General features: G+C 65.6%; 55 protein-coding genes and 1 pseudogene (1 of these 56 running past the window's edge). 34 read left to right on the top strand and 22 right to left on the bottom strand.

The genetic code is table 11. The features are described 5' to 3' along the window. From AC07WS_RS19415 to AC07WS_RS19455, 9 genes and pseudogenes are all read right to left on the bottom strand, one after another. Positions 1-395: pseudogene (locus AC07WS_RS19415) on the bottom strand (hypothetical protein); the annotation flags it as partial. Beyond that, positions 392-1,072: a hypothetical protein gene (locus AC07WS_RS19420; protein WP_494730668.1), complete on the bottom strand. Its 681-nt coding sequence runs from the start codon at positions 1,070-1,072 to the stop codon at positions 392-394. The gene AC07WS_RS19420 and the pseudogene AC07WS_RS19415, both read right to left, overlap by 4 nt. After that, positions 1,069-2,640, bottom strand: coding sequence for a hypothetical protein (locus AC07WS_RS19425; protein ID WP_494730669.1), 1,572 nt, complete (start codon positions 2,638-2,640; stop codon positions 1,069-1,071). The genes AC07WS_RS19420 and AC07WS_RS19425 overlap by 4 nt, the downstream gene beginning before the upstream one ends. Before the next feature lie 7 nt (positions 2,641-2,647). Then, entirely contained in the window at positions 2,648-3,853 is a 1,206-nt protein-coding gene (locus AC07WS_RS19430; RefSeq protein ID WP_494730670.1) for a type II secretion system F family protein, read from the bottom strand. Further along, positions 3,853-5,562: a GspE/PulE family protein gene (locus AC07WS_RS19435; RefSeq protein ID WP_494730671.1), complete on the bottom strand. Its 1,710-nt coding sequence runs from the start codon at positions 5,560-5,562 to the stop codon at positions 3,853-3,855. The genes AC07WS_RS19430 and AC07WS_RS19435 overlap by 1 nt, the downstream gene beginning before the upstream one ends. A 7-nt stretch (positions 5,563-5,569) precedes the next feature. Further along, entirely contained in the window at positions 5,570-7,102 is a 1,533-nt protein-coding gene (locus AC07WS_RS19440; protein ID WP_494730672.1) for a tetratricopeptide repeat protein, read from the bottom strand. A gap of 8 nt (positions 7,103-7,110) precedes the next feature. Further along, positions 7,111-8,958, bottom strand: coding sequence for a pilus (MSHA type) biogenesis protein MshL (gene mshL / locus AC07WS_RS19445; RefSeq protein WP_494730673.1), 1,848 nt, complete (start codon positions 8,956-8,958; stop codon positions 7,111-7,113). A gap of 63 nt (positions 8,959-9,021) precedes the next feature. Then, positions 9,022-9,945 carry an ExeA family protein gene (locus AC07WS_RS19450; RefSeq protein ID WP_494730955.1) on the bottom strand — a complete coding sequence of 308 codons (924 nt, stop codon included), beginning with the start codon at positions 9,943-9,945 and terminating at the stop codon, positions 9,022-9,024. After that, positions 9,942-10,658 carry an ABC transporter ATP-binding protein gene (locus tag AC07WS_RS19455; protein ID WP_494730674.1) on the bottom strand — a complete coding sequence of 239 codons (717 nt, stop codon included), beginning with the start codon at positions 10,656-10,658 and terminating at the stop codon, positions 9,942-9,944. The genes AC07WS_RS19450 and AC07WS_RS19455 overlap by 4 nt, the downstream gene beginning before the upstream one ends. Before the next feature lie 164 nt (positions 10,659-10,822). On the opposite strand from AC07WS_RS19455, the gene AC07WS_RS19460 reads away from it, so the two are divergent. The 16 genes from AC07WS_RS19460 to AC07WS_RS19535 all read left to right on the top strand — a co-directional run bounded on the left by AC07WS_RS19460 (position 10,823) and on the right by AC07WS_RS19535 (position 27,026). Next, a complete protein-coding gene (locus tag AC07WS_RS19460) occupies positions 10,823-12,529 on the top strand; it encodes a GspE/PulE family protein (RefSeq protein ID WP_494730675.1) in 1,707 nt (568 codons plus the stop codon). Between the two features lies 1 nt (position 12,530). Further along, positions 12,531-13,766 (top strand): type II secretion system F family protein, encoded by a 1,236-nt coding sequence (locus tag AC07WS_RS19465; protein ID WP_494730676.1) that lies wholly within the window; start codon positions 12,531-12,533, stop codon positions 13,764-13,766. Further along, positions 13,766-14,302 (top strand): type II secretion system protein, encoded by a 537-nt coding sequence (locus tag AC07WS_RS19470; protein WP_494730677.1) that lies wholly within the window; start codon positions 13,766-13,768, stop codon positions 14,300-14,302. The genes AC07WS_RS19465 and AC07WS_RS19470 overlap by 1 nt, the downstream gene beginning before the upstream one ends. 70 nt (positions 14,303-14,372) lie before the next feature. Next, complete coding sequence (locus AC07WS_RS19475) at positions 14,373-14,834, top strand: type II secretion system protein (RefSeq protein WP_494730678.1); 462 nt, start codon at positions 14,373-14,375, stop codon at positions 14,832-14,834. A 33-nt stretch (positions 14,835-14,867) separates the two neighbouring features. Further along, positions 14,868-15,410 (top strand): prepilin-type N-terminal cleavage/methylation domain-containing protein, encoded by a 543-nt coding sequence (locus tag AC07WS_RS19480; protein WP_494730956.1) that lies wholly within the window; start codon positions 14,868-14,870, stop codon positions 15,408-15,410. Continuing rightward, entirely contained in the window at positions 15,400-15,945 is a 546-nt protein-coding gene (locus tag AC07WS_RS19485) for a hypothetical protein (RefSeq protein WP_494730679.1), read from the top strand. Before AC07WS_RS19480 ends, AC07WS_RS19485 begins: the two co-directional genes overlap by 11 nt. After that, positions 15,942-16,775 carry a PulJ/GspJ family protein gene (locus AC07WS_RS19490; RefSeq protein ID WP_494730680.1) on the top strand — a complete coding sequence of 278 codons (834 nt, stop codon included), beginning with the start codon at positions 15,942-15,944 and terminating at the stop codon, positions 16,773-16,775. Before AC07WS_RS19485 ends, AC07WS_RS19490 begins: the two co-directional genes overlap by 4 nt. Beyond that, positions 16,772-17,203: an agglutinin biogenesis protein MshP gene (locus AC07WS_RS19495; RefSeq protein WP_494730681.1), complete on the top strand. Its 432-nt coding sequence runs from the start codon at positions 16,772-16,774 to the stop codon at positions 17,201-17,203. The genes AC07WS_RS19490 and AC07WS_RS19495 overlap by 4 nt, the downstream gene beginning before the upstream one ends. Before the next feature lie 10 nt (positions 17,204-17,213). Further along, positions 17,214-20,366 carry a DUF6701 domain-containing protein gene (locus tag AC07WS_RS19500; protein WP_494730682.1) on the top strand — a complete coding sequence of 1,051 codons (3,153 nt, stop codon included), beginning with the start codon at positions 17,214-17,216 and terminating at the stop codon, positions 20,364-20,366. A gap of 149 nt (positions 20,367-20,515) precedes the next feature. Then, positions 20,516-21,454, top strand: coding sequence for an agglutinin biogenesis protein MshI (locus tag AC07WS_RS19505; protein ID WP_494730683.1), 939 nt, complete (start codon positions 20,516-20,518; stop codon positions 21,452-21,454). Next, positions 21,451-22,116, top strand: a complete 666-nt coding sequence (locus tag AC07WS_RS19510; protein ID WP_494730684.1) for an MSHA biogenesis protein MshI — start codon at positions 21,451-21,453, stop codon at positions 22,114-22,116. The genes AC07WS_RS19505 and AC07WS_RS19510 overlap by 4 nt, the downstream gene beginning before the upstream one ends. Further along, positions 22,113-22,892 (top strand): type II secretion system protein M, encoded by a 780-nt coding sequence (locus tag AC07WS_RS19515; protein WP_494730685.1) that lies wholly within the window; start codon positions 22,113-22,115, stop codon positions 22,890-22,892. The genes AC07WS_RS19510 and AC07WS_RS19515 overlap by 4 nt, the downstream gene beginning before the upstream one ends. Further along, entirely contained in the window at positions 22,877-23,251 is a 375-nt protein-coding gene (locus tag AC07WS_RS19520) for an MSHA biogenesis protein MshK (RefSeq protein WP_494730686.1), read from the top strand. The genes AC07WS_RS19515 and AC07WS_RS19520 overlap by 16 nt, the downstream gene beginning before the upstream one ends. Then, positions 23,248-25,047, top strand: a complete 1,800-nt coding sequence (gene mshL / locus AC07WS_RS19525; protein ID WP_494730687.1) for a pilus (MSHA type) biogenesis protein MshL — start codon at positions 23,248-23,250, stop codon at positions 25,045-25,047. Before AC07WS_RS19520 ends, mshL (AC07WS_RS19525) begins: the two co-directional genes overlap by 4 nt. Then, entirely contained in the window at positions 25,048-25,941 is an 894-nt protein-coding gene (locus AC07WS_RS19530; protein WP_494730688.1) for an ExeA family protein, read from the top strand. Continuing rightward, positions 25,938-27,026, top strand: a complete 1,089-nt coding sequence (locus tag AC07WS_RS19535) for a tetratricopeptide repeat protein (protein WP_494730689.1) — start codon at positions 25,938-25,940, stop codon at positions 27,024-27,026. The genes AC07WS_RS19530 and AC07WS_RS19535 overlap by 4 nt, the downstream gene beginning before the upstream one ends. Positions 27,027-27,038: 12 nt before the next feature. Here AC07WS_RS19535 and AC07WS_RS19540 read toward each other — a convergent pair whose 3' ends face one another. The 3 genes from AC07WS_RS19540 to AC07WS_RS19550 form a co-directional block, all read right to left on the bottom strand. Next, a complete protein-coding gene (locus AC07WS_RS19540) occupies positions 27,039-28,028 on the bottom strand; it encodes an HD-GYP domain-containing protein (protein ID WP_494730690.1) in 990 nt (329 codons plus the stop codon). Positions 28,029-28,044: 16 nt separating this feature from the next. Next, positions 28,045-29,235, bottom strand: a complete 1,191-nt coding sequence (locus tag AC07WS_RS19545; RefSeq protein WP_494730691.1) for a pyridoxal phosphate-dependent aminotransferase — start codon at positions 29,233-29,235, stop codon at positions 28,045-28,047. A gap of 69 nt (positions 29,236-29,304) precedes the next feature. Next, positions 29,305-29,754, bottom strand: a complete 450-nt coding sequence (locus AC07WS_RS19550) for a putative toxin-antitoxin system toxin component, PIN family (protein WP_494730692.1) — start codon at positions 29,752-29,754, stop codon at positions 29,305-29,307. A 35-nt stretch (positions 29,755-29,789) separates the two neighbouring features. Here AC07WS_RS19550 and yaaA point away from each other — a divergent pair, with 35 nt between their 5' ends. After that, positions 29,790-30,557, top strand: coding sequence for a peroxide stress protein YaaA (gene yaaA, locus AC07WS_RS19555; protein WP_494730693.1), 768 nt, complete (start codon positions 29,790-29,792; stop codon positions 30,555-30,557). Positions 30,558-30,701: 144 nt separating this feature from the next. Here the strand turns inward: yaaA and AC07WS_RS19560 are convergent, their stop codons facing one another. After that, on the bottom strand, positions 30,702-31,502 hold the full coding sequence (locus AC07WS_RS19560; protein WP_494730694.1) for an outer membrane protein assembly factor BamD: 801 nt from the start codon (positions 31,500-31,502) through the stop codon (positions 30,702-30,704). A gap of 89 nt (positions 31,503-31,591) precedes the next feature. On the opposite strand from AC07WS_RS19560, the gene AC07WS_RS19565 reads away from it, so the two are divergent. After that, positions 31,592-32,614 (top strand): RluA family pseudouridine synthase, encoded by a 1,023-nt coding sequence (locus AC07WS_RS19565; RefSeq protein ID WP_494730695.1) that lies wholly within the window; start codon positions 31,592-31,594, stop codon positions 32,612-32,614. Next, positions 32,614-33,402: a peptidoglycan editing factor PgeF gene (gene pgeF / locus AC07WS_RS19570; RefSeq protein ID WP_494730696.1), complete on the top strand. Its 789-nt coding sequence runs from the start codon at positions 32,614-32,616 to the stop codon at positions 33,400-33,402. Before AC07WS_RS19565 ends, pgeF begins: the two co-directional genes overlap by 1 nt. Positions 33,403-33,419: 17 nt before the next feature. On the opposite strand, the gene AC07WS_RS19575 is transcribed toward pgeF, so the two are convergent. Then, complete coding sequence (locus AC07WS_RS19575) at positions 33,420-33,632, bottom strand: hypothetical protein (RefSeq protein WP_494730697.1); 213 nt, start codon at positions 33,630-33,632, stop codon at positions 33,420-33,422. Between the two features lie 45 nt (positions 33,633-33,677). Between AC07WS_RS19575 and phaC the strand changes: the two genes are divergently transcribed. From phaC to AC07WS_RS19605, 6 genes are all read left to right on the top strand, one after another. Continuing rightward, a complete protein-coding gene (gene phaC / locus AC07WS_RS19580; RefSeq protein ID WP_494730698.1) occupies positions 33,678-35,414 on the top strand; it encodes a class I poly(R)-hydroxyalkanoic acid synthase in 1,737 nt (578 codons plus the stop codon). Between the two features lie 201 nt (positions 35,415-35,615). Then, positions 35,616-36,179 carry a polyhydroxyalkanoate synthesis repressor PhaR gene (gene phaR / locus AC07WS_RS19585; RefSeq protein ID WP_117010266.1) on the top strand — a complete coding sequence of 188 codons (564 nt, stop codon included), beginning with the start codon at positions 35,616-35,618 and terminating at the stop codon, positions 36,177-36,179. A 310-nt stretch (positions 36,180-36,489) separates the two neighbouring features. Further along, entirely contained in the window at positions 36,490-37,737 is a 1,248-nt protein-coding gene (locus AC07WS_RS19590; RefSeq protein ID WP_494730699.1) for an ABC transporter substrate-binding protein, read from the top strand. A gap of 3 nt (positions 37,738-37,740) precedes the next feature. Next, positions 37,741-38,625: a carbohydrate ABC transporter permease gene (locus AC07WS_RS19595; protein ID WP_494730700.1), complete on the top strand. Its 885-nt coding sequence runs from the start codon at positions 37,741-37,743 to the stop codon at positions 38,623-38,625. 32 nt (positions 38,626-38,657) lie between these two features. Further along, positions 38,658-39,596 (top strand): carbohydrate ABC transporter permease, encoded by a 939-nt coding sequence (locus AC07WS_RS19600; RefSeq protein ID WP_494730701.1) that lies wholly within the window; start codon positions 38,658-38,660, stop codon positions 39,594-39,596. 2 nt (positions 39,597-39,598) lie between these two features. Continuing rightward, entirely contained in the window at positions 39,599-40,684 is a 1,086-nt protein-coding gene (locus AC07WS_RS19605; protein ID WP_494730702.1) for an ABC transporter ATP-binding protein, read from the top strand. A gap of 19 nt (positions 40,685-40,703) precedes the next feature. Here AC07WS_RS19605 and AC07WS_RS19610 read toward each other — a convergent pair whose 3' ends face one another. Beyond that, positions 40,704-41,711: a LacI family DNA-binding transcriptional regulator gene (locus tag AC07WS_RS19610; protein WP_494730703.1), complete on the bottom strand. Its 1,008-nt coding sequence runs from the start codon at positions 41,709-41,711 to the stop codon at positions 40,704-40,706. Positions 41,712-41,851: 140 nt separating this feature from the next. On the opposite strand from AC07WS_RS19610, the gene rimO reads away from it, so the two are divergent. Beyond that, positions 41,852-43,243, top strand: a complete 1,392-nt coding sequence (gene rimO, locus AC07WS_RS19615) for a 30S ribosomal protein S12 methylthiotransferase RimO (RefSeq protein ID WP_494730704.1) — start codon at positions 41,852-41,854, stop codon at positions 43,241-43,243. A gap of 66 nt (positions 43,244-43,309) precedes the next feature. Here the strand turns inward: rimO and AC07WS_RS19620 are convergent, their stop codons facing one another. Next, positions 43,310-44,056 (bottom strand): hypothetical protein, encoded by a 747-nt coding sequence (locus tag AC07WS_RS19620; protein ID WP_494730705.1) that lies wholly within the window; start codon positions 44,054-44,056, stop codon positions 43,310-43,312. A 117-nt stretch (positions 44,057-44,173) separates the two neighbouring features. Here AC07WS_RS19620 and AC07WS_RS19625 point away from each other — a divergent pair, with 117 nt between their 5' ends. Together AC07WS_RS19625 and hisC are read left to right on the top strand one after the other, a co-directional pair. After that, on the top strand, positions 44,174-45,343 hold the full coding sequence (locus AC07WS_RS19625; protein ID WP_494730706.1) for a cystathionine beta-lyase: 1,170 nt from the start codon (positions 44,174-44,176) through the stop codon (positions 45,341-45,343). Further along, entirely contained in the window at positions 45,340-46,395 is a 1,056-nt protein-coding gene (hisC, locus tag AC07WS_RS19630) for a histidinol-phosphate transaminase (RefSeq protein WP_494730707.1), read from the top strand. The genes AC07WS_RS19625 and hisC overlap by 4 nt, the downstream gene beginning before the upstream one ends. A 3-nt stretch (positions 46,396-46,398) precedes the next feature. Here the strand turns inward: hisC and AC07WS_RS19635 are convergent, their stop codons facing one another. Genes AC07WS_RS19635 through AC07WS_RS19645 form a run of 3 tightly spaced genes read right to left on the bottom strand, consistent with a single transcriptional unit; the run spans position 46,399 to position 48,681 of the window. After that, positions 46,399-46,767 carry a DUF4870 family protein gene (locus AC07WS_RS19635; RefSeq protein ID WP_494730708.1) on the bottom strand — a complete coding sequence of 123 codons (369 nt, stop codon included), beginning with the start codon at positions 46,765-46,767 and terminating at the stop codon, positions 46,399-46,401. Between the two features lie 2 nt (positions 46,768-46,769). Further along, entirely contained in the window at positions 46,770-47,702 is a 933-nt protein-coding gene (locus tag AC07WS_RS19640) for an alpha/beta hydrolase family protein (protein ID WP_494730709.1), read from the bottom strand. 10 nt (positions 47,703-47,712) lie between these two features. Further along, the gene (locus AC07WS_RS19645) at positions 47,713-48,681 is read right to left on the bottom strand and encodes an AraC family transcriptional regulator (RefSeq protein WP_494730710.1); all 969 of its coding nucleotides are present in this window, start codon (positions 48,679-48,681) and stop codon (positions 47,713-47,715) included. 76 nt (positions 48,682-48,757) lie between these two features. On the opposite strand from AC07WS_RS19645, the gene AC07WS_RS19650 reads away from it, so the two are divergent. The 5 genes from AC07WS_RS19650 to AC07WS_RS19670 all read left to right on the top strand — a co-directional run bounded on the left by AC07WS_RS19650 (position 48,758) and on the right by AC07WS_RS19670 (position 51,860). Continuing rightward, positions 48,758-49,234: a low molecular weight protein-tyrosine-phosphatase gene (locus AC07WS_RS19650; protein WP_494730711.1), complete on the top strand. Its 477-nt coding sequence runs from the start codon at positions 48,758-48,760 to the stop codon at positions 49,232-49,234. An 82-nt stretch (positions 49,235-49,316) separates the two neighbouring features. Beyond that, complete coding sequence (locus AC07WS_RS19655) at positions 49,317-50,720, top strand: serine hydrolase (RefSeq protein WP_494730712.1); 1,404 nt, start codon at positions 49,317-49,319, stop codon at positions 50,718-50,720. Positions 50,721-50,738: 18 nt separating this feature from the next. Then, entirely contained in the window at positions 50,739-51,191 is a 453-nt protein-coding gene (locus AC07WS_RS19660) for a nuclear transport factor 2 family protein (protein WP_494730713.1), read from the top strand. 7 nt (positions 51,192-51,198) lie between these two features. Then, on the top strand, positions 51,199-51,627 hold the full coding sequence (locus AC07WS_RS19665; protein ID WP_494730714.1) for a GNAT family N-acetyltransferase: 429 nt from the start codon (positions 51,199-51,201) through the stop codon (positions 51,625-51,627). A 5-nt stretch (positions 51,628-51,632) separates the two neighbouring features. Next, the gene (locus AC07WS_RS19670) at positions 51,633-51,860 is read left to right on the top strand and encodes a DUF6434 domain-containing protein (RefSeq protein ID WP_494730715.1); all 228 of its coding nucleotides are present in this window, start codon (positions 51,633-51,635) and stop codon (positions 51,858-51,860) included. Between the two features lie 12 nt (positions 51,861-51,872). Here the strand turns inward: AC07WS_RS19670 and AC07WS_RS19675 are convergent, their stop codons facing one another. Next, positions 51,873-52,823 (bottom strand): aspartyl protease family protein, encoded by a 951-nt coding sequence (locus AC07WS_RS19675; protein ID WP_494730716.1) that lies wholly within the window; start codon positions 52,821-52,823, stop codon positions 51,873-51,875. Between the two features lie 215 nt (positions 52,824-53,038). On the opposite strand from AC07WS_RS19675, the gene AC07WS_RS19680 reads away from it, so the two are divergent. Next, positions 53,039-53,368, top strand: a complete 330-nt coding sequence (locus tag AC07WS_RS19680; protein ID WP_494730717.1) for a DUF3471 domain-containing protein — start codon at positions 53,039-53,041, stop codon at positions 53,366-53,368. A gap of 17 nt (positions 53,369-53,385) precedes the next feature. On the opposite strand, the gene serB is transcribed toward AC07WS_RS19680, so the two are convergent. Both serB and mfd read right to left on the bottom strand, forming a co-directional pair. Then, the gene (serB, locus tag AC07WS_RS19685; RefSeq protein ID WP_494730718.1) at positions 53,386-54,228 is read right to left on the bottom strand and encodes a phosphoserine phosphatase SerB; all 843 of its coding nucleotides are present in this window, start codon (positions 54,226-54,228) and stop codon (positions 53,386-53,388) included. Positions 54,229-54,299: 71 nt separating this feature from the next. Next, positions 54,300-56,207 carry the 3' portion of a transcription-repair coupling factor gene (gene mfd / locus AC07WS_RS19690; RefSeq protein WP_494730719.1) on the bottom strand. 1,545 nt of this gene lie beyond the right edge of the window, so only the last 1,908 of its 3,453 coding nucleotides appear in the window; its start codon lies beyond the right edge, outside the window — the gene reads right to left on this strand; the stop codon is at positions 54,300-54,302.

The raw sequence follows: 56,207 nt of genomic DNA on the forward strand, positions 1-56,207 counted from the left end.
GGTTGGGCCGGCTGCGCGGTCTGGGCGGCTGCTGCGGCGGCGAGCGCGGCCGGGGACGGTCTCGGCGGCACGGCGTTCGGATCGGGGATGCCGTAGATGCCGGGCATGCTGGGCGTGGGCGGCGCCATCTCCGGCGCGGCCACCGGCATCGCGGCCGGCATGGCGGCCGGCGCCGGCGGCGGGTAGGCCTGCGCGGCCGGCTGCGCGGCCGGGGCGCCGTTCAGGGCGGGCGCGGCGGCCGGGCCGGCCTCGCGCTGGCGGTCCATCGCGTTGCGTTCGTCCGGCGTGGCAAACAGTCGGCCCAGCGACACCTGCTGGGCCGTGGCCGGCCAGGCCAGCGCGGCCAGCAGGGCCAGCGGCGCGGCGCGGCGGAGGAAGGTGGGCAGGGTCATCACGAACCTTTCTTGCGCGCGGCGGCGTTGAGCGCGGCGGCCGGCGCCAGCGTCAGCCAGTTGAGCTTGCAGTCGGCGCCGACCGTGGGCGTGTTCGGCAGGTTCTGCACGGCGCCCACGCGCTTGAGCGTGCATTCCTGCACCGCATAATAGCCGCGCTGGCGCAGGTCGTCGAGGAAGTTGAACAGGTCGCCCTCGTGCAGCAGCTCCATGCGCAGGTTCATGCGGCTGCCGCGCAGCGCGTAGTCGCCCAGCGGCAGCGGCGCGTCCAGCTTGACGGCCTGCTGCGGCTCGATCTCGTAGCTCAGCGGCGGCAGCTTGCGGCGCTCCTGGATCTGGCGGATCTGCTCGACCCAGTCGAGGCGGTTCTCGTCGCCGATCAGGCCCCGGCTGCGCAGCAGCGCGAACTGCGGCTGGTAGGCGCGGATCTCGCGCTTTTCCGTCTCCACCTGGGCGAAGCGCTGGCGCGCCGCGTCGCGCGTCTGCTGCGCCTGGGCGCGCTCTTCCTCGGCGTGGTTGACGTACCAGCCGCTGGCGAACACGGTGGCCACGCCGATGCTCAGGGCGCCGGCGGCCATCACCACGGCCAGCCGGATCAGCGCGAACTCGCGCAGCCAGTACGGCAGCGGCCGGGCGGCGCGCGCCGGCTTCTTGCTGAAGGGGGCGGGGGAGGCGTTCATGGCTGCCACACGAGGTTGAGGATGAATCGGGCCTTGCTCTCGACGCCGCCGGTGGCGCCGGCCCCGGCCTTGCCGCTGAGCTTGACGTTGGAGCGGGTGTCGACCGGCTGCTGCACGATCTCCACCGTCATGCGCGGCTGGCGCGCCAGTTCCTGGGTGAAGGCGTTCATGCTGTTGACCACTTCGCGGTAATTATCCGGCGGCACCATGATTTCCGCCTCCAGCCGCAGCGCCTGCGGCACCCTGGCCGGCAAGCCCAGCATCAGCGACGAGATCGGCTCCATCACCGTGCCCGAGGTGCTGGCCATGAAGCCGGTGGCGACCGGCTCGGCCGGCGTGGCCGGCGGCGTGATCTTCCAGTCCAGCTGCACCAGGCGGATCTGCGGCACCTTGTCAAGCGCCGTGCTCAGCTGCGACATCAGCGGCAGCGGCTGCGGGCCCTGGCGCACCAGCAACTGGGCCACGGTGACGGCGGCCTTCATGTTGGCGGTCTTGTCGATGGCCGGCGTCATGGTCGACAGCGCGGCGCTGTAGCGCGCGTCGTACTGCTTGGCCTCGGCGTACATGGCGCTGGTGGCCGAGCTGGCCTCGACATAGCGCCACACGTTGACGCCCAGCCAGACCAGCGTGCCGGCCGCCAGCACCGCGCTGGCGCCGAACAGGGCCAGCCGCGCGCGCCACAGCTGGAAGTAGCGGCGCGCCTCGCCCAGCGAGTACTGGCTGGCCGGGCGCTCCTGCCCGAGCAGGGTGAGCAGCAGGGTGTCGGCCAGTTCGGGCGCCTGCGCCAGGCCGGCGCGGCGCGCCGCGTTGTCCATCGTGTAGAAATGGTAGGCCGTTTCCGTGCCGTCCTGGCATTGCGGCTCCAGCCGGTCCAGCGTGTCCTCGGGCGCCACGATCACCGTGTGCAGCACCTCGCCGCGCCCGATCAGGCGGGTGCTGGTGAGGAACTGCTGGGTCTTGGCGGTCTCGCGGGCGACGTCGACCGGGGCGCCGTCGCGGTCCACGGCCAAGGTCAGGCGCGAGAATTTCAGCTGGCCGTCCAGGAAATAGCTCTGGCGCAGGCCGGCCGATTGCTGCGTGACCAGCAGCAGGCGCTGGTCCGCCAGGCCCAGCTTGCGCACCAGCGCCGAGCTCATCAGCGTGGTCGAATACAGGCCGGCCAGCGGCGCGCGCAGCAGTTCCAGCGCCTCCACCCAGGGCTGCACCAGCGCCGGATTGGTCAGCGCGCTGAGCAGGGCGATGTCGTCCTGGCGCCCGGCCGGCTCGCGGCCCTGCACCCGCACGTAGCGGTAGGGCGTCTCGCGGTATTGCTGCAGCAGGCGGCGCGCCAGCAGGCGGCGGCCCGAGCGGCCGGTCACGTGCGGCAGCGTGATGCGCTGGAAGTCCTCCTCGATCAGGTCGACCATCAGGTAGACCGGGCCGTAGGGCTGGGCGTCCAGGTGGTCCATGAAGGCGTCGACGCCGGCGCGGTCGTTGGGGAAGCGCACCGGTTCGCCGAGCACGCCCTGGTGCCACGGGTAGGCCCACACGAATTCGCTGCTGAGGTAAAGTAAATGTCTGTGCAACACGGCGGCCTCAGGGTCGGATCTTGGAGATGGTGTCGTAAATCGGCCCCAGCACGGACAGCATGATCCAGCCCAGCAGCAGGCCCAGCACCACGGTCATGGCCGGCTCTATCATCGCCTGCACCTTCTCGATCATTTCCTTCACTTCGCGGTTGTAGAAGTAGCTGACGTTGCGCAGCGCGCCGTCCAGCGCGCCGGTGGCCTCGCCCACCTTGAGCATGCGGATCACCAGCGGCGGGAAGATGCCGGTGTTCTGGAACGCCGCCGTCACGCTCTGGCCTTCTGAAATAAGCTGGGCCGCGCGGCGCAGCCCGGCCGCCACCATGCGGTTGCCGACGATGCCCTCGGACAGCCGGATGCATTCGAGGATGGTGATGCCGGCGCCGTACATCAGCGCGAAGAAGGTGGCGAAGCGGGCCAGGATGATCTTGTGCTGCACCGGGCCTATCATCCAGATGCGCAGCTTGAAGGCGTCGAAGCGGTAGCGCGCCTGCTCGCTGCGCGCCAGCCAGGCGCGCCCGCCGAAATACAGCGCCACCGGCAGCGCCAGCAGCACGTACCAGTAGTTGATGAAGATGTCGGACACGAAGATCAGCGCCTTGGTGTGGAAGGGCAGCTCGTTGCCCATGTTCTTGATGAAGGCGGTCAGCTGCGGCACCAGGTAGATCATCAGGAAGGCCACCACGCCCAGGATCACCACGCCGACGAACAGCGGCTTCATGACGATCTTGCGCGACTGCGAGGCCAGCTCGTCCTGCCACTTCAGGCTGTCCGACAGGTTCAGGAACACCTCGGCGATCTTGCCGGTGCGCTCGCCGGCCGTGATCAGGCTGGTGAAGGTCTTGTCGAACACGTCCGGGTAGGCGTCCAGCGCGGCCGACAGCTGCAGGCCGCCCTCGATGTTCTCGATCAGGTCGGTGATGATCTCGCGGAAGCGCGGATGGTCCATGCTGTCGCGCAGGTCGTTCAGGCCGTCCAGGATGGGCACGCCGGCGCCGGTCAGCTGCTCCATCTGGAAGCAGAAGTTGATCAAGTCCTTGCGCGTGATGTCGCGCCGGCCGATGGAGGCCAGCTTCTGGCGCGACACCTGGCAGTCGATCAGGTCCAGCTCCATGCGGTGCAGGCGCAGCTCCAGGTCCGGCTCGTTGAGGGCGTCCATATTCCCCAGCGTCAGCTGGCCGCTGGCGTCCATGGCGCGGTAGAGGTATTGGGGCATCAGCTCAGCCTGTCCGTCAGGTCGACCACGCGCGACACTTCCTCCAGCGTGGTCACGCCCTCGCGCACGCGGCGCAGGCCGTCGTCCACCAGCGAGCGCACGCCGGCCGCGGCGGTGGCGTTTTTCAGTTCGCGCGAGGAGGCGCGCCGCGCCACCATCTCGTCGAGCTGGGGCGTCATCTTCAGCAGCTCCATGATCGCCAGCCGGCCCTTGTAGCCCTGGTGGCCGCAACGCTCGCAGCCGACCGCGCGGTACAGCGTGAACGGCGCGGCGTCCTCGTCCTGGGGCAGGCCGAGCAGGCGGCGTTCCAGCTCCTCGGCCGGATAGGCCTCGCGGCAGTGCGGGCACAGCCGGCGCACCAGGCGCTGGGCGATGATGCCGATGATGTTGCCGGCCATGATGTCGGCCACCACGCCGATGTCGAGCAGGCGCGAGATCGAGCCGATCGCCGAGTTGGTGTGCAGCGTCGAATACACCTGGTGGCCGGTCATGGCGGCCGCGAAGGCCATCTCGGCGGTCTCGCGGTCGCGGATCTCGCCGACCAGGATGATGTCCGGGTCCTGCCGCATCATCGAGCGGATGCCGTCGGCAAAGCCCATCTTGGCGGCCTCGTTGACGGCGGTCTGGCGTATCATGTTCATCGGGTACTCGACCGGGTCCTCCAGCGTCATGATGTTGACGCTCTCGGTGTTGATGTGGTTGAGGATGGAATACAAGGTGGTGGTCTTGCCGGAGCCGGTCGGGCCGGTCACCAGGATCACGCCGTCGGGACGGGCGATCATCAGCTTGAGCAGGTTGAGCTCGTTTTCCTCCAGGCCCAGGCCGTCCAGCGGCACGATGCCCTTCTGGCGGTCCAGCACGCGCAGCACGAAGTTCTCGCCGTGGGTGGTGGCCTGCGCCGAGGCGCGGAAGTCGATCTGGCGGCCGGAGAATTTGATCGAGATGCGGCCGTCCTGCGGCGCGCGGGTCTCGGCGATGTTCATGCCGCTCATCACCTTCAGGCGCACCGCCATCGCCGGCCAGTACGATTTGTGCAGGCTGCGGATCTGGCGCAGGATGCCGTCGATGCGGTAGCGGATGCGCAGGAACGATTGCTCCGGCTCGAAGTGCAGGTCGGAGGCGCTGTTCTGCACGGCGTCGGCCAGGATGGCGTCGATCAGGCGCACCACCGGCTGGCTGTACTCGTCCGAGGTGCTGCCCAGGCTGGCGTAGTTGACCTCGCCCGTTTCGATCTCGTGCAGGATGCCGTCGATGGACAGCTCGAAGCCGTAGTACTGGTCGATGGCGCGCTGGATGTCGGAATCGTTCACCAGCAGCGGGCTGATGGTGATGCCCTTGACCAGCATGGCGCTGATCTGGTCCAGCGCGACGATGTTGCTGGTGTCGGACATGGCCAGGATCAGGTTGTCCGTGGCGCGCTCGTAGACGATGGGGAACACGTTGTAGCGCTTGGCCACGTCCTTGGGGATGAGCTTGAGCGCGATCGCGTCCACCACCAGGCTGGTCAGGTCGGCGCTCTGCTGGTTGAGGTTTTCCGACAGCGCCATGCGCACCGTGGCCTCGGTCACGAAGCCCAGCGTGATCAACAGTTTTCCCAGCGGCTCGCTGCTGCGTTTTTGCTCGATCAGCGCGATGCGCAGCTGGTCTTCGCTGATCACGCCTTTCTGGATCAGCAGCTTGCCGAGCGGGAGTTTGACTTGTTCTGCCATGGATCTCTTACGGTTGACGCGCGGGCGCGCTCAGTTCATGCATGCGGGTGCGCAGCGCGTTGCGGTCGAACGCGGCGGCGTGGTCCTGCGCCAGCGCCAGCGCGCGCTGGTAGTACTTCAGGGCCAGCTTGCCCTGGTTCAGGCGGTCCAGGCCGATGGCCAGGTTGTAGGCGTAGTCGGCGTTGTCCGGCGTGGCGGTGTAGGCGCGGAAGTAGGCTTGCTGCGCCTCCGACCAGCGGCCCTGCTGCGATTGCAGGTTGCCGAGCGCGAACAGCACCGGGCCGGCGTCCGGATTGGTGCCGAGGATGGCGCGCAGCCGCGCCTCGCTCTGGGCGGTGTCGCCCTGGCGCACGCCGACCAGGCCGGCCACGGCGGTGGCGTCGTTCGGATCGAGTTCGAGCAGGCGCAGGTAGTAGCCGGCCGCCTGTTCGCCCTGGCCCTTGCGCGCGGCCACGGTGGCCAGGCCGAGCAGGGCGTCGCGGCTGGTCGGGTTGTCGCGCAGCGCGGCCTCGTATTGCTGCTGGGCCTGCGCCAGGTCGCCGCTGTTGAGGGCCTGGTAGCCGTTCTCCAGCGCTGGCGCCACCACTTGCTGCTGGCTGGCGCGGGCCACGCGGATGTCGGTGTTCTCCGGCGCGGCGATCGGCGGCAGCTGGTCGGGACGCGGCGCGCTCAGCTGCGCCAGCTGCGCCTGCATCATTTGCTGCGAGGCGGCCAGCGCCTGTTCGGTGGCGCTCAGGCGGCGTTCCAGTTCCTCGGTGCCGGCGCGGGCCGGGGCGGGCGGCGCGATGGGCGCGGCGTCGGTCAGCAGCGGGTCGGCGGCGCCGGGCGCCACCGCCACCTTGACCGGCGTGGCGCCGGTGGCGCCCAGCGGCGGCATCGGCACCGGCGGCAGGCGCGAGCCGGCGCCCGGCGCGACGACCGCCTGCCAGTAGTAATAGCCCATGCCGGCCACTACCAGCACCAGCAAGGCGATCCAGCCGATCAGGCGCAGGCGCTCGCGGTCCAGGCCGGCCGATTCGGACGGCGCGGTGGCGGCCGCCGCGGCGCGCGCGCGGGCGGCGCCGCGCAGCGTGTCGGGTTTGGCGGACGGCTCGGCGCGCTGGCCGCCGCCCGCTGCGGAGGCGGGCTTGGCGGCCGACGCGGCGGATGGGGTGGCGGCCGGGGCGGCTGCCGGCGCGGCGCTGGCGGCCGGCGGCGGAACGTAGGCTGGCGCGGGCGCGGCTGCGGCTTGCGCGGGGGCGGGCGGCGCCGAGGGATCGGGCTTCAGGTCCAGCGTCAGGCCGGCGCTCTGGTGGTCGCTGCGCGGCGGCAGCGGATCGGGCGACGGTTGCGGCGTCAGGCTGGCCTGCGGCGCGGCCGTGATCGGCTCCAGGCTGAGGCCGGACATCGGCTCCAGGTCCTGGCTCAGGCCGGGCTTGGCCGGCGGGGCCGGTTCCGGCGTCAACGCCAGGATGTCGTCGAACGCCTGCGACGGCTTGTCGGTGGCGTCGTCGTCGGCCGAACTTTGCTTGGCGCGCTCGGCCTTTTTAAGCGCTTGCATCAGAAGACTCATGATCCGTTCGCCTTGGCTGGGGCTGGGGCCGGCGTGGCCTCGCCATAGGGAGTGCTGTCGGGTTTTTCGCCCGGCAGCAGATAACGATAGTCCTTGTAATCGCCGTTGACGCTGGCGTCCTTGACCACCACCGGCCGCATGAAGATCACCAGCTCGGTCTTGGTGGTGTTCTCGTTGCGGTGGGCGAACAGGTTGCCGATCAGCGGCACGCTGCTCAGGCCGGGGATGCCGTCCTTGGCGTTGTCGATCGAGTCCTGCATCAGCCCGCCCATGACGGCGATCTGGCCGCTGGACACTTTCATCAGCGACTCCAGCTCGCGCGCCTGGATCACCGGCACCTTGCTGACCACGTTGGCCTTGGCCAGGTCCGGGTTGGGATCGTTGACGTAGCCGACGATGCGGGTGATGGTCGGCCGCACGTTGAGCGTGACCTCGTCGGACTCGGAAATCTGCGGCGTCACGCTCATCACGAAGCCCACCGGCACCGTCTCCAGGTGCGATTCATAGGTGGCTTGCGAAATCGGCGTGCCGGTCGAGCCCAGCACCGCCGGCGTGACCTTGATCGAGAAGAAGACGTTGTTGTCGACCACCTTGAGCAGCGCGGTCTGGTTGTTGAGCACGCTGATCTTGGGGCTGGACAGCACCTTGACCTTGCCGAACGATTCCAGCAGCTCGATGGTGGCGGCGATATTGCCCAGGCGGCTGGTCGGGTTGGTGTAGTTCAGCACGAACACGCCGGGATTGGTGGCGGTGGGCAGCGTGGCCGAGCCGAGCGCGCCCTGGTTCAGCTTGAGGCCGCCCCGCGCCAGCGATTGCCAGTTGATGCCCTGCTGGTACTGGTCGCCCAGGCGCACTTCGATGATGGTCGCCTCGATCAGCACCTGGCGCTTGGCCGCGCCCAGCACGATGTCGAGGAATTCGCGGATTTTTTCATGCTGGCGGCCGGTCGCGCGCACGGCGATCAGGCCGCCCTCGGCGTTGACGATGACCGAGGTGCCGCGCTGCGCGCTGCCGCTGCCTTTTGCACCGCCGAAGCCGGCGGCGTCGAACGGCGTCTGCGGCTGCGCGTTCTGCGCCGTCGCGCCCGGCGTGCCGCCGTTCACCGAGGCCAGCGGATCGACCGGGTTGTCGCCCAGGTTGGAGGCGCGCAGCATGTCGCGGATGTTCTTCTCCAGGCTGTACCAGAAGTTGTTGTCGGAACGGTTGTTGACCACGGTGGTCGAGTTGTTGCTGCCGTTGCCGTTGGCGCCGTTGTTGGCCGGCGCCGACTGCTGCGGTTGCGGCTGCTGCGGCTGGCCGGCGGCCGGCGCGCTGACCACGGGATTGGAGGCGCTGCCGCCGCCACCGCCGGTGGTCGAGATCTGGGTGGCGATGTTGACGCTGCTGTTGGTGCTGCGCGCGATGTTGACGTAGTCGACCTTGTAGTTGCGCCATTCCGGCGTGTCCGGCAGCACCGTCAGCGTGCCGCCGTTGATTTCATAACGCATGTCGACCTGGCGCTGGATGCGGTTGAGCAGTTGCGGCAGCGTCTGGTCCAGCGCGTTCAGCGTGACCGTGCCCTCGATGCCCGGATGGACGTCCACGTTCAGGCCGGCGTCGCGCGCCAGCGCGAACAGCAGCGACTGCACCGGCACCTTGTGCACGGTGACGCTGTAGGTTTCCACTTTCGGCGCGGCGGCCGGCGGCGGCAGCGCGGCGCTCTGCTGCACCGGTTCCGGGATGGAGCCGGTGGGACGCGGCGCTTCCATGATGTGGGTCGGCGAATTGGGCAGGGGATGGGTCGCGCAGGCGCTCAGCAACACGCTGCACACCATAGGGACGATGGGGGAGGCGAGTTTTTTCATTGTTTGTTTCCGGCCCAGGGGGAATGCACGATGTTGTGCATTTGCAATATAGACACCATGATCTTACAAATTCGGTGCCACCGCAAGGATCGCCCCGTAAATAGCCCAAATAAGCAGGACCGCGCAGGCCCCGACAGCAACAGCGCGCAAAGGGAAAATCTGGCGCCAGCCGCGCCGGCGGAAGGCCGATTCGCGGATCGCCTGGCGCGCGTGGCGGGCGCTGACGGTGGTGGCGTCGGCCGCGAAGGCGGCCAGCAGGGCCTTGTCGGCCAGGATGTTGATGCGGCGGACGATGCCCTCGGAACGCTCGGCGATCAGCCGGGCTGCGGCCGGGCTGAAGATGGCCGGGCCGTCGTGGCCGGCCGCGCGCAGGCGGAATTCGAGGAACTCGCCGATCAGCGACGGCGCCAGCGCCGGCACCGTGAAGCTGTGCGTGATGCGCTCCTTCAGCTGGCGCATGCTGGCCAGGTCGAGGTGCTCGTCGAGCTCGGGCTGGCCGAACAGCACGATCTGCAGCAGCTTGCTGCGCGCCGTCTCCAGGTTGGTCAGCAGGCGGATCGCCTCCAGCGTGTCGAGCGGCATGGCCTGGGCCTCCTCGACCAGCAGCACCACCTGGCGGCCCTGGCCGTGGCGGGCGATCAGGTCGGCCTGCAGGCGGCGCTGGACCTCGTCCACGCGCAGGCCGTGGCCGGCTATGCCCAGTTCGGCGGCGATGGCGTACTGCACCTCCGTCGGGCCGAGGTTGGGGTTGACCAGGTAGATCACGTCCACGTGCGGCGGCAGCTGGCTCTCCAGCATGCGGCACAACATGGTCTTGCCGGCGCCCACCTCGCCGGTCACCTTGACGATGCCTTCGCCGTGGCAGACCGCATACAGCAAGGCTTGCAGGATTTCGCCGCGGGTATTGCCGGCGTAGAAAAAGGCCGGATTGGGCGTGATGCCGAACGGCGTCTCGCGCAGGCCGAAGTGCGACTGGTACATGCTCACGCGATGCAAGCCAGGAAGGCTTGCTCCAGATTGGCCGCGCCGTAGCGGCTGCGGCACTCGGCCGGCGAGCCGGCGAAACGCACGCTGCCCTCGTGCAGGATGGCCATGCGGTCGCACAGCTCGTCGACGTCGGCCAGCATGTGCGAGGTCAAGAACACGGTGCTGCCGGCCTGGTGCAGCTGGCGCAACTGCTGTTTGAGCAGCGCGCGCGCTTTCGGGTCGAGGCCGCTCATCGGCTCGTCCAGGACATACAGCGGCTTGCGCGCCAGCAGGCAGGCGGCCAGCCCCAGCTTCTGCGTCATGCCTTTCGAATAGCCGCGCACCGTGCGCTGGAGCGCGGCCGGGTCCAGGTCCAGCGACGCCAGCATGGCGCCGACCGCGTCCGGGTCGTAGGCCAGGCCTTGCAGCGTCAGCAGATAGCGGATGAAATCGGCGCCGGTCAGGTAGTAGGGCGGGGTGAAGCGTTCCGGCAGGTAGCCCAGCGGCGCGCGGCTGGCCGGCCGGCTGTGCGGCTGGCCGTAGATGTCGATGCTGCCGCCGTCGAGGGCGCAGAAGTCCAGCAGGCACTTGATCAGGCTGGTCTTGCCGGCGCCGTTGACGCCGACCAGGCCGAAGCACTCGCCCGCCTGCAGCTCCAGGTCCACGCCCTGCAACACGCTGGACTGGCCGTAGCGTTTGACGACTTGCTGGAAGCGCAGGGCAGGTGCGGTCATGGAAGGTGGCGGCTCTGTGGGGCTGGAAAACGAACGACACTGTAGCGCATTCGTGCGAAGAAAGCGACACCCAGTCGCGCCCGCCGCATGTGCGGGTGTTGCGGGGCCGGATTCTGCACTAGAATGGCCGCAAGTTGACTGACGGCAGAGACCGGGGAGCGGGTATGGCAAGGCCAGAGAAAGTGCGGCTAGGGGAAATACTGGTGCAGCAGAAGCTGCTGACGGAGGAGCAACTGGGCCTGGCGCTGGCCGAACAAAAGCGCAGCGGGCGCAAGCTGGGCCGCGTGTTCATCGAAAATGGCTATGTTACCGAGGAACAGATCGCCGGCGCGCTGGCGCGGCAGTTGAACATTCCTTATCTGAACCTGAAGTTTTTCAACGTCAATCCCGAGATCGTGCGGCTGCTGCCGGAGACCCAGGCCCGCCGCTTCCGCGCATTGGTGCTGGAGGACCGGCGCGGTTCGCTGCTGGTGGGCATGTCCGATCCGACCGACCTGTTTGCCTACGACGAGATCGCGCGCATCGTCAAGCAGCCGATCGAACTGGCCGTGGTCAACGAGACCGAGGTGCTGGGCACCATCGACCGCATCTACCGACGCACCGAGGACATCTCCGACCTGGCGCGCGAGCTGGAGCAGGACCTGGGCGACGTCTCGGTCGACTTCGGCGCGCTGGCGGCCGCCAACGCCAATCTGGAAGAGGCGCCCATCGTCAAGCTGCTGCAGTCGGTGTTCGACGACGCCAGCCAGGTGCGCGCCTCGGACATCCACATCGAGCCGCAGGAAGGCCGGCTGCAGATCCGCTTCCGCATCGACGGCGTGCTGCACCTGCAGACCGAGGCCGACATCAAGATCGCGCCGTCGCTGGCGCTGCGCCTGAAGCTGATGTCCGACCTCGACATCTCGGAAAAGCGCCTGCCGCAGGACGGCCGCTTCGCCGTGCGCGTGAAGAACCAGCGCATCGACGTGCGGATCTCGACCATGCCGACCCAGTACGGCGAATCGGTGGTGATGCGCCTGCTCAGCCAGAGCAACACCCAGCTGCGCCTGGACGCGATCGGCATGCCGAAGGCGATGCTGGAGAAGTTCCGCGCCATTGTCCAGCGCCCCAACGGCCTGGTGCTGGTGACCGGGCCGACCGGCAGCGGCAAGACCACCACGCTGTATTGCGCGCTGGCCGAGCTCAATTCGGTGGAGAAAAAGCTGATCACGGTGGAGGACCCGGTCGAATACCGGCTGCCCGGCATCAACCAGGTGCAGGTCAACGACAAGATCGAGCTGAGCTTCGCGCGCGTGCTGCGTTCGGCGCTGCGGCAAGACCCGGACATCGTGCTGGTGGGCGAGATGCGCGACCAGGAAACGGCGCAGATCGGTTTGCGCGCCGCCATGACCGGCCACTTGGTACTATCGACGCTGCACACCAACGACGCGGCAAGCACGCCGCTGCGCCTGATGGACATGGGCGTGCCGCGCTACATGGTCGGCAGTTCGCTGCAGGCCGTGCTGGCGCAGCGTCTGGTGCGGGTGATCTGCGAAAGCTGCACCGCGCCGTACGAGCTGACGCCGACCGAACACGAGTGGCTGCGCATGGAGTTGCACGACAAGGTGGACATGGCGCGCTACTTCCACGGCAAGGGGTGTTCGCATTGTAATGGCATGGGTTATCGCGGCCGTACCGGCGTGTACGAGTTGCTGGAGATGACGCGCGACGTGGTCGATGCCGCCAACGATCCCGATCCGTCCCACTTCCTGCGCACGGCGGCCAGCCAGATGGCTGGCGAGACGCTGCGCCGCCACGCGGTGGCGTTGGTGATCCAGGGACGCACCACGGTGGCCGAGGCGATGCGCATCAGTAACCAGATCGAGGATTGACGTGCCGTTCTATGCCTACAAGGCGCGCAGCGCGCGCGGAGAGCTGATGCAGGGCGTGCTGGAGGCGGCCGACAGCGGCGCCGTGGCCGACCATCTGAGCAGCGCCGGCGCCATCCCGGTCGAGATCGCGCTGACCCGCAAGGCTGCCAGCGGCAGCGCCGGCGGCGAGGCCTGGTGGAGCACGCTGTTCGAGAAGAAGGTGACGTCGATGGATGTGCAATTGTTCAGCCGCCAGATGTACACGCTGCTCAAGTCCGGCGTGCCCATCATGCGCGGGCTGGCGGGGCTGCAGGAATCGGCGATCAGCAAATCGTTCGGCAAGGTGATCAAGGACTTGCGCGAGTCGCTCGACGCCGGCCGCGAGCTGTCGGCCGCGATGCGGCGCCATCCCGCCGTCTTCAACGATTTTTATCTGTCCATGGTGCGCGTGGGCGAGATGACCGGGCGGCTGGAGGAGGTGTTCCTGCGCCTGTTCGACCACCTGGAGTTCGACCGCGAGATGCGCGCCCGCGTCAAGAGCGCGGTGCGCTATCCGATCTTCGTCATCGTCGCCATGATCATCGCGATGGTGATCGTCAACGTGTTCGTGATCCCGCAGTTCGTCAAGGTGTTCGAGAGCTTCCATGCGCAGCTGCCGCTGATGACGCGCCTGCTGATCGGCACCTCGCACTTCACCGTGACGTACTGGCCGCAGCTCTTGGTGGTGGCGGCCGGGGCGGTGTTCGGCTTCCGCTACTGGGCCGGCACCAGCGCCGGCCGGCTGCAGTGGGACCGCTACAAGCTCAAGTTTCCCATCGCCGGCAAGATTGTCCACAAGGCCACGATGGCGCGCTTTGCCCGCAGCTACTCGCTGGCCAGCCGCAGCGGCGTGCCCATCGTGCAGGCGCTGACGGTGGTGTCGCAGACGGTCGACAACGCCTACCTGTGCGCGCGCGTCGAGCAGATGCGCGACGGCGTGGAGCGCGGCGACAGCATCCTGCGCACCTCGGTGGCGGCCAATGTGTTCACGCCGGTGGTGCTGCAGATGATCGCCGTGGGCGAGGAGTCCGGCTCGCTGGACGAGCTTATGGACGAGATCGCCCAGATGTACGAGCGCGAGGTGGACTATGAGCTGAAGACCCTGGCCGCGCAAATCGAACCCATCCTGATCACCTTCCTCGGCGTGCTGGTGCTGGTGCTGGCGCTGGGCATCTTTGTGCCGATATGGGATCTGGGCAAAGTGGCGTTGCCGCACTGATGGGGCGCGTGCGCTTGGGCGGTGTTGTGCGCCCACAACGATGGGGGGAGCGGGGCTTCACGCTGTTTGAGTTCGCCGTGGTGGCTTGCATCTTCGGCGTGCTGATGATGGTGGCGCTGGAACGGGTGGCGTATTACCGCCGCGCCGGCGACGAGGCTGGGGTGCAGGCGTTGCTGATCAATATGCGCAGCGCTTTGTCGGGCAAGGTGATGGCCTTGCAGGTGCAGGGCAGGGAGAAGGAGATCGAGGCCTTGGCCGGCGCCAATCCGGTGGCCTGGCTGGAGCGGGCACCGGGCAACTACGCCGGCGAGTTGACGCCGGACGCGGCGAAAAAGGTTAAAGCCGGCAATTGGTATTTTGATTTAGCTCAACAAAAACTGATATTCGTGAAGGGCGGGCAAGGAAATTTGTTAAATGGTGCCTCAGGGAACATTTGTTTCAAGGTAGAATTACTGCGCTTGCCCTCAAAAAACGCCAACGCAGAGCGCCAGCCGGGAAAAAGTCCTGGTGTCGCGCTAATCGAAGTCCCCGAATAATTGCCGCTGCCGCAACTTGCCGCAGAAAGGCGTTGATGAACTTTTCGTAGCCAGGTCTGGAGATTTTTATATGCATACCCCACAAGCGCGCGTTTTCCGTAGTCGGCCACAACAAGGTGGTTTCACGCTGATCGAGTTGATTGTTGTGATCGTTATTCTGGGCATCCTGGCCGCGACCGCGCTGCCCAAGTTTGCCAACCTGGGGGCTGATGCGCGCCTGGCCAAGATGCAGGCGGCGAAGGCGGCCGTCATTAGCGCATCCAATATGTACCACGGACGCTGGCTGGCAGACGGCTCGCCTGCCGCCGGCGCCACCTATGATACCGACGTGGTCGTCAACGGTACTGGCTATCCGACTTTCGCCGGCATGCTGGCCGCCGTCGGTGGTGTTTCGGGCTTGGCCGACTACGACCACTCGACCTTTGGCACGGACGGCGTGTTACGCCCGGATACCACCCGCACCGCTTGCACGATCACCTATGTGCCGGCATCCGGCACCGTGACCGTCGCAGCCACCAACGCCAACTGCTGATCCATCAGAAATGGCTGGCCGGAGAGGGGCGTGATGGGGCTGGCGCTGCCGCGCCACACCCGGCCCACGAGGCCGGGCGGCTTCACGCTGGTTGAACTTGTCACTGTGCTGGTGGTGGTCGGTGTGTTGGCCGGCATCGTCGCTCCGCGCTTCTTCCAGCGCCAGGGCTTTGACGCGGTCGCCTACACCGACCAGATGCGAGCCTTGCTGCGCTACGGCCAGAAGATCGCCATCGCCCAGGGCCGCAACGTCTTTGTGCGGCTGAACGGCAGCAGCACGGCACTGTGCTACGACGCCGCGTGCAACGCGCACGTGGCGCCGGCGGGCGGCTCCAACAGCGGCAACAGCGTCACGCTCGCCAGCTGCGGTTCCACAGCCTGGGCTTGCGAAGGCGTCCCCAACGGCCTGGCTATTCCCGCCGCCACTTTCTATTTCGATCCCACCGGCCAGCCTTTCGCGGCAAGCGATCCGCTGGGCGGGCTGAACTCGACTTTCGCCCCGCTGACGCTGGCCGTCACCGGCGGCGACGGTGCCCACAACGTCACCGTGACTCCGGTAACCGGCTATGTCTTTTAAGCCGACCGCGCGCGCACAATCGGGCCTGAGCCTGGTTGAGCTGATCATGTTCATCGTCATCGTCGGCATCGCCGTGGTCAGCATTCTGCAGGTGCTGGGCATGGGCGCGCGCTCCAGTCCCGATCCGATGCGGCGCAAGCAGGCGCTGGCCGTCGCCGAGGGCATGATGGAGGAAGTCCGGCTGGCACGCTACACGTTTTGCGACGGCAGCGATCCGAAGGCCGAGCAGCCAGACATACAGGGGCCGGGTGATTGTACGATTCCGGAAGGCCCGGGCAGGGAACCGACCGATACCCGTCCTTACGACAACGTCAACGATTACGTGGGCGTCTACAACACCGACGCGGCGGGCAACAACTTCCCGGGCGGTTATTCAGCCACCGTGGCGGTGGTCGCGGATGCGGCGTTCGGGCCGGCCGGCGCCACGGTCCCGCCGGACGCCGTGCTGCACATCACGGTCACCGTCACCTACACCGGCGGCGACCCCGTGGTGCTGGACGGCTACCGCACCCGCTACGCGCCGAGGTCGCTATGAGCCGGCAGCGCGCACGCGGCTTCACGCTGGTGGAGGTGATCATCGTCATGGTGGTCACCGGCATCCTGGCCGGCATGGTGGCGGTGTTCCTCAAGACCCCGGTGCAGAACTACGTCGACACGGCCGCGCGCGTCGACATGACCGACGTCGCCGACCTGGCCCTGCGCCGCATGACGCGCGAGCTGCGGCTGGCCCTGCCCAACAGCGTGCTGATCTCCGCCGACCGCCGCACCCTGCAGTTCCTGCTGACCAAGACCGGTGGCCGCTACATCGACATCGGCGATTCGCCGCCGGCCTCGCTGCTGCCGCTCGATTTCAGCCCGGCGGCCAATCTGTCGTTCGACCTGGCCGGCGCCGCGCCCACGGGACGCATGCAGATCGTGCCGTCCGACTGGATCGCCGTGTTCAACATCGGCAGCGCGCCGGCCGACGCCCGCACCTTCGGCAACATCGCGCGCGTGGCGGCGGTCAACGGCAGCCGCATCACGCTGGCCAACAATCCGTTCGCCACGCAGTCGCCGTCGATGCAGTCGCCGACCAACCGCTTCCAGGTGGTGACCGGCACAGTGACCTATGTGTGCGCGCCGTCCGCCGCCGGCGGCACGCTGACGCGCAACTTCAGCAACCAGATCATCGGCCTGAACGGCCTGGGCGCGCCGCCGTATGGCGCGGCGGCGCGGCTGGCCAACCTGGTCGCGGACTGCGGCTTCGATTACACGGTGCTGGCCAATACCAACGCGGCACTGGTGTCCGTGTCCTTGACGCTGGCGCGCAACAATGGCGAGAGCATCAGCCTGGTGCGCCAGGTTCACCTGGATAACACGCCATGAGACCGTTCCGCCACCGCCTCGCCGCCGGCTTCTCCATCGTCACCGCGCTGTTCCTGGTGGTGGTGCTGTCGGCGCTGGGCGTGGCCATGATGAACCTGACCGCCTCGCAGCAGACCAGCTCGGCATTGGACTTGCTGGGCGCGCGCGCTTACGAGGCGGCCCGCGCCGGCGTCGAATACGGCCTGTACCAGCAGCAGATCAACGGCAGCTGCGCGCCCAGCCGCAGCTTCGCGCTGGGCGGGACCTTGTCGACCTTCACCGTCACCGTGCTGTGCGCCGTCAACCCCACGCCCGGCATGGGCGCCAACATGAACCGGATCACCGTCACCGCCACCGCCTGCAACCAGCCGGCCGGCGGCGCGTGTCCGAATGCCGCCACCACCAGCGCCGACTATGTCCAGCGCACGGTCACGGCGCAGTTCTTCTGAGGAGGCGACGATGCGTACCGCTATCACGTTCTCCGCGCTCCGCTGGCTGGCGCTGCTGTGCTGGCTGGCGGCAGGCGCGGCGCGCGCCGATGCGCCGATCACGCTGTTCAAGAGCTTTGCCGGAAACGTCAGCTTCACCGGCACCCAGACCACCTTGCGCGCCAAGGACAACGATTCCGGTCCCTGCGACCTGAAAAACGGCCAGCTGCAACTCAAGCTCAAGGATGTGCCGCGCACCGCCACCATCCTCAGCGCGCAGCTGTACTGGGCCGGTTCCGGCTCGACCCCGGACTACGACGTGAGCTTCGACGGCGATCCGGTGAGCGCGCCCAGCAACCGCCGCTACACCTCGCCCACGGTGGGCTACGACTTCTTCGCGGGCGCGGTGGACGTGACCGCGCAGGTGGTGGCCAAGGGCAACGGCAACTACAAGATCGACGACCTGAGCGTCAACAGCGGCAGCCCCTACTGCGCGGTCGAGGGCGTGCTGGGCGGCTTCCAGCTGCTGGTGATCTACTCGGACCCCAGCGAAACGTTCCGGGTGCTCAATGTGTACGAGGGTTTCCAGTACATCCGCAATTCGGCCGTGACGCTGACGCTGGCCAACTTCAAGACCCCCACGCCGATCGGCAGCCTGACCGGCAAGATCGGCCACATCACGTGGGAGGGCGACGCCACGCTGTCGGGCGGCGGCGAGATCCTGCGCTACAACGGCGTCGAGATGGTCGATGCGATGAACCCGTCCGGCAACCAGTTCAACTCGGCCTCCAATATCGACGGCGACGACAAGTCCTACGGCATCGACTTTGACGCCTACACCGTGTCGTCGCCGACCATCAAGGCCGGCCAGACGTCGGCGCGCAGCGACTACCAGTCCGGCCAGGACCTGGTGCTGCTGAACGCCGAGGTGATCGCCGCGCCCAACGTGCCGGCCGCCGACCGCGCCATCTCGATGACGCTGCAAGACCCGCTGCAGCCCGCGCAGGCCAGCAACTACATCATCAAGGTCAGCAACAACGGCCCGCTGGCCGAAGGCGGCCCGACCACCGTGGTCGATGTGCTGCCGTCGTCGCTGATCTTCGTCAGCGCCGGCGGCACTGGTTGGGTGTGCGGCATGGCGGGGCAGAAGCTCACCTGCACCTACAGCGGCACCATGGCCGCCGGCGCCACGCTGCCGTCGATCACGCTGCGGGTGACGACGGCCGCCGCCGCCAGCGGCCTGGTCACCAACAGCGCCACCGTCAGCGGCCAGCTGTTCGACTACTACGACGGCAACGACACCTCCACCGTCAGTTCGCTGGTGGGCGCGGCGGGCTTTACGCCGAGCTATATGTACACCGTCGCGAAAGACGACAGCAAGCCTGCCGACGGCCAGTGCGTGAACGGCTTGCCGTTCGACGACCCGGGCCAGAGCTGCCAGCCGGTCGACTTCACCGGCAAGCAGTATCTGGCCAACAAGGACATTCCGCTGTACCTGACCTTTGTGGCCGCCGGCGTGCCGACCGCGCTGTCGAACTCGGACAGCACGATCCAGCTCAAGTACGCGCTGTCCTGCTACGATCCGGTGCAGGACGCCGGCGTGCGCGCCACCTTCAGCATGGTCGGCGGCGGCACCAGCACGCTGCCGCTGTGCGCCCGCTCGGGCGCGCTGCCGGCGCAGAACTCGTCCACCTGGACCGGCTTGAACAACGTGGTCATGGCCGGCGGCAAGGCCAGCTCGGTTTATCAGTACAACTTCCATTACGCCGACGTGGGGCGCATCGAGTTCCTCGTCAGCGACAACAGCGCGCGCTTTGGCACCAGCGGCCCGTTCGTCGAACGCCCGGAGAAGCTGGTGCTGAGCGCGCCAGTGGGCAACCGTGCCGGCAGCCAGGCCTCGGCCACCGACCCCATGTTCCTCACCGCCGGCACGGCGTTCCCGTTGACCGTCAGCGCGCTGATGTACGGCGGCGCGCCGGCGCCCAACTTCGGCAAGGAGAGCACGCCGGTGGTGATCCGGCTGGCCGTGAAGGCGGCCAAGGATGCGAACGGCGACCGGCTGGTCGACATGCTGGCCGACCCGACGGCGCCCGAGACCGAGCTGGTACTCAACGGCAGCCTGGGCGCCTTCAGCGGCGGCAGCGCCACCGGCAACGCGTTTTCCTATGCCGATGTCGGCGTGCTGGAAATCATGCCGGCGATCAGGGCGGTTGATCCCGACACGGGCGCCTTTATCAAAGGCAGCTATCTCAACACCGGCGACGTGCTGTCGACGGCGGTCAACGTCGGCCGTTTCGTGCCTGACCATTTCGACACGGTGGCCACCGCGCCCATGGCATGCGACCCGGCCGGCATGAGCTGTCCTGCCGCGGTGGCGGGCATGGCGTATTCGGGGCAGTCGTTCGGGGTGAAGGTGACGGCGGCCAACCTGCAGGGCGCCACCACGGTCAGCTACCGGGGCGCCCTGGCGCGCGCGGTGCAGTTGTCGGCCTGGTCGGCGCCGGGCACGGTCACCACCGCCAATCCGCCGGCCTCGCCAGCGGGATCGGCGCTGAGCGCCAACAACCTGGCCGTCGAAGATTTCGGCACCAATGCCACCAACGGCGGCGTGGCCAACGCCAATCCGGTCTACACCTTTCCGAACGCCTACGTTTCCACCGCGCCGTTCGCCAACAACTGGGTGCCGCCGACCATGGTGTACCTGCGCGCCAGCGAGACCGGCTCCCCGAACGACGGCGTCACGTCGCTGCGCGCCGGCGCGGTCGAGGGCGGCGTGGCGGTGGTGGCCGGCCGCCTGTTCGTGCCCAACGCTTATGGCGCGTCCAATCTGCCGCTGTCGCTGCAGCTGGGCGCGCAGTACTACGGCCAGGCCACTGTCGGCGGCGCCACCGTGCGGGCCTGGCGCAACAACGCCAGCGACAGCGTGACCAAGGTGACGCCGGCGTCGAACTTGCAATATACCAGCTGCCTGCTGGCGTGTCCTTCGCCGGCCGCCAACACGCAGCCGACCTACACGATGAACATGGGCGTGACGACCGTCAGCCTGAAGGCGGGCAGCAGCGCCGGCAAGAGCGGCGCCAACGTCAGCGTCATCAACGGGCCGGCCTGGCTGCCGACCGGCCAGGGGCGCGTGACTTTCGGCTTGTACCGCAGTCCGGTCATTTTCTTGCGGGAAGTGTATTGAATCCGCCTCATTTTATTTGGGATCTGGGCATTAAGAAGGCAAACTGGAGACATGACCCCAAATTGGGGAAGTGACTCAATGAAACTTGAATATAATCAACGACGTGCGGCGGCTATTGAATCCCGTGCTTAATCATTTGAGACAGTCGGATGCGTTTATTTGGAAAAGCGGAAAAAAAGAATGGCTGGCTGGCCATCGGCCTGACGGCAGACGGCGTGCAGGCGGCGGCGATCGAGCGCCGCACCGACGGCCTGCCCAAGGTGCTGCTGGCCGCGTCCTATCCCGGCAGGGCCGACCAGGCCGGCGCCACGCTGGCGCGGCTGGGCAAGGAACTGCATGCCAACCGCTATTTATGCACCACGCTGCTGGGCTCGGGCGGCTATCAGCTGCTGATGGTGGAGGCGCCCAATGTGCCCGAGGCGGAGATGAAGACCGCGCTGGGCTGGCGCGTCAAGGACATGATCGACTTCCCGCTGGAGCAGGCCACCATCGACATGGCGCTGGTGCCCACGGCCAACGGCTCGACCCAGGCGCGCCAGGCGTTCGCGGTGGCGGCCCGCAACAGCGTGCTGGGACCGCACCAGCAGCTGTTCGCCGACAGCAAGATCGCGCTGACCGCCATCGACATCGGCGAAATGGCGCAGCGTAACATCTCGGCGCTGCTGGAGCCGGAGGGACGCGGCCTGGCGCTGCTGGCCTTCGACGCCGACGGCGGCCTGCTGACCGTCAGCTATCAGGGTGAGCTCTACCTGGCGCGCCGCATCGACATCACGCTGAACCAGTTGCTCGACCCGGATACGGAGCGCCTGCATCAACTGTACGACCGCATCACGCTGGAACTGCAACGCTCGCTGGACCACTTCGAGCGGCAGTTCTCGTTTGTCACCGTGGCCAAGCTGCTGCTGGCGCCGGTGGGCGAGGGCGATCTGTGCACTTATCTGACCAGCAATCTGTACCTGCCGGTGGAGCAGCTGGACCTGGCCCAGGTGCTGGACCTGAGCGCGGCGCCCGAGTTGCAGGAGCCGGCGCAGCAGGCCGGCTTCCTGCGCACGCTGGGCGCGGCGCTGCGCGATAGGGCGAGCGCATGAGCCAGCAGATCAACCTGTTCAACGCTGGCTTCCAGCGCAAGAAAAACTACGCCGGCACGCCGGTGCTGACGGCCGGCATCGGCATGCTGGTGCTGGTGCTGATCGGGATGTCGGCCTGGACCAAGTCCCAGCTGGCGGCGCTGGAGGCCGAGGCCGCCACAGTCAAGGCCAACTTGGCCAACATCGAGCAGCGCAAGAGCGCCGCCACGGCCGCCTTCGTTGCGCCGCGCAAGAGCGAAGCGCTGCAACAGGAACTGGACCAGGCCGGCGTGGAGTTGCGCAACCTGCAGCAGGTGGCCGGCATACTCGAACAAGGCCAGCCGGGCGCGACGCGCGGCTATTCGGCCTACTTCCGCGCCTTCGCGCGGCGCGGCATCGACGGCCTGTGGCTGACCGGCGTCACCATCCAGGGCAGCGGCGACGCGATCGGCCTGCAGGGACGGGCGCTGAAGGCCAGCCTGCTGCCGGGTTATCTGAACGGCCTGGCCAGCGAGGCCGTCTTGCGCGGCAAGACCTTCGGCCAGCTGGAAATGCGCGAACCCAAGCCCGAGCCGAAAGCCGAGGCGGCTAATGCCGCGCCGGTGGCGGCGGCGCCGCGTTACGTGGAATTCAGCCTGCAGTCGGCCTCGGCCGGCGAGCGCGGCAAGGCGGAGCAGCCATGAAAGCATACTGGATCAAATTCGACGCCTGGCTGATGGCCTTGAGCCAGCGCGAACGGCTGATGGTGGTGGGCGCGGCGGCGGCGATGCTGGTGTACCTGACGTACATGCTGGTGCTCGATCCGGCCTACACACGCGAGCGCACGCTGCGCGCGGCCATGGTGGAGCAGCGCATGCTGGTCTCCGGCATCAATTCCGAACTGATACAGCTCGAGACGGCGTCACGCCGCGATCCCGACCGCGAAGTGCGCGAACGTCTGCGCGTGTTGCAGCAGGATAGCGCCGCGCTGCGCGCCAAGCTGCGCAGTGCGCAAAAGGGCCTGGTGGCGCCGGAACGCATGGGCGCCTTGCTGCAGCAGATGGTGCAGGGCCACGGCAAGTTGCGTCTGGTGTCGCTGAAGACCTTGCCGCCGCAGGGCACGGTCGACGGCAGCTTCGCCGCGCTGGAAGCGCTTGAGCCGCCGCGCGCCCGTCCGGCCGCGCCGCCGCAGCCGACGCCGGCCGCCATCGTGCAGGCCAACGTTGCCGCCGCCGCGCCCAAGCCGCCGCCCGCCGCGGCCCCGGCGTCCGCGCCGGCGCCGCTGCTGTTCCGCCACGGCGTGCAGCTGGTGCTGCAGGGCAGCTATCTGGAGATGATCGATTACCTGGAAGCGCTGGAAGCCATGCCGACCCAGCTGTTCTGGGGCGGCGCCGCGCTCGACGCCGACCAATACCCGCAAGCGCGGCTGACGCTGACCTTGTACACCCTGAGCCTGGATCAGAAATGGATCGCACTGTGAACCGCCGCTTGAGCTTGCTGCTGCCGTTGCTGCTGGCGCTGCCCGCGCTGGCGCAGAAGATGGCCGACCCGACCCGTCCGCCCGCCGCGCTGGCCACGCCCGCCGACGAGGGCGCCGCGCCGGACAGCGCGCCGGCAGGCCCGCGCCTGCAATCGATCCTGATCGGCCGCGCGCCCGGCGGCCGCAGGCTGGCGGTGATCGACGGCGCCACCGTGCGCGCCGGCGCCAAGGTGGGCGACGCGGTGCTGGTACGCATCAACGACAATTCGGTGGTACTCCGCCGGGGCAAGAATCTGGAAACTCTGACCCTGTTTCCCAAACCGGCCGAGGCCGCAGACCCGACAGGGAAAACAAAATGACGAAACACACACCACACCACATGCTGCGCTGGGCCGGCGCGCTGGGCGCCGCTGCCGCGCTGGCGGCCTGCCAGACCCAGGCGCCACGCGACACCTACAACACCATCGACCAGCAGGTGCGCGACGCCGCCGCCCAGGCCCACACGCAGCCCGCCAGTCCGGCGGCGGTGGAGGCGGCGCTGTTGCCGCCGCCCGCCGCGGCCATGGCGGCCGAGCTGCCCAAGGCGCGCGCGGTGATGGAGGAGCGCTTCAACGTGTCGTTCAACCAGGTGCCGGTGCAGCAGTTCTACAATTCCATCGTGGCCGGCACGCGCTACAACATGCTGATCCATCCGGACGTCAGCGGCACCGTCACCGCCAACCTGAAGGATGTGACGCTGTTCGAGGCGCTCGACGCCGTGCGCGAACTGTACGGCTACGATTACAAGGTCGAGGGCACGCGCATCTACATCCGTCCGCTGACCATGCAGACCCGCATCTTCCAGGTCAACTACCTGAACTCCACGCGCAAGGGCACGTCCAATGTGCGGGTGTCGTCGACGTCGGTGAACACGGTGGGCACGGTGGTGTCCGGCCAGAGCGGCAACACGGGCAGCGGCGGCAACGGCCAGAGCAACCAGCCGCAGCAGCCGGGACAGGCCAACCAGCAGTATGCGATGGAGGATTCCAGCAACGTCAAGACCTCGTCCTCCACCGATTTCTGGACCGAGTTGAAGGAGGCCCTGGTGGCCCTGGTCGGCGGCGCGGGCGAGGGCCGCAGCGTGGTGATCAGTCCGCAATCGGGCGTGATCGTGGTGCGCGCCTTGCCGGAGCAGTTGCGCAATGTGGACCAGTACTTGAAGGCGACCCGCCTGGCGGTCGAACGCCAGGTGATCCTGGAGGCCAAGATCCTCGAAGTGCAGTTGAACAGCGGCTTCCAGAGCGGCATCAACTGGGCCAGCTTCGCCTCGTTCGGCGGCGGCGGCAGCAACCGGCTGTCCGGCGGCTTCCTGGCGCCCGGCACCGGGCTGGCGCCGTTGCCGGCCAACGGCGGCCAGCCGGCCGTGCTCACCAGCGGCGGCACGGCGGGCATTTCGGCCAGCTCCGGCTTCTCGCTGGCCAATGCGGCCAACAACGCCGGCTCGCTGTTCGGCCTGGCCTTCCAGACCAGTAACTTCGCCGCCATGATTTCCTTCCTGGAGTCGCAGGGCTCGGTGCATGTGCTGTCCAGCCCGCGCATCGCCACCATGAACAACCAGAAGGCCGTGCTCAAGATCGGCACCGACGAATTCTATGTGACCGGCGTGAGCACCACGACCAACTCCAACGTCAGCGGCAACACCACCAGCCCCAACGTGACCTTGCAGCCGTTCTTCTCCGGCGTGGTGCTGGACGTGACGCCACAGATCGACGATGAGGGCAACATCATGCTGCACGTGCATCCGTCGGTGAGCCAGGTGTCGACCGTGAACAAGATCGTCAACCTGGGCAGCGCCGGATCGCTGCAGCTGCCGCTGGCGGCGTCGAGCACGTCGGAAATGGACAGCATGGTGCGCGGCCAGGATGGGCGCATCGTCGCCATCGGCGGCCTGATGCGCCAGTCCAGCACCGACGACAACAGCCAGGCGCCCGGCATCGGCAGCCTGCCGGTGGTCGGCGCCTTGTTCCGCAACACCGAGCGCAGCACGCAGAAGCGCGAGCTGGTGGTGTTGATCAAGCCCACCATCGTCGACGGCGCGTCCAGCTATGCGCAGGACCTGGAGGATGCCAGCCGCCGGGTCCAGCAACTGGCGCCGCCTGCCGGAGGACGCAAATAAATGTACCGGGCCCACTTCGGCTTGGGTGAGATGCCTTTCGGGATCACGCCTGACACCAGCTTCTTCTTCACCAGTCCGCATTCGCAGCAGGCGCTCAACACCTTGCTGGTGGCGGCGCGCAGCGGCGAGGGCTTCATCAAGATCACCGGCGAGGTCGGCACCGGCAAAACGCTGTTGTGCCGCAAATTCATGGCGACACTGGGGCCGGAGTTCGTCACGGCCTACATCCCCAATCCCTATCTGGAGCCGCGCACGCTGATGCTGGCGCTGGCCGATGAACTGGAACTGCCCCTGCAGCGCGACGTGGACCAGCACCAGTTGCTGAAGTCGCTCACGCAGCGCCTGATGGACCTGGCGCGCGAGGGCAAGCAGGTGGTGATGTGCCTGGACGAGGCGCAGGCGATCCCGCTGGAGAGCCTGGAAGCCTTGCGCCTGTTGACCAATCTGGAAACCGAGAAGCGCAAGCTGTTGCAGATCGTGCTGTTCGGCCAGCCGGAACTGAACCAGCATTTGCAGACCAACTCGATCCGCCAGCTGGCGCAGCGCATCACCTTCCACTACCATCTGGGGCCGCTCAGCCGCGACGACATGGAATACTATCTGGCCCATCGGTTGCGTGTGGCGGGCTATACCGGCAGCCGCCTGTTCAGCCGGGGCGCCATCGGACGGCTGTTCAAGGCCAGCGGCGGCATACCGCGCCTGGTCAACATTATGGCGAACAAGTCGTTGATGCTATGCTTCGGCGAAGGCAAGCAGCAGGTGACGCGCCGTCATGTGGACATGGCGGCGGCCGACACCGTGCAGTCGAAGGCGGGCTTGCGTTGGCAATGGCTGATGGCCGGCGTGAGTTTGCTGATCGCCGCCTGCGGCCTGACATGGGCGTTGACGAAATGAGTCTGATCAATAAAATGTTGCAGGACCTCGACGCGCGCGGCGGTACGGGCGATGACGCCTTGCGCCAGCAGCAGTTGCGCGGCGTGGGCGGACAGGCCCGCGAGCGGCGGCCGTTGGTGGTCGGCGGCGCGCTGGTCTTGACGGCGGTGGTGGTGGGCGGCGGCTGGTTTGGCTGGCAGTATTGGCAAAGCCATCGCGCGCCGGCGCAGCAGCCGGCCGTGTTGGCCGCCGCGCCGGCCAAGGCCGTGCGCGCTGCGCCAACGCCTGCCGCGACGCCGACGCCTGCTGCGGTGCCGACGCCTGCCGCGACGCAAGCGCCTGCCGCGCCGGTCGTGGCTGCGGCGCAGGCAGCGCCCGCTGCCGCCGATGCACCCAAGATCGCTGCGGCGCCGGAACCGGCGGCGGCCGAAGCGGCGCCGCGCAAGCCTGCCGCCACGGCGCGTGCAGAGCGCAAGCCGGCTCACCAGGCCAGCGCCGACAGCTCGCTTGGCGTGGGCACGATCACGCATGACATCAGCCCGCAGCAGATGGCGGAGAACACCTACCGCCGCGCCCTGGTGGCCTTGCAGGAAGGCCGTGTGAGCGCCGCGCTGGCCGATCTGGACCGCGCTTTGGAAATCGATCCGCGCAACGAAGCCGCGCGTCAAACCAACATCAGCCTGCTGCTGGAGAACAAGCGCAACGACGACGCCATTCGCCAGCTGCGCCTGGCGCTAGGCATCGATCCGCGCCAGCCTGGGCTGGCGATGGTGCTGGCGCGCCTGCAATTGGAGAAGGGCGGCCCGGCGCTGGAAACGTTGATGACGACCCTGCCGTACGCAGGCGGCAGCGCCGAGTACCAGGCCTTCCTGGCGGGCGTGCTGCAACGCCAGCAGCGCCACACCGAGGCGGCGCAATACTATCGCGAAGCGTTGACGCTGGCGCCGCACAACGGCGTGTGGTGGATGGGCCTGGGCATCTCGCTGCAGGCCGACATGCATCTGCCGGAAGCGCGCGAAGCGTACCGGCGCGCGCGTGTTTCGAATGGCCTGTCGCCCGAGCTGCAAGCCTTCATCGACCGCAAGATCGAATCGCTGCCGCACTAAGCCTGCGACGGCCTACAGGCTGGCCTGCTGGCCCCAGATCTGTTTCATGCTGAAGCGGATCGACGCCTCGTCCTCGCTCAGGGCGGCGGCGATCGCGCCGTCCTGCTCGCCTGTGCTGCGCAACGGGGCCGGCGACAGCACGGCGCCCGCCGGATCGCGCAGGCAGTGGACCTGCAAGCCGCCGGCCCCGCCCGGACGGCGGCAGACCACGCCGATTTCCCCGCTCTGCAAGCGCACCAGCGTCCCCGGCGGAAAGTCGCCCAGTTCGCGCTGGAAGTACTGCACCAGCGTGGCGTCGACCGGCGCCACCTTGTCGTCGATCAGGTTGCGCAAGGCCTGGTCGGGCAGGATGGAACGGCGGTAATTGCGGGCCGACACCTGCGCGCAATAGCGATCCGCCAGACTCAGCAGCTTGGCGTTCTGCGTCACTTCGGGACTGGCGACGCCGGCCGGGTAGCCGCTGCCTTCATCGTTTTCGTGGTGCAGCAGCACGCAGGAAATCCATTCGTCATCCTGGATGCCGGCGTACTTCAGCATGTGCACGCTTTCCTCCGGGTGGCGGCGCACGATAGCCATTTCCTCGCTGGTCAGCGGCGTGTTCTTGTTCTGGAAGGCGTCGTTATGGCGTAGCATGCCGACGTTCATCGTCAGCGCGGCCGCCGTCACGGTCAGCGTGTCGGCCGCAGTCTTGTTGAGGCTGTGCGCGATGACGACGATCACCACCGCCGTCTCGATGCAGTGGCGCACCGCGTAGCTGCCGGCGATCTGGCACAGGAAGATGCAGGCCAGCGCGATGTCGGGATTGAGGTCCACCGCCTGGATCACGTCGCGCGCGATGTCGCGCAGCTCGCTCTCGGCGTTGTGCTCGTTGCGCAGGTTTTGCAGCAGGCGCTCCAGCCTGCGGTTCGACTGGTTGAGCAGATGCAGCACCGATGGCGGCGGTTCCTGCTCCGCGAACACGCCCGCTACGGGCGGCGCATCCGCCTGGTTGTTCTCGGCCATGATTCTTGTCCCCGATTTAAACTTTGCCCAGTCGCTCCAACGCGAGTGCCAGGGTCTCATCTTTCTTGGCAAAGCAGAACCGCACGATGCCCGATTCCTTGCCCTGCTGGTAAAACGCCGATACCGGTATCGCCGCCACCTTGATCTCGGTGGTCAGCCACTCCGCAAACTGCGCTTCCGTTTGCGTTGAAATTTTGTCGTAGCGCACGCACTGGAAATAGGTGCCGTCGGCCGGCAGCAGTTCGAAGCGCGATTGCTTCAGGCCCCCGCGGAACAGGTCGCGCTTGCGCTGGTAGAACGCCGGCAGTTCCAGGTAGGGCCTGGGATCGGCCATATAGCTGGCGATGCCGTGCTGCATGGGCGTGTTGACGCTGAAGACGTTGTACTGGTGGACCTTGCGGAACTCGGCCGACAGCGCGGCCGGCGCGGCGACGTAGCCGATCTTCCAGCCGGTCACGTGGTAAGTCTTGCCAAAGCTGGAGACGACGAAGGCGCGCGCCGCCAGCTCGGGATGGCGGCAGACGGACTCGTGGCGCTGGCCGTCGTAGACCATGTGCTCGTAGACCTCGTCCGACAGGATCAGCACGTCCGTGCCGCGCACGATGTCGGCCAGCGCCTGCAGGTCGGCCGCGCGCAGCACGCTGCCGGTCGGGTTGTGGGGGGAGTTGATGACGATCAGCCGCGTGTTGCCGTTGACCGCCGCCGCGATCTTGGACCACGGCACCGTGTAGCCTTGCGGGCCGGCCTCCATCTGCACCAGCACCGGCACGCCGCCGGCCAGCGTGATCGCCGGCACGTAGCTGTCGTAGCTGGGCTCGATGACGATCACCTCGTCGCCTGGATGCACGCAGCACAGGATGGCGGTGGTGAGCGCCTGGGTGGCGCCGGCGGTCACGGTGATGTCGGTGTCGACGTCGTACTGGTGGCCGTAGATGGCCGCGATCTTGGCGACGATGGCCTGGCGCAGCACCGGCGCGCCGGTCATCATCGGATACTGGTTGAAGTCGGCCTGCATGGCGTCGTTGACGGCTTGCAGCAGGCTGCGCTCGCAGGCGAAATCGGGGAAGCCCTGGCCCAGGTTGACCGCGTTGGCCTGCGCGGCCAGCGTGGACATGCGGGTGAACACGGTGGTGCCGACCGCCGGCAGGCGGCTGGTCAGGACGGGCGTGGTGGGCGTGCTGCCCGGCAGGTGGTTACGGCTATTCATGGCGGCTGTGTAGTGGACAGATAGCCTATTCTAGCTCAGCGCGCAAGGTTTGGTGTGGCGAAAAAATCCTCAGCTTTCCAGGCTCCACGCCTCGGGCACCATGACCTTGAACATGCCGGCCTTGGCCAGGCGGCGGGCCAGTTTGAGCAGCGCCTTGTCCTTGGTGATGAGGATGGCCGCGTTGGCGTCGCGCGCCACTTCGAGGAACTTCTGGTCGTCCTTGTCGGTGCAGACCGGCAGGCGCACGCCGGACTCGGGCGGGGCGACCACCTTGATCAGCTGGTCGAAGCGGGCGGCGGCCCGCGGGCGCGAGTCGTCGTCCAGCGGCAGGTGCTTGTAGTGCAGCACGATGTTGTACTCGTCGCGGCAGTCCGAGCGGGTGATCGCCTCGACCGCGCCGCTTTCCAGCGCGGCCAGCAGGGCGGCCCAGCGCGGGTCCTTGAACACGAACAGGTCGAGGCAGACGTTGGTGTCGATAACGATGCGGGTCGGTGTGAGTTTCTCTGGAACAGGTATCATGTGCTTAGTTCGTAAAAATGTTTATCTGGAATCTTATGCTGATAGTGCTTTCGCCTGCAAAAAGTCTCGATCTTGAGACCCCTCCGACCACCAAGTTGCACTCCCAACCTGATTTTCTCGACCACTCCGCGCAGCTGATCGACCGCCTGCGCGAATTCTCGCCGGTGCAGATCGGCGAGCTGATGGATTTGTCCGACAACCTGTCGGCGCTCAACGTCGCCCGCTACGCCAGCTGGAGCAGCGACACCGCCGAAGGCCGCCAGGCCGTGATGGCCTTCAACGGCGACGTCTACGGCGGCCTGGACGCGCGCACGCTCAAGCCGGGCCAGCTGGACTACGTGCAATCGCGGGTGCGCATCCTGTCCGGCCTGTATGGCATGTTGCGGCCGCTGGACCTGATCCACCCGCACCGGCTGGAGATGGGCACGCGCCTGAGCAACCCGCGCGGCAAGGACCTGTACGCCTTCTGGGGCGAGACCATCACCCAGGCGCTGAACAAGACCGCAGCCGAGCAGGGCGCCGAGACGCTGGTGAATCTGGCGTCCGAAGAGTATTTCAAGTCGGTCAAGCCCAAGCTGCTGGACGTGCCGGTGATCACGCCGCAGTTCGAAGACTGGAAGAACGGCAAATACAAGATCATCTCGTTTTACGCCAAACGCGCGCGCGGCCTGATGGCGCGCTACGCCGCCGTCAAAGGCATCACCGACCCGCAGAAGCTCAAGAAATTCGACATCGACGGCTACGCCTACGACAAGAAAGACTCGAACGATAAAACCTGGATTTTCCGCCGCCGCACCGAATAAAATTGGGGTCAAGTCTGACATTCGGACACGGCCTCTGCCGTAGCGGGCCCGCTACGGCAGAGGCCGTGTCCGAATGTCAGACTTGACCCCAAAATTGCCGTAAAAAAAACCGGGACCTGGGTCCCGGTTTTCGTTGGGGCTGGCTTAGTTCCAGAGCTTCCACCAGTGACGTTCGGCTTTCTTGCCTTCGTCCAGGAACTTGCTGGAAGGGTAGTTCAGCTTGAACACGCGCATGGTGTCGTCGCGCAGTTCGGTCATGCCCAGCTTGTCGTAGCTGCGGATCATGATGAACAGCGCTTCTTCGATCGCCGGCGAGTCGCGGTAGTCGTTCATGATGCCCATGGCGCGGTTGGCCGCTGCCAGATACGCGCCGCGGCGGTAGTAGTAGCGCGCCACATGCACTTCATACGAGGCCATCGCGTTGATCAGATAACGCATGCGGTCCAGCGAATCTGGCGTATACTTGCTGTTCGGGAACTTGTCCACCAGCTGTTTGAAGGCTGCATAGGCTTCGCGCGTGGCTTTCGGGTCGCGTTCGGTGGGGTCCTGCTCGTAGATGAAGTTCAGGAAGCCGATCTGGTCGTTGAAGTTGATCAGGCCGCGCAGGTAGTACATGTAGTCGACGTTGGCGTGGTTCGGGTGCAGCTTGATGAAGCGCTCCACGGCCGCCAGCGCCTGGGCCTGGTCCTGCGACTTGTAGTAGGCATAAGCGATCTGCATCTGCGCCTGCTGGGCGTAGGTGCCGAACGGATAGCTCGATTCCAGCTTCTCGTACAACTGAATTGCGCGTTCGTAGTGCTGTCCTTCCAGCTCTTCGCTCGCCTCCGAGTATAATTTCGTAGCGCTCCAACCTTTAGTCTCGTCGATCTTCTCCGAGAACAAACCGCAAGCGGACAAACTAAGCAGAACCAACGTTGCTGCGACTACTTTCAATTTTTTTTGCATATGTTTTGCAAGAAGCTGTTTAACCAAAGTTTTACAATAGGCTGATTATAGCCGATGGGAATGCTGTGATATTAACTCCAAAGCCGAATTTGGCCGAATCTTCCTCCGAACACGATGCCGATGCCGACCTGCTGGTCGAGCAAGACGGTGATTTTGGCGAAGACGACGGCCTGGCTCCGATCCATCTGGAACTGACCCCCGAAGTCTGCGGCCAACGCCTGGACAAGGTGATCTCCCACCTGGTTCCGCAATTTTCACGCGGCCGCCTGCAAATGTGGATCACCGACGGCTTCGTCACCGTCGACGGCAAGCCGGCCAAGTCCACCAAGGACACCGTCTACGGCGACGAGAAGATCGTCATTCTGCCCCAACCGGCGCCGGAAGACGAGGCTTTTAAACCGGAACCGATGGAACTTAACATCGTGTACGAAGATGAGCACCTGATGGTCATCAACAAACCGGCCGGCCTGGTGGTGCATCCGGGCGCCGGCAACTGGTCCGGCACGCTGCTCAACGGCCTGCTGCACCACTGCCCGCAGCTGTCGGGCGTCCCGCGCGCCGGCATCGTCCACCGCCTGGACAAGGACACCAGCGGCCTGATGGTGGTCGGCAAGACGCTGCCGGCCCAGACCGACCTGGTGCGCCAGCTGGCCGCGCGCACCGTCAAGCGCGAGTATTTCGCCGTGGTGTGGGGCATGCCGCGCATCAGCGGCACCATCGATTCGTCGATGGGCCGCCATCCAAAGGACCGCATCAAGATGGCGGTCTCGACCGGCATGGGCTCCAAGCCGGCCATCACCCACTACCAGGTACTGGGCGGCGGCAAGCTGGGCGAGGGCCGTCCGGTCACGCTGGTGCAATGCCGCCTGGAAACTGGCCGCACCCACCAGATCCGCGTGCACATGATGTCGATCGGCTTCCCGCTGGTGGGCGACACCACCTACGGCAAGCAGCACCTGGCCGACTACTTCCCGCGCCAGGCCCTGCAGGCGCGCCGCCTGGGCCTGGTCCATCCGGCCACCGGCGAACAGTGCGAGTGGACCGTGCCGCTGGCCGACGACTTCGCCGAACTGCTGGCCCGGGCCGGCATCGAAGTACCGGAAGCTATCTGATGTCCAGCCTGCCGCAATGGTTGATACCGCACTGGCCGGGCCTGCCGGCCAACGTGGGCGCGCTGTCGACCACGCGGCGCGGCGGCGTCAGCCCGGCGCCGTATGACGACGGCATGGGGCAGGGCGGTCTGAACCTGGGCACCCATGTCGGCGACCAGCCGCACAATGTCGCGCAAAACCGCGAAATCCTGCGTTCCATGCTGCCGGGCGATCCTGCCTGGCTGTCGCAGGTGCACGGCACGGCGGTGGTCGATGTGGCCCGCATCGGGCGCCAGGAGGTGCCGGAGGCGGACGCCAGCCTGTCTTCCACGCCGGGCAAGGTGTGCGTCATCATGACCGCGGACTGCCTGCCGGTGCTGTTCTGCGACGTCGAAGGCAAGACCGTGGCGGCTGCGCATGCGGGCTGGCGCGGGCTGGCCGCCGGCGTGCTGGAAAACACCGTCGACGCCATGCGCGCGGCCGGCGCCGGCGAGCTGACGGCGTGGATGGGGCCGGCGATCGGCGCCTACCAGTTCGAGGTGGGGCCGGAGGTGCGGCAGGCTTTCCTGAACGGCGCGGCGGACGCGTCCGGCGTGCGTCATGTGGAGGCGGCGTTCACCGCCGTCGAGGGCAGGCCGGGCAAGTATCTGGCCGATATCTACGGGCTGGCGCGCTACGTGCTGCACCGCGCCGGCGTGAAGCAGGTGCATGGCGGCGAGTTTTGCACCGTGTCCAATTCCGCCCGGTTCTACTCCTACCGGCGCGACGGCGTCACCGGCCGGCAGGCGGCGCTGATCTGGATCAAATGAATCGATCCCGCGCCGGCCTAGTCTGCTCGTTCGGCCTGGCGGGCCTGGTGCGCCGCCAGTTCGGCGGCGCGGCGGCGGGCTTTGCGCTTGCCGCTGCCGGCGATGTAAATCAATGTGCTCAACGGCAGCACGCAATAGAACAAAAACGTTACAATTCCCGCAACGACGGTAGGCTCGGTCAGAGCCATCAGTCCGACCACGTATATCCAAGCAATAGCAACAATCAGCATCAGCAGCCCAGGTAAAGATATTTAACTATTTTTAGGGAATCAAACATGAATTTGCCAGATCCTCAAGCCATTGCCAACGCCTGGATGTCGCAGATGAGCGACCCCGGACAGTGGCAATCCTGGTTCAACATGGCGCCGACCACGGACGCCAATCCGCTGGCCGCCATGATGCAGGATGTGGGCGCCTCGGTGAAGCCGGAGGCCATGGAGCAGCTGAAAAACCAGTATCTGCAAGATTTTGGCGATTTGTGGCAGGAGTTTTTGTCCGGCAAGTCGCCGGATGTGGCCGACCGCCGTTTCACCTCGTCCGCCTGGCAGGGCAATCCCATGTCGTCGTTCAATGCGGCATCATACCTGCTCAACGCCAAATTCCTGAATGCCATGGTCGACACGGTGGACACCTCGGCCCAGCAGAAGCAGAAAATCCGCTTCGCGGTGCAGCAGATTATTGACGCCATGTCGCCGGCCAACTTCCTGGCCACCAATCCCGAGGCGCAGCAAAAGCTGATCGAGACCAAGGGCGAAAGCCTGACCAAGGGCCTGGCCAATATGCTGGCCGACATGAACAAGGGCCATATCTCGCTGTCGGACGAATCGGCGTTCGAGGTGGGCCGCAACCTGGCCACGACCGAGGGCACGGTGGTGTACGAGAACCCGCTGTTCCAGCTGATCCAGTACAAGCCGGTGACGGAAACGGTGCACCAGCGCCCGCTGCTGATGGTGCCGCCCTGCATCAACAAGTTCTACATTCTTGACCTGCAGCCGGAAAACTCGCTGGTGCGCTATGCGGTGGAGCAGGGCAACAGCGTGTTCCTGATCTCGTGGAGCAATCCCGACCAGTCGCTGGCCGGCACCACCTGGGACGACTACGTCGACCAGGGCGTGATCGAAGCCATCCACGTGGTGCAGGACATCAGCGGCCAGGAGCAGATGAACATGCTGGGCTTCTGCGTCGGCGGCACGCTGGTGTCGACCGCGCTGGCGGTGCTGGCGGCGCGCGGCGAGAAGCCGGCCTCCAGCCTGACCTTGCTGACCACCTTCCTCGACTTCAGCGACACCGGCGTGCTGGACGTGTTTGTCGACGAGGCCCAGGTCTCGCTGCGCGAGCAGCAGCTCAAGGCCGGCGGCCTGATGCCGGGCCGCGACCTGGCCAGCACCTTCTCCAGCCTGCGCCCGAACGACCTGGTGTGGAACTACGTGCAGTCCAACTACCTCAAGGGCAACGAGCCGCCGCCGTTCGACCTGCTGTACTGGAACTCGGACAGCACCAACCTGCCGGGCCCGATGTTCTGCTGGTACCTGCGCAACACCTACCTGGAAAACAAGCTCAAGACCGGCAAGCTGACGGTGGCGGGGCAGAAGGTCGACCTCGGCAGCATCGACGCCCCGGCCTTCATCTACGGCTCGCGCGAGGACCACATCGTGCCGTGGATGTCGGCCTTCGGATCGATGAACATCCTCAATCCGGGCAAGGTTAAGGCCAACCGCTTTGTGCTGGGCGCGTCCGGCCACATCGCCGGCGTGATCAACTCGCCGGTGAAGAACAAGCGCAGCTACTGGACCAACGACAAGCCGCTGGGCCGCGCCGCCGCCAAGCCGCAGGACGGCGAGGCCTGGATGGCAGGGGCCACGGAAAACCCCGGCAGCTGGTGGCCGGAATGGGCCCGTTTCCTGGCCGAGCACGGCGGCAAGGCCGTCAAGCCGAAAGCCAAGCCCGGCAATTCCCGTTACAAAGCCATCGAACCGGCGCCGGGCCGCTACGTGAAGGTGCGGGCGGATTAATTTCAGCAGGGAAAAAGCATGGTGTTGTCGATCTGTAAATTTGGTTGCGTTGCAATAAAACCTAAAAGTTATATCAGATTGTGCAAGATATGCTTTTTCCCCTCTATAATAGAAATAGTAGGCTAGTGGGAAAGCGGACCGAAGTTCGCTTTTTTTTCGAATTGTTAGAGTACGCGCTGCGGCGCAATAAGTGGACTTGTGATGAGTAGTGCGAAAAAAAATGCTGACCGTCTGATCAAAAAATACCCGAACCGCCGTCTGTACGACACGCAGACCAGTTCCTACATCACGCTGACGGACGTCAAGCAGCTGGTGCTGGACAACGAAGAATTCACCGTGGTCGACGCCAAGACCAACGAAGACCTGAGCCGCAGCATCCTGCTGCAGATCATTCTGGAAGAAGAGGCCAGCGGCGCGCCGATGTTCTCCAGCGACGTGCTGGCGCAGATCATCCGCTTCTACGGCCACGCCATGCAGGGCATGATGGGCTCGTACCTGGAAAAGAACGTCCAAGCCTTCACCGACATCCAGCGCAAGTTCACCGGCAGCGCGGTCGGCGGCCTGGAAGGCAAGCCCTTCAGCCCGGAAATGTGGACCCAGTTCATGAACGTCCAAGGCCCGATGATGCAGGGTATGATGAACAATTACATCGATCAAAGCAAGAGCCTGTTCGTGCAGATGCAGGAACAGATGCAAAACCAGAGCAAGAACATCTTCGGCACCTTCCCGTTCGTGCCGGGCGTACCGCCAACCGACAAGAAATAATCCTTCGCCGTTCGCGGCAGTTTAAACGGCACAGCCACCTCGGTCGCTGTGCCGTTTTTGTAGCCAAGTTACAAAAATTCCAGAATTTCTTTGACACTTGAATTTCTTCGGTAGTACTATCGATCACGTCCGTGGAAACGCTTCCACTTTACGTTGAGATGACATCCGCGTGGGCTACGCGACCCGGAAGCGCACCTTGAAGCGCAGCGTCAAATTGGTGGCGCGATTCCTCGCCGAGCGGGCCAGCAAATAATTGAACATCCGGCAGCCATCCGCATAAAATGGGCGCTCGACGCCCACAGGAGACAGAATGATTAAGGCTACAACACTGGGGAGCGCCGTCGCGCTCGCGCTGGTGGCGTGCGGCGCGGCCTGCGCGCAGGCGCCCGCGCCATTGAAGGCGACCGTGATCCACTGGTGGACCTCGGGCGGCGAATCCCAGGCGGTCAAGCAGTTCGCGGACGCCTACAACAAGGCCGGCGGACTTTGGATCGACAACGCCATCGCCGGCGCCGACCAGTCGCGCGCCACCACCATCAACCGCATCGTCGGCGGCAATGCGCCGACGGCGGCGCAGTTCAACACCTCCAAGCAGTTCCGCGATTTCGTCGAGCAGGGTTTGCTGAACAACGTGGACGACGTGGCAGCCGCCGGCAAGTGGGACCAGATCATGCCGCCGTCGATACTGGCCGCGATCAAGATCAACGGCCACTTCTACGCCGCGCCGGTGGACATCCACATGCCGGCCTGGTTCTTCTACTCCAAGGCCGCGTATAAAAAAGCCGGCATCGCCAATGAGCCGCAGACCTGGGACGAGTTCCTGGCGCAGCTGGCCAGGCTGAAGGCTGCAGGCCTGGTGCCGCTGGCCTTCGGCGGCCAGGTATGGCAGGAGAAGATCACCTTCGACGCCATCTTCGCGATGGTGGGCGGCGCCGACCTGTATCTGAAGGTGTACCGCGACCGCGACCAGAAGGCCGTGATGTCGCCGGCCTTCAAGCAGGTGCTGGTCGACTTCAAAAAGCTGAAAGCCTTTGTGGATGCGGGTTCGCCGGGCCGCAACTGGAACGACGCGACGGCCATGGTCGTCAGCGGCAGGGCCGGCGTGCAGATCATGGGCGACTGGGCCAAGGGCGAGTTCTCGTCGGCCAAGCAGGTGGCGGGCAAGGACTTCGGCTGCTTCCCCGGCTTCGGGCCGAAGGCGCCGTACATCGTCGCGGGCGACGCCTTCGTCTTCCCGAAAACCAGCGACGCCAACGCCGTCAAGGCGCAGAAGCTGCTGGCCACGGTGGTCACCTCGCCGGCCGCGCAGGTGGCCTTTAACTCGCGCAAGGGCGCGATCCCGATCCGTGGCGACGTCGATGAATCCACGCTGGACATCTGCGCGAAGCAGGGCCTGGCCATCATCAAGGACAAGAGCCGCCAGCTGCCCAACTCCGAAATGCTGGCGACTCCGGACACCACCGGCGCCCTGCAGGATGTGCTGACCAGCTACTGGAACAAGAACCAGTCGCCGGAAGACGCGCAGAAAGCCTTCGCCCGCGCGCTGAAGGACCAATAAGCCATGGCCAAGAAGCGTCAAAGCGTCTCCTTCGCCGCTTACATCGCCATGATCCCGATGGCGCTGACGGTGCTGCTGGCCTACCTGGGCACGATGCTGTGGACGGCCCGCGTGTCGGTCAGCAGCTCGCGCACCTTCCCGGCCAGCGATTTTGTCGGCGCCTCGCAGTACATCCGCCTGTTCAACAACGAGCGCTGGCTGCTGTCGCTGCAGAACGTGGCCGTGTACGGGGTGCTGTTCATCGCCGCCTGCCTGATTATCGGCTTCCTGCTGGCCGTGTTCATCGACCAGAAGGTGATGGCCGAAGGCGCGCTGCGCACCATCTTCCTGTATCCGTACGCGATGTCGTTCGTGGCGACGGGCCTGATCTGGCAGTGGATACTCAATCCCGAACTGGGCATCCAGGAAGTGCTGCACAAGCTGGGCTTCGCCGGCGCCACGTTCGACTGGATCGTCGACCAGGACATGGCGATCTACACCATCGTCATCGCCACCGTGTGGCAGGCTTCGGGCCTGGTGATGGCGCTGATGCTGTCCGGCCTGCGCGGGGTGGACGAGGAATTGTGGAAGGCCGCCCGCATCGACGGCATCCCGCGCTGGCGCGTCTACGTCAGCATCGTGCTGCCGATGCTCGGGCCTTCGGTATCGACCGCGTTCGTGCTGCTGTTCGTGATGGTGGTGAAGGTGTTCGACGCCGTCGTCGCGATGACGCAGGGCGGCCCAGGCACGGCCAGCGAGGTGCCGGCCAAGTTCATCATGGACTACCTGTTCGGCCGCGCCAATATCGGCCTCGCGTCGGCCGCGTCGATCGTGCTGCTGGCGACCGTGCTGGCCATCGTCGCGCCGCTGTACTATGTGCGCAACCGCCGCGCGGCCAAGGGGGCGTGATGGGACAGGCCGTCAAACTCGATAAGGTAGTAATGGACAAAGCAGCAGGCGTGGCGCCGGGTGGCGCCGCCAACGACAGCACCATAGCCGCACCCACCGCCGTCAAGCCGCGCCGCAAGCTGGCGTGGACGCCGGCACGCATCGGCGTCTACGGCTTTTTGATCGTGGCCGCGCTGTTCTTCCTGCTGCCGCTGTACGTGATGCTGGTGACGTCGGTCAAGCCGATGGAGGAGATCCGCCTCGGCACACTGTTCGCGCTGCCGATGCACGCGACGCTGGAGCCATGGCTGCAAGCATGGCAGTCCGCCTGCACCGGCCTGGAATGCAACGGCATACGCGGAGGCTTCTGGAACTCGGTCGCCATCGTGGTGCCGAGCACCGTGCTGTCGATCGCCATCGGCGCGGTGAACGGCTATGCGCTGTCGTTCTGGCGTCCGCGCGGCGCCGGGCTGCTGTTCGCCATCCTGATGATGGGCGCCTTCATCCCGGTGCAGGTGATGGTCTATCCGCTGGTGCGCGTGCTGGCCGCCGTGAACCTGTTCAGTTCCTTGCCCGGCATTGTGCTGATCCACACCATCTTCGGCATGCCGGTGATGACGCTCCTGTTCCGCAACTACTACGCGGGCTTGCCGATGGAGCTGTTCAAGGCCGCCCGCATCGACGGCGGCGGTTTCTGGCGCATCTTCCTGCAGCTGATGCTACCGATGTCGACGCCGGTGATCGTGGTGGCCGTGATCATGCAGGTCACGGGCATCTGGAACGACTTCCTGCTTGGCCTGGTGTTCGCCGGTTCCGATCATCTGCCGATGACGGTCCAGCTGAACAACATCATCAACACCACCACCGGCGAGCGCCTGTACAACGTCAACATGGCCGCGACCATCCTGACGTCGCTGGTGCCGCTGGCTCTCTATTTCATTTCCGGCCGCTGGTTCGTGCGCGGCATCGCCTCCGGCGCTGTGAAGGGTTAAACATGTCTAACGTAGCTATTCGCAATTTACAGATTCAGCTGGGCGGCAACAAGGTGATCGAGTCGCTCAACCTGGACGTGAAGGCCGGCGAGTTCGTGGTGCTGCTCGGGCCATCGGGCTGCGGCAAATCGACGCTGCTGCATTCTATCGCGGGCCTGATCGACACCACCTCCGGCCAGATCGAAATCGGCGGCAAGGACATGACCTGGGCCGACCCCAAGGACCGCGGCATCGCGCTGGTGTTCCAGTCCTATGCGCTGTATCCGACCATGAACGTGGAGGCCAATATGTCCTTCGGCCTGCGCATCAACGGCACGCCGCAAGCGGAAATCGCCCGCCGCGTTACGCGCGCTTCGGACATGCTGCAACTGGGCCCGCTGTTGAAGCGCAAGCCGGCCAACCTGTCCGGCGGCCAGCGCCAGCGCGTGGCGATCGGCCGCGCCATCGTGCGCGAGGCCGACGTGATGCTGTTCGACGAGCCGCTCTCCAACCTGGACGCCAAGCTGCGCACCGAACTGCGGCGCGAGTTGAAGCAGCTGCACAAGCAGCTCGGCGCCACCATGATCTACGTGACCCACGACCAGGTGGAGGCGATGACGCTGGCGCAGCGCATGGCGGTGATGAAGGGCGGCGTGGTACAGCAGTTCGACACGCCGGCCAATATCTACAACGAGCCGGCCAATCTGTTCGTCGCCACCTTCCTCGGTTCGCCGGGCATGAACCTGTTCAAGGGCTGGCTGGAACAGGCGGGCGGGCGCACCTTGTTCCGCAACGAACACCTGTCGGTCGATGTGACGGATTATCCGTTCAAGCAGCCGCGGGCCGGCAAGCACGAATGCGTGCTGGGCGTGCGGCCCGAGGACATCGACATCGGCAATTGCGACGGCGCCGGCAGCGCGGTATGCGCATCGGTGTCGCTGGTCGAGGCGATGGGGGCGCATCGCGTGTTGTGGCTGGACTTCCACGGCACCCAGGTCGCCGGCATCGTGCAGGACCAGCAGCAGATCGAGACCGAGCAGGAACTCAGCTTCTCGATCCGCACCCAGCGCGTGTCGCTATTCGACGGGGCCAGCGAACAGCGGCTCTGAACCCGGCCGCCGCGCCGCTTCAGGCGCGCGGTGCGACCGAGCCCCGCATCGTCACCGTGACCGGGAGGTCGCGGACGATTTCGTGCTGGGTGCCGTAGCACAGGTTGAGCAGCCAGCGCACGGCGTTCTGCGTCAGCTGTTCCATCGGGATGTGGACCGACGTCAGTCCCGGCGATGTATATTCAGCCGAGTAGTCGTCGTCATAGCCGATGACGGAGACTTCGTCCGGCACCCTGACGCCGGCGCGGTGGAGGCAGGACAGGGCGCCGACCGCCATCTCGTCGTTGGCGCAGAACAGGCCCATGAACTGGCGGCCTTCGTTGATCAACTGCTGCGTGGCGCCGAAGCCGCCCTCGCGCGAGAAGTCCGATTCGATCAGGCGCACCGTCGAACGCCCGATGCCGTGGCGCCGCAGTTCGGCGAAGAAGCCGTCCAGCCGCTCCTTGTTGTCCGATGTCGCGGCCGGGCCGGAGATCACCGCCAGTTCGCGGTGGCCGGCCTGCAGCAAGGTGCGCGCAGCCAGTTCGCCGCCGTGAAAATGGTCGGGACAGAACGAAGCCTCCGGCAGCTGCGCGCTGCGGCGGTTGAGGAAGGCCATCTTCGGATGCATTTTATGCAGCGCGACCAGGTCCTCGTCGTACAGGTCGTGCCCCAGCACGACGATGCCGTCGCAATCCCGGCCGATCAGGAACTTGACCGCCTCCAGCGCCTCGTCGCGCGGCGTGCCGTCGCCGCAGCCGGTGGCCACCACCACGTGGCGGCGCATGGCGCGCAGTTCGACGTCGGTCTGTTTGAGGATGGTGCCGTAGTAGGCGCCGAAGAAGGACGGCGTGAAGATCCCGATCATGCCCAGCGACTGCGCCGACAACGAGCGGCCGATGGAGGAGGGGCGGAAGTTGAGCTGTTCAATCGCGGCCTGGACTTTTTTCATCGCCTCCGCCGATACCGGCCCGGCGCCTGAAATGGCGCGCGATGCTGTCGACATGCCTACACCGGCGAGCACTGCGACGTCTTTCAGCGTTGCCACGAATTCTCCTGGACTGGGTGGTGAATGCAGCGCCGATGCGGGCCACTGGGTTGGCCTCCATCCTAGCATGATCTCCCTATGGCGAATGGGGTATAATGCTCGATTGCTCGTAATTTTCATGGCGTATAAAGCAACCTATCATGCAATCGCAACCACTCTCCCGTCTCCCCAAGCCCGCAGCCGGCGCGCCCGCGCCTAAAGTCGGCTTCGTATCGCTCGGCTGCCCCAAGGCGCTGGTCGACTCCGAACAGATCCTGACCCAACTGCGTGCCGAAGGCTACGAGACGGCCAAGTCCTACGACGGCGCCGATCTGGTCATCGTCAACACCTGCGGCTTCATCGACGCCGCCGTGCAGGAATCGCTGGACGCCATCGGCGAAGCGCTGGCCGAAAACGGCAAGGTGATCGTGACCGGTTGCCTGGGCGCGAAAAAAGACGCGGCCGGCGACGACATCATCATGAAGGTGCACCCGAAGGTGCTGGCCGTGACCGGCCCGCACGCGCTGGCGGAGGTGATGGACTCGGTCCACCTGCACCTTCCCAAGCCGCACGAGCCTTTCCTCGACCTGATTCCGGCGCAGGGCATCAAACTCACGCCCAAGCACTACGCCTACCTGAAGATATCCGAAGGCTGCAACCACCGCTGCTCGTTCTGCATCATCCCGTCGATGCGCGGCGACCTGGTGTCGCGCCCGATCGGCGAGCTGCTGCTGGAAGCTGAAAACCTGTTCAAGTCCGGCGTCAAGGAACTGCTGGTGATTTCGCAGGACACCTCGGCCTACGGCGTGGACGTCAAATTCCGCACCGGCTTCTGGAACGGCCGTCCGGTCAAGACCCACATGACGCAGCTGATGGAAGCGCTGGGCGAGCTGGCCAAGTCGTACGGCGCCTGGGTGCGCATGCATTACGTCTATCCATACCCGCACGTCGACCAGGTCATTCCAATGATGGGCGAGCACGTGCTGCCTTACCTGGACATCCCGATGCAGCACGCGCATCCCGATGTGCTCAAGCGCATGAAGCGTCCGGCCAGCGGCGAGAAAAACCTGGACCGCATCCAGGCCTGGCGCAGGATGAATCCGGACCTGACCATCCGTTCGACCTTCATTGCCGGCTTCCCAGGCGAGACCGAGGCCGAATTCGAATACCTGCTGGACTTCCTGAAGGAAGCGCAGATCGACCGACTGGGCTGCTTCGCCTACTCGCCGGTGGAAGGCGCGACCGCCAACGAACTGGCCAATCCGGTGCCGGAGGAAGTGCGCGAAGAGCGCCGTGGCCGCGTGATGCTGCTGCAGGAAGAGATCTCGAAGGCGCGCCTGAAGGCCAAGGTCGGCAAGACCGTGCGCGTGCTGATCGATGAAGTCAACCGCAGCGGCGGCGTGGGCCGCTCCAGCGCGGACGCGCCGGAAATCGACGGCGTGGTGTACGTCAAGCCGCCGTACGAACCGCACAAGAAGCTAGCCGTCGGCCAGTTCGTCGACGTGAAGATCACCACGTCCGACGCCCACGACCTGTGGGGCGAGGCCCAATAAGCCAGCTGCCGTTGGCACGATAAGCAGACTGCGGAAACGCGGTCTGTTTTTTTTTGCGGGCGGGCTTCAGTACGTGAAATAAGGCACGTAGGGACGCCAGGCTGTCCACCGCAACTGTTGCACTGTCCGCCCCCCGGCCGTATTGGTCTGCATGTAAAAGTTCATTTGCCCGTTACTTCTTATGCCAATCACATTCAGGTTTTTTTGGTTGACTGCGGCGTGATTTGATTGAACCAGGATATAGCGTTGTGGATTCACTCCGCCAATCTTGGAGGCCTCAACCAACTGCGTTACTTCGGGCTTCAGACTTTGTCTTTGTATCTCCGCATAAGCCGTGAGCGGTGCGTGATCGAGGATGTATCGATTTACCCGGTTATAGTTGGCCTGCGGATGGGGTAACAGGTGCCCCATCGACATCTGTCCGCCCCAATCCAGGATAATCAGACTGCAGCCGGTCTGCCTTTCGGTAACCCAAAGGTCCTCGGCAATTGGATTGAAGCGTTGCAGCGCAGTGAATCGATGAGGCGAATTCCAGTTGCGGGTCGGTGTGACCAAGGCCCTGATCACAACCGTGGTGCCGTTATTCGGTGCGACGGTGCCGATTAATATATTGCCGTTTGTGAGGGAGAACGCAATCTGCGATTGTTCCGTTACGTCGCCTGGCGGCAGCGCGACCATCAGAGGGTGATTTTGCAAAACAACCAAAGGGGTTGTCTTAAGGGCGTTAACCATTTCGTAGGTATTGATTCGGTCCCTCACAGGCATATTGAACTCCAGATCCGGGTTGAAAAAATATTTTTTCACCAAAGCCATGTCAAATTAGCATGTGTTGAATGCATCGTCAATGGATGGCGCAGCGTGGCGGCGACGGCCATTAAAGCGGATAGTTTGAAGCGAGGTTTGACGGGGCAAAGCGTTTATAATCAGGCCATGACCATCAAAAAATCCCCACAGACCGCGCTCGTACATACCGACTACCAGGCCCCGGAAGGCTTCGCCGCATTCCCCGGCGCCATCCACCATGCCTCGACGGTGCTGTTCAAGAACGTGGCGGCCATGCGCTCGGGCGACTGGAAAGAGAAGAACGCCTATACCTACGGCCTGCACGGCACGCCGACCACCTTCACGCTGGAAGCGCGCCTGGCCGAGATCGAGGACGGCAAGTACTGCCTGCTGGCGCCGAGCGGACTGGCGGCCATCGCGATGGTCGACTTCGCGCTGCTCAAGGCCGGCGACGATGTGCTGTTGCCCGATAACGTCTACAACCCTAATCGTGAACTGGGGCGCTGGCTGTCGGCCGATTTCGGCATCACCGCGCGCTACTACGATCCGCTGATCGGCGAGGGCATCGCCGCGCTGATCCAGCCGAACACAAAGCTGATCTGGACCGAGGCGCCGGGTTCGGTGTCGATGGAAGTGCCGGACCTGCTGGCCATCTGCAAGGCGGCGCACGAGCGTGGCGTGGTGGTCGCGTTGGATAACACGTGGTCCGCCGGCCTGGCGCTGCGGGGCTTCGACCTCGGCGTCGACATCATCATGCAGGCGCTGACCAAGTACCAGTCCGGCGGCTCGGATGTGCTGATGGGCGCTGTGATCACGCGCGATCCGGCGCTGCACGAGCGGCTCAGTCTCTCGCATATGCGGCTGGGCATGGGCGTCGGCGCGGACGACGCCTATCTGGTCTCGCGCGGCCTGCCGACCATGCGCCTGCGCTTCGACGCGCACGACGCGGCGGCGCGCAAGTTGGCCGCGTGGTTGCAGGCGCGCCCGGAGATCACGAAGGTGCTGCATCCGGCCTTCACCGATTGCCCCGGCCACGAGATATGGAAGCGCGATTTCAGCGGCGCCGGCGGTTTGTTCTCGGTGCTGTTCGACGAACGTTATACCGAGGAGCAGACCGACCGCTTCATCGACTCTCTCAAGTTCTTCAAGATCGGTTATAGCTGGGGTGGGGCCAACAGCCTGGTGATGCCTTACCGTATCCAGCACATGCGCAAGGACTGGCAGGGCAAGGGCATCCTGGTGCGCTTCAATGTCGGCCTGGAGGACGTCAACGATCTGATCGCGGACATCGAGCGCGCGCTGGGAGCGCTGCAATGAGCCGCTTCTGGAGCGACGTGGTCCACGGCCTGACGCCGTACACGCCGGGCGAGCAGGTGCAGATGCCCGGTCTGGTCAAACTCAACACCAACGAGAATCCTTATGGCCCGTCGCCCAAGGCGATAGCGGCGATGCAGGCGGCGGTCGGCGACCAGCTGCGCAAGTATTCGGATCCGGCCAACGTGGTCGTGAAGGATGCTGTGGCGCGGCGTTTCGGCTTGACGCGCGAGCAGGTCTTCGTCGGCAACAGCTCGGACGAGGTGCTGGCGCATACCTTCCACGCCTTGCTCAAGCACGAGCTGCCGCTGCTTTGCCCGGACATCAGCTACAGCTTCTATCCGACCTATTGCAGCTTGTACGGCATCGAGGCGGTGCAGGTGCCGCTGAACGAGCGGTATGAGATCGATGTCGAGGACTACCGGCAGCCGTGCGGCGCCATCATCATCGCCAACCCGAACGCGCCGACCGGCATCGGCCTGCCGCTGGAGCGGATCGAGGCGCTGCTGGCCGCGCATCCCGATCAGGTGGTGGTGATCGACGAGGCGTATGTCGACTTCGGCGGCCAAAGCGCCATCGCGCTGCTGGGCCGCCACGACAATCTGCTGGTGGTGCAGACGCTGTCCAAATCGCGCTCGCTGGCCGGGCTGCGGGTGGGTTACGCTGTCGGCCATCCCGACCTGATCGCGGGACTGGAGCGGGTGAAGAACAGTTTCAACTGCTATCCGCTGGGGCAGGTGGCGCAGGCCGGCGCGCTGGCGGCGCTGGACGATGCGGCGCATATGGCGCAGACGTCGCAAGCCATCATCGCCACCCGCGCGTGGCTGACCGCGCAGATGCAGGCGCTGGGGTTCGAGGTGCTGCCTTCGCAGGCCAACTTCATCTTCGCCCGCCATCCGCGGCGCGACGGGGCGCAACTGGCGGCCGGGCTGCGCGAGCGGGCGATCCTCGTGCGGCACTTCAAGCAGGCGCGTATCGACCAGTTCCTGCGCATCTCCATCGGCACGGATGAAGAATGCGCGAAGCTGGTCGAGGCGCTGAAGGCGATCGTGTAAGCGTCAATCGCTGATGGCGGCGGGCTCGTTGCGGTTCAAGCGCTGCAAGCCGCTGATCAGGCGATATGCCTTCCACAGCCACGCGCCCAACCAGACCAGGTAGGCCAGCGGTATGCCGATGATGGTGACGAACAGCAGCGCGCCCACGACCACGAATACGACGTACCACCAGAACGAGCGGATCATCCAGCTGTGATGGCTGTAGACGAAGGTGCCGGCGGTGTCGGGCCGCTGCATGTAGTTGATCGCCAGCGGGATGACGGAAAACAGTCCGAGCGAAAACAGGAAGCTCACCGCGTGGACGACATACAGCCACCAGGCGGTGGTCTTGGCCGAGTCGAGACGGCTATCCAGTACCAGTTCTTGCGACATGATCACTCCTTTGGTTGAGTAATGTTGTGCAGTATAGCCGCAGTGCGGATTGCGCGGCGCGCAGCCAACGTCCGCTGAAGGAACGCGGTCACGTCGGCAAACAGTTCCGGCTGGATGGCTGCGCGGTCGAAGCCGGGCGGGTCTTGCGAGGGCTTGAAGTTCGGCCGCGTCATCTCGGGCGGGAATTTGCTCATGAAGGCGAAGTGTCCGGCGCCGGCAATTTCACGGTGCTCGACCAGCGCGGCGTCGGCCACGCCGGCGATGATTTTTTCCGCATGCTCGGCCGGCGTGATCTCGTCCTTTTCGCCGGTGCGCATCAGTATCGGCACCTGCACCGCCCGCAGCGATCCGGGAATGAACCAGAACGTGGCGGGATTGAGCAGCACCAGCGTGCACACGCGCGGGTCGGCCCGCACGGGAACCGGCTGCGGCTTCCCGTCCATGCTCTCGCGCGGACCGGACCAGGGTTGGCCGCCGGCCACCGCCAGCGCCGTGTAGCCGCCGATCGAATGGCCGATGACGGCCACGCCGTCGCCGGCGATATGGGCGCGCAATACCGGATCGGCCAGCGCCGCGTCGATGGCGAGCGTGACGTGGCGCGGCCGGTTGGCCAGGTTGGCGGCGGTGCCGGCCAGGCTGTTGTCGTGCCGCGTATTGCCCGTGTGGGCGGGCAGCGCCACCACGAAGCCGGAACGCACCAGATGCCTGGCCATCTCGCGGTAAGCCCACGGCGTGCCGGAGTTACCGTGCGAGATGAGCACCAACGGATGCGCGCCGGTGGCCGGCGGCGCATCGATGGCGACGTCCAGCATGTACGGGCCGAAGTGCTCGGCCGTCTCGACGCCGACGGCGGGATAGAGCAACGCCAGCGGCACCACCGCGCCTTGTACCGCGTCGTCGATGTCGATCAGGCGACAGCCACATACATGCGTCATGCCTTGCTCCTTACAGCGGATGAACGGGAATGCAGATGTCGCAGGTCATGGCGCCGGTCTGCGGATTGAACGCCAGGTCGGGCCTGAACATCTCGAAGCAAGGCCGGTCGTCGCACTGCAAGCCGCTCGACGGCAGCCAGTTGCGCGTCATCCAGGTCCAGGCGTCGGCGATGTCGGCGGTCTGGCCCTCGAAGCGGCCGACGGCATAGCGGCCGCCGGGCAGGGTGGTGATGTCGGCCGAGCCGGCGGCGGTGAAGGTGTCGGGCACGGTCACGCAGGCGTCGTAGCGGCATTTGTCGGCGGGAGTGACGGTCGGGTCGTCATAACCGACGCCGTAGCACAGCGCCTGGCCGAAGCCGTGCGACTGCACCCACGGCCCGACTACGCTGCTCCAGAAGGCGCCGATGGCCGGGCCGTATGGGCCGATGTGGCGATGATAGGCCACGCGCGCGGCCGGCAAGTCGATCACTTTAACGTCCATGTTGAAATCTCCTGATTGGTTGTTGGAGATGTCATCGTCGCCGATGCCGGTTTGCGGCGTCTGATCGTACTTGCTTAACATCTGATCCAGATTGCTCTCCGCGTTACGCGCACCGCCCAGTGCTTGCGAGGCGAGGCGTTCGCGCGTGTCGCGCCGCCACTCGGTCGGCGTGCAGCCGAACCTGAGTTTGAAGGCGCGCGCGAACGCTTCGCCGGAACCGAAGCCGGTCGCCAGCGCCGTCTCCAACACCGACTCGGGCGGCGTGCAGCTCAGGCGGAAGGCCGCCTTCTCCAGCCTGCGCCTGCGCGCATAGTCGCCCAGCGTTTCGCCCATCCACGCCTGGAAGATGCGGTGGAAGTGGAAGCGCGAGAAGTTGGCGACGTCGGCCAGCTGCGCCAGTTCCAGCGGCTGGTCCAGATGGGCGTCGATGTAGTTCAGCACGCGGTTCATGCGGCGCGCGTATTCCGCGCGGGGAGACTGGTCGTTGGAGAGGCTCATTTATTTTTCCGGCGCGCCTTTGGCCGCGGAGTAAAGTCTATAAAATACAATCGTGTTGATTATATAAGGAGCCGGCGTGGCTGCGAAAACTTCGGTGCTGTTTGTCTGCATGGGCAATATCTGCCGCTCACCGACGGCGGAGGGCGTGTTCCGCCATCGCGCGGCGGCGGCCGGCCTGGCGGATCGCGTCGTCATCGACTCGGCCGGCACGCACGGCTACCACGTCGGCGAACCGCCGGATGCGCGTTCGATGGAGCACACGGCCAATCGCGGCTACGATTTGTCGGCGCAGCGTTCGCGCAAGGTGGCGGCCAGCGACTTCGAAACCTTCGATCTCGTGCTGGCGATGGATCACGACAATCTGCGCCTGCTGGAAGTGGCGTGTCCGCCACAGCACCGGCACAAGCTGGGATTGTTCATGGCGCACGCCAGCCGCAGCGATTCCGACGTGGTGCCCGACCCCTACTATGGCGGCGGGCGCGGTTTCGACATGGTTCTGGACTATATCGAGGACGCCTCCGATGGCCTGATCGCCGCACTGATGGCGAAATAAAGCGATTGCGAAAAAAATAAGTTGATGGCAGCATACGGCGGTTGATCGCCATTCGAGAGCGATCCGCAACGGGAGATAAAATATGTCGCAACATCGCAAGTGGATGCTGTCCGCGGGGTTGGCTGCGGCCATGCTGGCCGGCGGCGCAGCGCAGGCGCAGGACCTGAAGCGGCTGGAGGCGCTGGTCGATACGGCTGTCGCCAACGACCATTTTTCCGGCACGGTGCTGGTGGCCAAAGGCGACCGGGTCTTGCTGGACAAGGGCTACGGCTCCGCCAACCTGGAATGGAACATCCCCAACGCGCCCAGCACCAAATTCCGCCTGGGCTCCGTGACCAAGCAGTTCACCGCCGCCAGCGTGCTGCTGCTGCAGGAGCGCGGCAAGCTCAATGTCGCCGATCCGGTCAGCAAATACCTCAGCGACCTGCCTGCCGCGTGGAGCAGGATCACCATCTTCCAGCTGCTGAATCACACTTCCGGCATCCCCAACTTCACGGCGGTGAAGGAATACGAATCGATCGAGCCGTTTTCCAAGAAGCCGATGGAAGTGGTGGCGCTGGTGCGCAACCTGCCGCTGGAATTCGAATCCGGCTCCCGCTTCAACTACAGCAATACGGGCTACGTGCTGCTGGGCGCCTTGATCGAGAAGGTCAGCGGCGAAAGCTACGACGCCTTCCTGCGCAAGAATATCTTCGACCCGCTCGGCATGAAGGACAGCGGCTACGACTGGAACGCCACCGTGCTGCCGAACCGCGCCGCAGGTTACGCGCGCGGCAAGAACGGCGTGACCAACGCCAGCTACATCGATATGAGCGTGCCGCAGGGCGCCGGCGCCTTGTACTCGACCACCGGTGACCTGCTGCGCTGGCAGCGCGCCCTGTATGAGGGCAAGCTGCTGTCGCCGGCGTCGCTGGAGGCGATGACGACGCCCTATCAATCGGGCTATGGTTTCGGTCTGGGCATACAGCAGAAGGATGGCGGCAAGGAGGTCGGCCACGGCGGCGGCATTCCGGGCTTCGCCACCGAGGTGCACTACCGCATGGGCGACAAGATCAGCGTGATCGTGCTCAGTAACTTCCAGGGCAGCCAGCTGGAAGCGTTGACGGCCGGGCTGACCGCCACCGCGCGCGGGGCGGCGTATGTGCTGCCTTCCGAGCGCAAGGACATCGCCTTGTCGGCGGAGCAGATGGCCGCCATCGCCGGCACCTACACGATGCCGGACGGTCGCCGCCTGTGGCTGCGCACCGGTAACGGCGGCATGACGACGCAGCTGCAGGGCCAGGCCGCGCTGCCGATCTACGCCGAGTCGGCGGACAAGCTATTCCTGCGCAAGGTCGACGCGCAGCTGGAGTTGATCCGCGACGCAGCCGGCAAGGTGGAGGCGGTGACGCTGATGCAGGGTGGCCGCAACATGCGCCTGCCGCGCATCGCCGAAGCGGCACCGGCGGAAAACGACGCAGACGCTTCGGCGCCTGCACCACACTAAGCACGCTAAGGAGGCGGCATGAACTTCAAATCCATTTTGCTGGCGACCATCGCCCTGGCCGCGGCACAGTTGCACGCGCAGGAAGCCGCGCCGCAGCAGCAGTTGCTGAAACTGGTGCAGAGCTACACCGAGGCGCAGCGCGATTTCGAACCGTCGAAGATCGACGCCATCGTGACCCGTGATTTTTATGAAGTTTCGCCGCTCGGCGAGGTGGACCCGCGCGAGAAGGTGCTGGGCTTCTACCTGCCGGCCAACAAGCGCGAGACGCCGACAATGGAGGTGACGGAGCCGTCGATCCAGATGTTCGGCAACACCGGCACCGTTGTCGTCAAGTTGAGCGGCACCGTGATGGTCAATGCGGAGAAGCGGAACTTCGCGCTGCGCGCCGGCTATGTCGCGGTGAACGAGGGCGGCAAATGGAAGCTGGCGTCGGCGCAGTACACCGGCATCCGTCCAGCCAAGCCGCAGTGAGCGGGCCATGGGCACATACATCATCAAGCTGGAAGATGCGCCCGATGGCGGCGACATGCAGGCGCTGGTCAAGGGTCTGACCGAGTACAACGCCGCGCAGGCCAATGGCGACACCCCGAACTACCTGGTGGCCACCGTCAAGGACGACGGCGGCAAGCTGGTTGGCGGCCTGCTCGGCGCCACCTACCTGGGATGGTTGCAGATACAAGTGGTGTGGCTGGACGACAGCGTGCGCGGACAGGGATACGGCAGTGAGCTGATGACGATCGCGGAGCGCGAGGCCTTGCGGCGCGGCTGCCAGAACGCGTTCGTCGAAACGCTCAGCTTCCAGGCCTTGCCGTTCTACGAAAAGCTCGGCTACTCGGTGTTCAGCCGCTTGGCCGATTTTCCGCCGGGCGGTGCGCGCTATGCGTTGACTAAAAAACTGGAAGGGTGACGCACATGGCTTTCGATTGGCACGGTGCGCCTATTTCGCGCGCCACCCCGGTGGATACGTCGTACCGCAGCACGCAGAACGTGCGCCGCTTCATGCGCGAGCAATGCGGCGACGGCTTCGCGTTCGACCGCAGCCTGATGGCGTGGATACGCAGCGGCGCCGCGCGCAGCATGGGCGATGTGGTGGACGAATGGCAGCGGCGCCGCAGGCAGGCTTCCGTTACGACGCGCTAGTCGCGCGGCGGCTCATGGCTTTTCCTTTGGCTGTGAGGCGGCGAATACCGGCCCGCCCAGATACGAAAAATAAAAGCGCTGCTGCCGGGGCGATAACAGTACATGGTGGGCGCGCAGGAAGTCGCGGCCCAGTATCATCTGGTGCCCCCTGTTGGCGAGGTCGCCGTTTTGCTGTTCGAGGACGGCGATGCGCGGATGGGCGATCTGTTCCTCGCCGATGGCGAAGCTGTCGAATGAGGCGATCCACGATTGCCGGGTCTTGCCGTTGACGCCTTGCAGCTTGCCGCCTTTGACGGCGTCGGCGGAGGCGGGGTCGAAGCCCAGCCGCTCGGCGGTGTTCTGGTCGATCAGCGAAATCGAAGCGCCAGTTTCGATCAGGGCCATTAACTTGGTGCCGTTGATCGATACCGGCACGTGGGCGCGGCTGTCGCCGGATGGGATTTCCAACGGCACGTCCAAAGCGTTGGGGTCCCAGTAGGCCAGCGACTTGTCGTCGCAGCCTGCGCCGCGGAAGAACTTGAGCTTCTTGTCGGCCAGCGCGATTTCCAGGTCGGCCTGCAGCAAATAGTCGGCGCCGATGATGCCGCCGTAGCCGGGAAAATCGAAGCCTTCGATCACCGGGAAGGCAGTTTGGCTCACCCGCGAAGGGCCGATGACCACTTCCTTCGGGCGCGCCGAGAACATCGCCGCGCGACCTCCTACGCCGTGTATAACCTCGCTGGTACGGGTGAGCGTGATTTGCTGGCGGTCGACTTCCGCGCGCGTCAGCAGGGTCTTGAAGGCGCCGGTATCGATTAGCATGTGCACGGACTTGCCGTTGATTTGTGCGTCCAGGTAGGGCGTGTCGGAAAAGCGTTGATCCACGCTGATGTCCAGCGCGGCCAATTCAGTGTAGCGGCACTCGGCCGCATGGATGGAAGCGGCGGCCGTTAGCAGGGTGGCGCAGAGCAGGAGGCGGGTCATGGGTCAGGGGAGCGGTGAGTGGGCATTGATGTTATCATTTTTGATAACTTTTGTGCAGCCTATGCCGGCACTTCATCCCCGCATTCCAACCGTTCGTCGGGCGGCAGCCGCTGTCTGTCGGATGTCCCGTGCAAAAGGTGGTTTTCTTGTCTAGAGTGATCGTATTGTCATCCACTTTACGAGCGATGGCGATATCGACCGGGATGGGACATATCATGCGTACTTTTGTGTGGGCTTTGATGCTGGGCTGCTGCATGGCCGGCGCCGCCGGCGCTGCCGAGAAACCGCAGCGCGAGACTGACTTGCAAGAGTTCAGGGGGCAGTATGATCTGGCCGACGGCCGCACGCTGACCGTCACGCAGCACCGCAAGAAGCTGTTCGCCCAGATGGACAACGGCCCGGCGGTGGAGCTGGAGCCGGCGGGCAAGGGCGCGTTCATGACGCGCTGGGGCGGGCTGCGCGTGGAGTTCGACCAGCGCGACAACGGCAACGTGGCCGGCGTGCGCCTGTCGGGGCCCGAGCAGGTGGCGCGCCGGAAGGATTGAACCGGCGCCTGGCGGGATCAGGTCAGCAGCGGAAGGATGCCGTCCAGGCCGACGAAGTTGAGCGCCACGTTGGCCTGCTCGCGCACCACCGGCTTGGCGCGGAACGCCACCGACATGCCGGAGATGCTCATCATCTTCAAGTCGTTGGCGCCGTCGCCCATGACGATGGCCTGCGACGGTGCGATGCCCAGCTCCGCGCACACGCGCTCCACGGTGCGCTTCTTTTCTTCCGCGTCGACGATGCCGCCGACCACGCGGCCGGTCAGCCGGCCGTCGACGATTTCCAGTTCGTTGGCGTGGGTGTAGTCCAGCCCCAGGCGTTCTTTCAGGCGCGAGGTGAAGAAGGTGAAGCCGCCCGACACCAGCAGCGTCTTCAGGCCGGCCTGCTGCACCGTCTTGAGCATGGTCTCGGCGCCCAGCGACAACTGCAGGCGTTCCACATACACGCGCTCCAGCGCCGACGCTTCCAGGCCTTCCAGCAACGCCACGCGCCGCTTCAGGCTTTCGGAAAAATCGAGCTCGCCGCGCATGGCCGCCTCGGTGATCTCGGACACTTGCGGCTTGAGACCCTGCATGTCGGCGATTTCGTCGATGCACTCGATGGTGATCAGCGTGGAGTCCATGTCCATGGCGACCAGTTTGAACTCGCTCATCTTGTGCATGCCGATGGAGTAGGTCGCATCCAGCTGCGCCGCCTGGGCCGCCACCTCGATGGTCTGGCGCAGCGCCGGCGAGAAGCTGATGCCCTCGCAGCGCAGTGCGCGCTCATTGATCCAGGTGATGTTTTTCGGCGCCGTCAGCGCCGCGATGCGTTCCAGCCTGGCCTTACAGTTGTCCAACCCTTGCAGCACAAGATTCATAGTGTTTTTTGCAGTCTTCATAAATGCGTATAGCGTTTTTTGGGCTAAGTGCCCAAGTTACGTGTTAAGGCTCATGCGGTCAACTGTTTGATTGCACCTTTGATCTGGGCGACACGTGCCGCCAGGTCGGGCATGGCGGCGGTGATCTTCAGTTTGTCCTGGCCATTGAGCTTGATCTGGCGGTTCTTCTGGATCAGCTCAATGATGCGCATCGGGTCGATCGGCGGCTTGGCCATGAACTGCAGGGTGGCCGCCTCGCCATGGGCGTCGATCTTGACGATGCCCACGGTTTTGGCGGCGATGCGCAAACGGTGGGTCTCGATCAGGGCCTTGACCGGGTCTGGCAGTTTGCCGAAACGGTCGATCATTTCTTCCTGCATGTCGTCGATCTTGTCCTGGACGTTGCAGTTGGCCATGCGCTTGTAAATAGATAGCCGTTCGTGCACATCTCCGCAGAAATCTGCAGGCAGCAGCGCCGGCACGTGCAGGTTGATCTCGGTGGTGGTGGCCAGCGGCGCCGCCAGGTCCGGCTCCTTGCCGGCCTTGAGCGAGCGCACCGCTTCGTTCAGCATGTCCGAATACAGCTGGAAGCCGATCTCGGTCATCTCGCCGGACTGGTTGTCGCCCAGGACTTCGCCGGCGCCGCGGATCTCCAGGTCGTGCATGGCGAGATAGAAGCCGCTGCCCAGTTCTTCCATCTGCTGGATGGCGTCCAGGCGGCGCTGCGCCTGTTTGGTGAGCCCCTGCACGTCCGTCACCAGCAGGTAGGCGTACGCCTGGTGGTGCGAGCGGCCGACGCGCCCGCGCAGCTGGTGCAGCTGCGCCAGGCCGAACTTGTCGGCCCGGTGCATGATGATGGTGTTCGCGGTCGGCACGTCGATGCCGGTCTCGATGATGGTGGTGCACAGCAGGATGTTGTAGCGCTGCGCCACGAAGTCGCGCATCACTTTTTCCAGGTCGCGCTCGTGCATCTGGCCGTGGGCCACGGCGATGCGCGCCTCCGGCAGCAGCTCGGTCAGCATCGCCATGCGGTTCTGGATGGTCTCGACCTCGTTGTGCAGGAAGTAGACCTGGCCGCCGCGTTTCAGCTCGCGCAGGCAGGCCTCGCGGATGATCGATTCGCCCTCGCTGCGCACGAAGGTCTTGATCGCCAGGCGCTTTTGCGGCGCGGTGGCGATCACCGAGAAGTCGCGCAGGCCTTCCAGCGCCATGCCCAGCGTGCGCGGGATAGGCGTGGCGGTCAGCGTCAGCACGTCCACTTCGGCGCGCAGCGATTTCAGGGCTTCCTTCTGGCGCACGCCGAAACGGTGCTCCTCGTCGATGATGACCAGGCCGAGGCGGGTGAACTTGACGTCGTCCGACAGCAGCTTGTGGGTGCCGATGACGATGTCCAGTGTGCCGTCGGCCATGCCCTTGATCGCCTGTGTGATCTCCTTGCCGGTGCGGAAGCGCGACATTTCGGCGATGCGCACCGGCCAGTCGGCGAAGCGGTCGGCGAAGGTCTGCGCGTGCTGCTCGGCCAGCAGCGTGGTCGGCGCCAGGATCGCCACCTGCTTGCCGCCCATGACGGCGATGAAGGCCGCGCGCAGCGCCACCTCGGTCTTGCCGAAGCCGACGTCGCCGCACACCAGCCGGTCCATCGGCTTACCAGAGGTCATGTCCTTGATGACGTTGTTGATCGCTTCCTGCTGGTCCGGCGTTTCGTCGAAGCCGAAGCTGTCGGCGAAGCGCTCATAGTCGTGCGCCGAGTATTCGAACGAGTGGCCCTGGCGCAGCGCGCGGCGGGCGTACAGGTTGAGTAGTTCGGCGGCGGTGTCGCGCACCTGTTCGGCGGCCTTGCGCTTGGCTTTTTCCCATGCGCCGGAGCCCAGCGCGTGCAGCGGCGCGTCTTCCGGCGAGGCGCCGGAGTAGCGCGAGATCACGTGCAGCTGCGACACCGGCACATACAGCTTGGTGTCCTTGGCGTATTCCAGGTGCAG

It is taken from the genome of Duganella sp. GW821-FHT01E12, from assembly GCF_059422325.1.

Coding starts and splice junctions, on each gene's coding strand:
- AC07WS_RS19500 (WP_494730682.1), top strand. CDS start 17,214: ATGCGTACCGCTATCACGTTCTCCGCGCTCCGCTGGCTGGCGCTGCTG.
- AC07WS_RS19490 (WP_494730680.1), top strand. CDS start 15,942: ATGAGCCGGCAGCGCGCACGCGGCTTCACGCTGGTGGAGGTGATCATC.
- AC07WS_RS19620 (WP_494730705.1), bottom strand. CDS start 44,056: ATGGCTTTGGTGAAAAAATATTTTTTCAACCCGGATCTGGAGTTCAAT.
- AC07WS_RS19660 (WP_494730713.1), top strand. CDS start 50,739: ATGAACTTCAAATCCATTTTGCTGGCGACCATCGCCCTGGCCGCGGCA.
- AC07WS_RS19530 (WP_494730688.1), top strand. CDS start 25,048: ATGTACCGGGCCCACTTCGGCTTGGGTGAGATGCCTTTCGGGATCACG.
- AC07WS_RS19495 (WP_494730681.1), top strand. CDS start 16,772: ATGAGACCGTTCCGCCACCGCCTCGCCGCCGGCTTCTCCATCGTCACC.
- AC07WS_RS19535 (WP_494730689.1), top strand. CDS start 25,938: ATGAGTCTGATCAATAAAATGTTGCAGGACCTCGACGCGCGCGGCGGT.
- AC07WS_RS19460 (WP_494730675.1), top strand. CDS start 10,823: ATGGCAAGGCCAGAGAAAGTGCGGCTAGGGGAAATACTGGTGCAGCAG.
- AC07WS_RS19675 (WP_494730716.1), bottom strand. CDS start 52,823: ATGACCCGCCTCCTGCTCTGCGCCACCCTGCTAACGGCCGCCGCTTCC.
- mshL (WP_494730673.1), bottom strand. CDS start 8,958: ATGAAAAAACTCGCCTCCCCCATCGTCCCTATGGTGTGCAGCGTGTTG.
- AC07WS_RS19545 (WP_494730691.1), bottom strand. CDS start 29,235: ATGAATAGCCGTAACCACCTGCCGGGCAGCACGCCCACCACGCCCGTC.
- AC07WS_RS19550 (WP_494730692.1), bottom strand. CDS start 29,754: ATGATACCTGTTCCAGAGAAACTCACACCGACCCGCATCGTTATCGAC.
- AC07WS_RS19605 (WP_494730702.1), top strand. CDS start 39,599: ATGTCTAACGTAGCTATTCGCAATTTACAGATTCAGCTGGGCGGCAAC.
- AC07WS_RS19470 (WP_494730677.1), top strand. CDS start 13,766: ATGGGGCGCGTGCGCTTGGGCGGTGTTGTGCGCCCACAACGATGGGGG.
- AC07WS_RS19590 (WP_494730699.1), top strand. CDS start 36,490: ATGATTAAGGCTACAACACTGGGGAGCGCCGTCGCGCTCGCGCTGGTG.
- hisC (WP_494730707.1), top strand. CDS start 45,340: ATGAGCCGCTTCTGGAGCGACGTGGTCCACGGCCTGACGCCGTACACG.
- AC07WS_RS19440 (WP_494730672.1), bottom strand. CDS start 7,102: ATGCAAGCGCTTAAAAAGGCCGAGCGCGCCAAGCAAAGTTCGGCCGAC.
- serB (WP_494730718.1), bottom strand. CDS start 54,228: ATGAATCTTGTGCTGCAAGGGTTGGACAACTGTAAGGCCAGGCTGGAA.
- AC07WS_RS19515 (WP_494730685.1), top strand. CDS start 22,113: ATGAAAGCATACTGGATCAAATTCGACGCCTGGCTGATGGCCTTGAGC.
- pgeF (WP_494730696.1), top strand. CDS start 32,614: ATGTCCAGCCTGCCGCAATGGTTGATACCGCACTGGCCGGGCCTGCCG.
- AC07WS_RS19560 (WP_494730694.1), bottom strand. CDS start 31,502: ATGCAAAAAAAATTGAAAGTAGTCGCAGCAACGTTGGTTCTGCTTAGT.
- AC07WS_RS19645 (WP_494730710.1), bottom strand. CDS start 48,681: ATGAGCCTCTCCAACGACCAGTCTCCCCGCGCGGAATACGCGCGCCGC.
- AC07WS_RS19505 (WP_494730683.1), top strand. CDS start 20,516: ATGCGTTTATTTGGAAAAGCGGAAAAAAAGAATGGCTGGCTGGCCATC.
- AC07WS_RS19635 (WP_494730708.1), bottom strand. CDS start 46,767: ATGTCGCAAGAACTGGTACTGGATAGCCGTCTCGACTCGGCCAAGACC.
- phaC (WP_494730698.1), top strand. CDS start 33,678: ATGAATTTGCCAGATCCTCAAGCCATTGCCAACGCCTGGATGTCGCAG.
- AC07WS_RS19600 (WP_494730701.1), top strand. CDS start 38,658: ATGGACAAAGCAGCAGGCGTGGCGCCGGGTGGCGCCGCCAACGACAGC.
- AC07WS_RS19670 (WP_494730715.1), top strand. CDS start 51,633: ATGGCTTTCGATTGGCACGGTGCGCCTATTTCGCGCGCCACCCCGGTG.
- AC07WS_RS19510 (WP_494730684.1), top strand. CDS start 21,451: ATGAGCCAGCAGATCAACCTGTTCAACGCTGGCTTCCAGCGCAAGAAA.
- AC07WS_RS19420 (WP_494730668.1), bottom strand. CDS start 1,072: ATGAACGCCTCCCCCGCCCCCTTCAGCAAGAAGCCGGCGCGCGCCGCC.
- AC07WS_RS19480 (WP_494730956.1), top strand. CDS start 14,868: ATGGGGCTGGCGCTGCCGCGCCACACCCGGCCCACGAGGCCGGGCGGC.
- AC07WS_RS19575 (WP_494730697.1), bottom strand. CDS start 33,632: ATGCTGATTGTTGCTATTGCTTGGATATACGTGGTCGGACTGATGGCT.
- AC07WS_RS19475 (WP_494730678.1), top strand. CDS start 14,373: ATGCATACCCCACAAGCGCGCGTTTTCCGTAGTCGGCCACAACAAGGT.
- AC07WS_RS19520 (WP_494730686.1), top strand. CDS start 22,877: ATGGATCGCACTGTGAACCGCCGCTTGAGCTTGCTGCTGCCGTTGCTG.
- rimO (WP_494730704.1), top strand. CDS start 41,852: ATGCAATCGCAACCACTCTCCCGTCTCCCCAAGCCCGCAGCCGGCGCG.
- AC07WS_RS19655 (WP_494730712.1), top strand. CDS start 49,317: ATGTCGCAACATCGCAAGTGGATGCTGTCCGCGGGGTTGGCTGCGGCC.
- AC07WS_RS19665 (WP_494730714.1), top strand. CDS start 51,199: ATGGGCACATACATCATCAAGCTGGAAGATGCGCCCGATGGCGGCGAC.
- AC07WS_RS19430 (WP_494730670.1), bottom strand. CDS start 3,853: ATGCCCCAATACCTCTACCGCGCCATGGACGCCAGCGGCCAGCTGACG.
- AC07WS_RS19640 (WP_494730709.1), bottom strand. CDS start 47,702: ATGACGCATGTATGTGGCTGTCGCCTGATCGACATCGACGACGCGGTA.
- AC07WS_RS19595 (WP_494730700.1), top strand. CDS start 37,741: ATGGCCAAGAAGCGTCAAAGCGTCTCCTTCGCCGCTTACATCGCCATG.
- phaR (WP_117010266.1), top strand. CDS start 35,616: ATGAGTAGTGCGAAAAAAAATGCTGACCGTCTGATCAAAAAATACCCG.
- yaaA (WP_494730693.1), top strand. CDS start 29,790: ATGCTGATAGTGCTTTCGCCTGCAAAAAGTCTCGATCTTGAGACCCCT.
- AC07WS_RS19625 (WP_494730706.1), top strand. CDS start 44,174: ATGACCATCAAAAAATCCCCACAGACCGCGCTCGTACATACCGACTAC.
- AC07WS_RS19455 (WP_494730674.1), bottom strand. CDS start 10,658: ATGACCGCACCTGCCCTGCGCTTCCAGCAAGTCGTCAAACGCTACGGC.
- AC07WS_RS19680 (WP_494730717.1), top strand. CDS start 53,039: ATGCGTACTTTTGTGTGGGCTTTGATGCTGGGCTGCTGCATGGCCGGC.
- AC07WS_RS19435 (WP_494730671.1), bottom strand. CDS start 5,562: ATGGCAGAACAAGTCAAACTCCCGCTCGGCAAGCTGCTGATCCAGAAA.
- AC07WS_RS19485 (WP_494730679.1), top strand. CDS start 15,400: ATGTCTTTTAAGCCGACCGCGCGCGCACAATCGGGCCTGAGCCTGGTT.
- mshL (WP_494730687.1), top strand. CDS start 23,248: ATGACGAAACACACACCACACCACATGCTGCGCTGGGCCGGCGCGCTG.
- AC07WS_RS19540 (WP_494730690.1), bottom strand. CDS start 28,028: ATGGCCGAGAACAACCAGGCGGATGCGCCGCCCGTAGCGGGCGTGTTC.